The organism is Accumulibacter sp., from assembly GCF_029255145.1.
Lineage (GTDB): Bacteria > Pseudomonadota > Gammaproteobacteria > Burkholderiales > Rhodocyclaceae > Accumulibacter.
In genome coordinates this window covers 1-55666 of the sequence record NZ_JAPUVQ010000031.1, presented here as the reverse complement: position 1 = coordinate 55666, position 55666 = coordinate 1, and the positions used below count along the sequence as shown (strand labels likewise).

54 protein-coding genes and 2 pseudogenes (1 of these 56 cut by a window edge) are annotated in these 55666 nt (G+C 66.8%); 33 read left to right on the top strand and 23 right to left on the bottom strand.

All coding sequences use genetic code 11. The features are described from left to right. Positions 1–776: the 3' portion of a TIR domain-containing protein gene (locus tag Q1L50_RS03475; protein ID WP_300335925.1), read on the top strand. 268 nt of this gene lie to the left of the window's left edge; 776 of the gene's 1044 nt are visible here — the last part of the coding sequence; its start codon lies off the left edge, out of view; the stop codon is at positions 774–776. A 24-nt stretch (positions 777–800) separates the two neighbouring features. Here the strand turns inward: Q1L50_RS03475 and Q1L50_RS03470 are convergent, their stop codons facing one another. From Q1L50_RS03470 to ispD, 3 genes are all read right to left on the bottom strand, one after another. Continuing rightward, positions 801–1865: an acyltransferase gene (locus tag Q1L50_RS03470; RefSeq protein ID WP_300335924.1), complete on the bottom strand. Its 1065-nt coding sequence runs from the start codon at positions 1863–1865 to the stop codon at positions 801–803. Positions 1866–1996: 131 nt separating this feature from the next. Continuing rightward, positions 1997–2476, bottom strand: coding sequence for a 2-C-methyl-D-erythritol 2,4-cyclodiphosphate synthase (gene ispF / locus Q1L50_RS03465; protein WP_300335923.1), 480 nt, complete (start codon positions 2474–2476; stop codon positions 1997–1999). Beyond that, positions 2473–3171: a 2-C-methyl-D-erythritol 4-phosphate cytidylyltransferase gene (ispD, locus tag Q1L50_RS03460; RefSeq protein WP_300335922.1), complete on the bottom strand. Its 699-nt coding sequence runs from the start codon at positions 3169–3171 to the stop codon at positions 2473–2475. Before ispD ends, ispF begins: the two co-directional genes overlap by 4 nt. A 131-nt stretch (positions 3172–3302) precedes the next feature. On the opposite strand from ispD, the gene amrB reads away from it, so the two are divergent. The 8 genes from amrB to Q1L50_RS03420 all read left to right on the top strand — a co-directional run bounded on the left by amrB (position 3303) and on the right by Q1L50_RS03420 (position 11194). Then, a complete protein-coding gene (gene amrB, locus Q1L50_RS03455; RefSeq protein WP_300335920.1) occupies positions 3303–4130 on the top strand; it encodes an AmmeMemoRadiSam system protein B in 828 nt (275 codons plus the stop codon). Next, on the top strand, positions 4120–4668 hold the full coding sequence (amrA, locus tag Q1L50_RS03450) for an AmmeMemoRadiSam system protein A (RefSeq protein WP_300335918.1): 549 nt from the start codon (positions 4120–4122) through the stop codon (positions 4666–4668). Before amrB ends, amrA begins: the two co-directional genes overlap by 11 nt. Next, positions 4653–5762, top strand: coding sequence for an AmmeMemoRadiSam system radical SAM enzyme (gene amrS, locus Q1L50_RS03445; protein WP_300335917.1), 1110 nt, complete (start codon positions 4653–4655; stop codon positions 5760–5762). The genes amrA and amrS overlap by 16 nt, the downstream gene beginning before the upstream one ends. Then, the gene (locus Q1L50_RS03440; RefSeq protein WP_300335915.1) at positions 5759–6454 is read left to right on the top strand and encodes a hypothetical protein; all 696 of its coding nucleotides are present in this window, start codon (positions 5759–5761) and stop codon (positions 6452–6454) included. Before amrS ends, Q1L50_RS03440 begins: the two co-directional genes overlap by 4 nt. 471 nt (positions 6455–6925) lie before the next feature. Continuing rightward, positions 6926–8224 (top strand): outer membrane protein transport protein, encoded by a 1299-nt coding sequence (locus Q1L50_RS03435; RefSeq protein WP_300335914.1) that lies wholly within the window; start codon positions 6926–6928, stop codon positions 8222–8224. 241 nt (positions 8225–8465) lie between these two features. Further along, on the top strand, positions 8466–10694 hold the full coding sequence (locus tag Q1L50_RS03430) for a DUF3604 domain-containing protein (RefSeq protein WP_300335913.1): 2229 nt from the start codon (positions 8466–8468) through the stop codon (positions 10692–10694). A gap of 9 nt (positions 10695–10703) precedes the next feature. Continuing rightward, positions 10704–10889 (top strand): hypothetical protein, encoded by a 186-nt coding sequence (locus tag Q1L50_RS03425; RefSeq protein ID WP_300335911.1) that lies wholly within the window; start codon positions 10704–10706, stop codon positions 10887–10889. 116 nt (positions 10890–11005) lie between these two features. Continuing rightward, positions 11006–11194 carry a transposase gene (locus tag Q1L50_RS03420; RefSeq protein ID WP_300335910.1) on the top strand — a complete coding sequence of 63 codons (189 nt, stop codon included), beginning with the start codon at positions 11006–11008 and terminating at the stop codon, positions 11192–11194. A 284-nt stretch (positions 11195–11478) separates the two neighbouring features. On the opposite strand, the gene Q1L50_RS03415 is transcribed toward Q1L50_RS03420, so the two are convergent. After that, positions 11479–12066 carry a DUF882 domain-containing protein gene (locus Q1L50_RS03415; protein ID WP_300335908.1) on the bottom strand — a complete coding sequence of 196 codons (588 nt, stop codon included), beginning with the start codon at positions 12064–12066 and terminating at the stop codon, positions 11479–11481. On the opposite strand from Q1L50_RS03415, the gene Q1L50_RS03410 reads away from it, so the two are divergent. Then, positions 12065–13813 carry a L,D-transpeptidase family protein gene (locus Q1L50_RS03410; RefSeq protein WP_300335906.1) on the top strand — a complete coding sequence of 583 codons (1749 nt, stop codon included), beginning with the start codon at positions 12065–12067 and terminating at the stop codon, positions 13811–13813. The genes Q1L50_RS03415 and Q1L50_RS03410 overlap by 2 nt on opposite strands. Before the next feature lie 18 nt (positions 13814–13831). On the opposite strand, the gene Q1L50_RS03405 is transcribed toward Q1L50_RS03410, so the two are convergent. Continuing rightward, positions 13832–14833, bottom strand: a complete 1002-nt coding sequence (locus Q1L50_RS03405; RefSeq protein ID WP_300335904.1) for a LysR family transcriptional regulator — start codon at positions 14831–14833, stop codon at positions 13832–13834. 156 nt (positions 14834–14989) lie between these two features. On the opposite strand from Q1L50_RS03405, the gene Q1L50_RS03400 reads away from it, so the two are divergent. The 4 genes and pseudogenes from Q1L50_RS03400 (at position 14990) to Q1L50_RS03380 (ending at position 19113) form a co-directional block, all read left to right on the top strand. Continuing rightward, positions 14990–15949, top strand: coding sequence for a tripartite tricarboxylate transporter substrate binding protein (locus Q1L50_RS03400; RefSeq protein ID WP_300335902.1), 960 nt, complete (start codon positions 14990–14992; stop codon positions 15947–15949). Further along, positions 15949–17045: pseudogene (locus Q1L50_RS03395) on the top strand (methyltransferase). Before Q1L50_RS03400 ends, Q1L50_RS03395 begins: the two are co-directional and overlap by 1 nt. An 85-nt stretch (positions 17046–17130) precedes the next feature. After that, complete coding sequence (locus tag Q1L50_RS03385; RefSeq protein ID WP_300335898.1) at positions 17131–17589, top strand: tripartite tricarboxylate transporter TctB family protein; 459 nt, start codon at positions 17131–17133, stop codon at positions 17587–17589. Between the two features lie 9 nt (positions 17590–17598). Continuing rightward, positions 17599–19113, top strand: a complete 1515-nt coding sequence (locus tag Q1L50_RS03380; RefSeq protein WP_300335896.1) for a tripartite tricarboxylate transporter permease — start codon at positions 17599–17601, stop codon at positions 19111–19113. 86 nt (positions 19114–19199) lie between these two features. Here the strand turns inward: Q1L50_RS03380 and Q1L50_RS03375 are convergent, their stop codons facing one another. Further along, on the bottom strand, positions 19200–19448 hold the full coding sequence (locus tag Q1L50_RS03375; protein ID WP_300335894.1) for a hypothetical protein: 249 nt from the start codon (positions 19446–19448) through the stop codon (positions 19200–19202). Between the two features lie 82 nt (positions 19449–19530). Between Q1L50_RS03375 and Q1L50_RS03370 the strand changes: the two genes are divergently transcribed. The 8 genes from Q1L50_RS03370 to bioD all read left to right on the top strand — a co-directional run bounded on the left by Q1L50_RS03370 (position 19531) and on the right by bioD (position 26285). Continuing rightward, entirely contained in the window at positions 19531–19641 is a 111-nt protein-coding gene (locus Q1L50_RS03370) for a DUF2934 domain-containing protein (RefSeq protein ID WP_300335892.1), read from the top strand. A 61-nt stretch (positions 19642–19702) separates the two neighbouring features. Continuing rightward, positions 19703–20176: a carbohydrate-binding protein gene (locus tag Q1L50_RS03365; protein WP_300335890.1), complete on the top strand. Its 474-nt coding sequence runs from the start codon at positions 19703–19705 to the stop codon at positions 20174–20176. Between the two features lie 204 nt (positions 20177–20380). Next, positions 20381–21556 carry a DUF2863 family protein gene (locus Q1L50_RS03360; protein ID WP_300335888.1) on the top strand — a complete coding sequence of 392 codons (1176 nt, stop codon included), beginning with the start codon at positions 20381–20383 and terminating at the stop codon, positions 21554–21556. An 18-nt stretch (positions 21557–21574) separates the two neighbouring features. Next, positions 21575–22900: an adenosylmethionine--8-amino-7-oxononanoate transaminase gene (locus Q1L50_RS03355; RefSeq protein WP_300335887.1), complete on the top strand. Its 1326-nt coding sequence runs from the start codon at positions 21575–21577 to the stop codon at positions 22898–22900. Further along, on the top strand, positions 22897–24051 hold the full coding sequence (gene bioF / locus Q1L50_RS03350) for an 8-amino-7-oxononanoate synthase (protein ID WP_300335886.1): 1155 nt from the start codon (positions 22897–22899) through the stop codon (positions 24049–24051). Before Q1L50_RS03355 ends, bioF begins: the two co-directional genes overlap by 4 nt. Continuing rightward, complete coding sequence (locus Q1L50_RS03345; RefSeq protein WP_300335885.1) at positions 24048–24812, top strand: alpha/beta fold hydrolase; 765 nt, start codon at positions 24048–24050, stop codon at positions 24810–24812. Before bioF ends, Q1L50_RS03345 begins: the two co-directional genes overlap by 4 nt. Continuing rightward, complete coding sequence (gene bioC / locus Q1L50_RS03340; protein WP_300335883.1) at positions 24793–25563, top strand: malonyl-ACP O-methyltransferase BioC; 771 nt, start codon at positions 24793–24795, stop codon at positions 25561–25563. The genes Q1L50_RS03345 and bioC overlap by 20 nt, the downstream gene beginning before the upstream one ends. 17 nt (positions 25564–25580) lie before the next feature. Continuing rightward, on the top strand, positions 25581–26285 hold the full coding sequence (bioD, locus tag Q1L50_RS03335; RefSeq protein ID WP_300335882.1) for a dethiobiotin synthase: 705 nt from the start codon (positions 25581–25583) through the stop codon (positions 26283–26285). A gap of 82 nt (positions 26286–26367) precedes the next feature. Here the strand turns inward: bioD and Q1L50_RS03330 are convergent, their stop codons facing one another. Together Q1L50_RS03330 and Q1L50_RS03325 are read right to left on the bottom strand one after the other, a co-directional pair. Continuing rightward, positions 26368–27549: an acetyl-CoA C-acyltransferase family protein gene (locus Q1L50_RS03330; RefSeq protein WP_300335881.1), complete on the bottom strand. Its 1182-nt coding sequence runs from the start codon at positions 27547–27549 to the stop codon at positions 26368–26370. Between the two features lie 24 nt (positions 27550–27573). Then, complete coding sequence (locus tag Q1L50_RS03325; protein WP_300335955.1) at positions 27574–28500, bottom strand: CobD/CbiB family protein; 927 nt, start codon at positions 28498–28500, stop codon at positions 27574–27576. 230 nt (positions 28501–28730) lie between these two features. Between Q1L50_RS03325 and Q1L50_RS03320 the strand changes: the two genes are divergently transcribed. Further along, entirely contained in the window at positions 28731–29129 is a 399-nt protein-coding gene (locus tag Q1L50_RS03320) for a hypothetical protein (protein ID WP_300335879.1), read from the top strand. Here the strand turns inward: Q1L50_RS03320 and Q1L50_RS03315 are convergent. From Q1L50_RS03315 to Q1L50_RS03300, 4 genes are all read right to left on the bottom strand, one after another. Beyond that, positions 29126–29767, bottom strand: coding sequence for a CoA pyrophosphatase (locus Q1L50_RS03315; RefSeq protein ID WP_300335953.1), 642 nt, complete (start codon positions 29765–29767; stop codon positions 29126–29128). The two genes, Q1L50_RS03320 and Q1L50_RS03315, sit on opposite strands and share 4 nt — an antisense overlap. Beyond that, the gene (locus Q1L50_RS03310) at positions 29754–30023 is read right to left on the bottom strand and encodes a hypothetical protein (protein ID WP_300335877.1); all 270 of its coding nucleotides are present in this window, start codon (positions 30021–30023) and stop codon (positions 29754–29756) included. The genes Q1L50_RS03315 and Q1L50_RS03310 overlap by 14 nt, the downstream gene beginning before the upstream one ends. A gap of 12 nt (positions 30024–30035) precedes the next feature. Beyond that, positions 30036–30719: a TIGR02281 family clan AA aspartic protease gene (locus Q1L50_RS03305; protein ID WP_300335876.1), complete on the bottom strand. Its 684-nt coding sequence runs from the start codon at positions 30717–30719 to the stop codon at positions 30036–30038. A gap of 170 nt (positions 30720–30889) precedes the next feature. Beyond that, positions 30890–32314 (bottom strand): sodium:solute symporter, encoded by a 1425-nt coding sequence (locus Q1L50_RS03300; protein ID WP_300335874.1) that lies wholly within the window; start codon positions 32312–32314, stop codon positions 30890–30892. Positions 32315–32776: 462 nt separating this feature from the next. Here Q1L50_RS03300 and Q1L50_RS03295 point away from each other — a divergent pair, with 462 nt between their 5' ends. After that, on the top strand, positions 32777–33415 hold the full coding sequence (locus Q1L50_RS03295; protein WP_366145208.1) for a VTT domain-containing protein: 639 nt from the start codon (positions 32777–32779) through the stop codon (positions 33413–33415). Here the strand turns inward: Q1L50_RS03295 and Q1L50_RS03290 are convergent. From Q1L50_RS03290 to Q1L50_RS03275, 4 genes are read right to left on the bottom strand one after another with little or no spacing between them, the layout of a single operon-like run. Beyond that, entirely contained in the window at positions 33412–34458 is a 1047-nt protein-coding gene (locus Q1L50_RS03290) for an alpha/beta fold hydrolase (protein ID WP_300335872.1), read from the bottom strand. The two genes, Q1L50_RS03295 and Q1L50_RS03290, sit on opposite strands and share 4 nt — an antisense overlap. A gap of 22 nt (positions 34459–34480) precedes the next feature. Then, entirely contained in the window at positions 34481–36088 is a 1608-nt protein-coding gene (locus Q1L50_RS03285) for a GMC family oxidoreductase (protein WP_300335870.1), read from the bottom strand. Next, positions 36088–36591, bottom strand: coding sequence for a hypothetical protein (locus tag Q1L50_RS03280; RefSeq protein WP_300335869.1), 504 nt, complete (start codon positions 36589–36591; stop codon positions 36088–36090). Before Q1L50_RS03280 ends, Q1L50_RS03285 begins: the two co-directional genes overlap by 1 nt. Continuing rightward, positions 36588–38006, bottom strand: coding sequence for a coniferyl aldehyde dehydrogenase (locus Q1L50_RS03275; RefSeq protein WP_300335868.1), 1419 nt, complete (start codon positions 38004–38006; stop codon positions 36588–36590). Before Q1L50_RS03275 ends, Q1L50_RS03280 begins: the two co-directional genes overlap by 4 nt. Positions 38007–38147: 141 nt before the next feature. On the opposite strand from Q1L50_RS03275, the gene Q1L50_RS03270 reads away from it, so the two are divergent. The 7 genes from Q1L50_RS03270 (at position 38148) to Q1L50_RS03240 (ending at position 46898) form a co-directional block, all read left to right on the top strand. Continuing rightward, a complete protein-coding gene (locus Q1L50_RS03270; protein ID WP_300335867.1) occupies positions 38148–38888 on the top strand; it encodes a hypothetical protein in 741 nt (246 codons plus the stop codon). A gap of 509 nt (positions 38889–39397) precedes the next feature. Further along, positions 39398–39787, top strand: a complete 390-nt coding sequence (locus Q1L50_RS03265; protein ID WP_300335865.1) for a hypothetical protein — start codon at positions 39398–39400, stop codon at positions 39785–39787. Positions 39788–39881: 94 nt separating this feature from the next. Next, a complete protein-coding gene (locus Q1L50_RS03260) occupies positions 39882–41090 on the top strand; it encodes a lytic murein transglycosylase (RefSeq protein ID WP_300335864.1) in 1209 nt (402 codons plus the stop codon). A 108-nt stretch (positions 41091–41198) separates the two neighbouring features. Next, entirely contained in the window at positions 41199–42533 is a 1335-nt protein-coding gene (locus tag Q1L50_RS03255) for an HD domain-containing phosphohydrolase (RefSeq protein ID WP_300335863.1), read from the top strand. A 56-nt stretch (positions 42534–42589) separates the two neighbouring features. Beyond that, positions 42590–43228: an ABC transporter ATP-binding protein gene (locus Q1L50_RS03250; RefSeq protein WP_300335949.1), complete on the top strand. Its 639-nt coding sequence runs from the start codon at positions 42590–42592 to the stop codon at positions 43226–43228. Beyond that, positions 43225–45765: an FtsX-like permease family protein gene (locus Q1L50_RS03245; RefSeq protein WP_300335862.1), complete on the top strand. Its 2541-nt coding sequence runs from the start codon at positions 43225–43227 to the stop codon at positions 45763–45765. The genes Q1L50_RS03250 and Q1L50_RS03245 overlap by 4 nt, the downstream gene beginning before the upstream one ends. A 20-nt stretch (positions 45766–45785) precedes the next feature. After that, entirely contained in the window at positions 45786–46898 is a 1113-nt protein-coding gene (locus Q1L50_RS03240; RefSeq protein WP_300335860.1) for a lipocalin-like domain-containing protein, read from the top strand. A 147-nt stretch (positions 46899–47045) separates the two neighbouring features. On the opposite strand, the gene glp is transcribed toward Q1L50_RS03240, so the two are convergent. The 4 genes from glp to Q1L50_RS03220 all read right to left on the bottom strand — a co-directional run bounded on the left by glp (position 47046) and on the right by Q1L50_RS03220 (position 50846). Continuing rightward, entirely contained in the window at positions 47046–48317 is a 1272-nt protein-coding gene (gene glp, locus Q1L50_RS03235) for a gephyrin-like molybdotransferase Glp (RefSeq protein ID WP_300335858.1), read from the bottom strand. Between the two features lie 102 nt (positions 48318–48419). Further along, the gene (gene moaA / locus Q1L50_RS03230; RefSeq protein ID WP_300335856.1) at positions 48420–49499 is read right to left on the bottom strand and encodes a GTP 3',8-cyclase MoaA; all 1080 of its coding nucleotides are present in this window, start codon (positions 49497–49499) and stop codon (positions 48420–48422) included. Positions 49500–49741: 242 nt separating this feature from the next. Then, a complete protein-coding gene (locus Q1L50_RS03225; RefSeq protein WP_300335854.1) occupies positions 49742–50425 on the bottom strand; it encodes a Bax inhibitor-1/YccA family protein in 684 nt (227 codons plus the stop codon). Between the two features lie 25 nt (positions 50426–50450). Beyond that, positions 50451–50846 carry an HPF/RaiA family ribosome-associated protein gene (locus tag Q1L50_RS03220; protein WP_300335853.1) on the bottom strand — a complete coding sequence of 132 codons (396 nt, stop codon included), beginning with the start codon at positions 50844–50846 and terminating at the stop codon, positions 50451–50453. A gap of 111 nt (positions 50847–50957) precedes the next feature. Here Q1L50_RS03220 and nhaR point away from each other — a divergent pair. Then, positions 50958–51969 (top strand): annotated as a pseudogene (nhaR, locus tag Q1L50_RS03215) (transcriptional activator NhaR). 168 nt (positions 51970–52137) lie between these two features. Continuing rightward, positions 52138–53028: a Tim44-like domain-containing protein gene (locus tag Q1L50_RS03210; protein WP_300335852.1), complete on the top strand. Its 891-nt coding sequence runs from the start codon at positions 52138–52140 to the stop codon at positions 53026–53028. An 85-nt stretch (positions 53029–53113) separates the two neighbouring features. Here Q1L50_RS03210 and Q1L50_RS03205 read toward each other — a convergent pair whose 3' ends face one another. From Q1L50_RS03205 to Q1L50_RS03195, 3 genes are all read right to left on the bottom strand, one after another. After that, positions 53114–53779, bottom strand: coding sequence for a TIGR04282 family arsenosugar biosynthesis glycosyltransferase (locus tag Q1L50_RS03205; protein ID WP_300335851.1), 666 nt, complete (start codon positions 53777–53779; stop codon positions 53114–53116). Beyond that, positions 53754–54455: a TIGR04283 family arsenosugar biosynthesis glycosyltransferase gene (locus Q1L50_RS03200; RefSeq protein WP_300335850.1), complete on the bottom strand. Its 702-nt coding sequence runs from the start codon at positions 54453–54455 to the stop codon at positions 53754–53756. Before Q1L50_RS03200 ends, Q1L50_RS03205 begins: the two co-directional genes overlap by 26 nt. 131 nt (positions 54456–54586) lie before the next feature. After that, the gene (locus tag Q1L50_RS03195) at positions 54587–54784 is read right to left on the bottom strand and encodes a zf-HC2 domain-containing protein (RefSeq protein WP_300335849.1); all 198 of its coding nucleotides are present in this window, start codon (positions 54782–54784) and stop codon (positions 54587–54589) included. Positions 54785–55666 lie beyond the last annotated feature (882 nt).

Sequence of the window (55666 nt, the reverse complement as noted above, 5' to 3'; positions counted from 1 at the left end):
AACTGAGCGACGCGCTGACCGGCGGCGCGCACGTCATCCCGCTGCTCTGCGACGGCCTCGATGCGCCACCAACGGCCGCTGACCTGCCCGAGCCTTTCAACCGCATCGGCGAGTTCACCTGGCGGCCGTTGCGCGCCTACGACTGGCAGCACGACCTCGCGCGTCTGGTGGACGACCTGCGCGCGCTCGGCATCGTCGCGGCGGGACCAGCGGCAACAAATGGCGGCCAGTCCGCCACGCCGACCGCCAGCGCGCGCCGCCGCTGGCTGGTGCCGGCGCTAGCCGGCGCCGTGTTCGCCCTCGGCGTCGGCTGGTACGCCGTTCAGCGGTCGCCAACGACGGCAGCAGCACGGACATCCGCGACGGATCCTGGCGACGTCACCGGCGCCTGGCTGGCCACGCTCGCCACCGACGAGACGCTCTCGCTGTCGTTGCGGCAATCCGGCGACCAGGTCGAACTGAACAGCCGGCCGGTGGCAATCAGCCGGCGTGCGGACTGGGCAGACTACCGCCGTTTCTGGCGCGAGCGCTTTGGCAGCGAACTCGACTTCGTCACCTACCGGGGAAAAGGTAGCGCCAGCAGCCTGCCGGGCGACCGCCTGGTGATCGACATCGCCCTGCAGATCGTCAGCAGTCCGGGCGACACGCTGACCGATACCGGCAACCTGCACGCCACGCTCGGTGCCGATGGCACGACCATGACCGGCACCCTGTGGCTGAACAGCAAACAGGCCGAACGCCCGCTACGCCTGGCGCGAACACCCAAGTCGAACTGACTGAACGGGTCGGTCGTCGTCAGCTCAGGGGGTGGCAGTGACGTAATGGCTGCCACGCAACAGGAAGCGCTTCTCGACCAGGTGCCAGAGGGCGATCGCGCCGGTCGCCGTGGTCAGCACGAATACCGCGAAGAACTGCCAGGGACTTTCCTCAAACCAGCGCGCCTGCACCAGAAGCTGGATGATCGGGAAATGAATGATGTACACGCCGTACGAAAAATCGCCGTACTTGGCGAAATTGCCGACATACAGGAACAGACCAAGGAAGACGACCACGATCGCCAGCGCCAGGGGCTCGAGCAGTGGCAGCGAGTACCTCGTGTCGATCGCCAGGACGGCGAGGGCCGCGACCAGGAAGTAGCCGACTCGCCGCTCGAACAGCTCCCTGAAGTAATACAGGAAGGCGCCGCCCATGAAGTACGAGAGCTGCCCGGGGAGCTGACGGCCAAGCTCGAGGTAGAGCGCCGAGCCATCATGCTCTGCGGCCAGCGCCAGCAGACGCGAATAGGCCACCGACGCGCAATACACCAGCAAGAGCACCGATCGGTGCGAAAATCGCCTGAACAGGAAAACCAGGAACGGCACCAGCAGGTAGAACATGGCCTCGATCTTGAGCGTCCATAGCGCCCCGTTGACCGCGGTCAACCTGTTGGCCTCGAAAACACCCGGAAGCGTTGGCTGCAGGAAATTCAGGAAGACCAGATTGGCGCCGAGGTACTTGACCCATGCCCACGAGAAATAGTCGGCGGCGGTCTTCGAACTGACCGCGACCAGAAGCACCGCGCAGAGCGTCACCACCGTGCAATACGCCGGATAGATGCGCCGGACGCGCTTGCTGGCGTAAGACGCGAGCGATGTCGAGCGTTCATGGCTCATCACGATCAGAAAGCCGCTGACCACGAAAAAAGCCTTCACGGCGACCGCCGCCGACAGGAATCGCGTGACCGGCGCCAGTTCCTGGAATCCGGAGAGTTCCTGGGCATGTACCAGGCAAACGCTGGCCGCGAACAACAGGCGCAGCAGGTCGAAGTTGTTCCTGGCCAGACGCGGACTATCGATCTGTCCATCCTGGTGCACTTGCCGAGCCAACTAGTGGTCCTCCCGGGCGCCAGCCGACCGCCACCCGACGAACGCCTCGTACGCCCTCCGCCGGATCCGGCGCCGCCCTGGGTGCAGCGTGGGCGTTCGGCCGGCGAGGCGGCGCCACGCGGCCGCCAGCCTCAATCCTCGTGCCTGATCAAGACCACCGCCTCGGAGGCGAGGCCCTCGCCGCGTCCGACGAAGCCGAGTCGTTCGGCGGTCTTGGCCTTGACGTTGACTGCGCTGCTGGGCACCTGCAGGTCCCCGGCGATGTTGATGGTCATCTGTGGCAGATACGACGCCAGCTTTGGCGCCTGGGCGATGATCGTCGCGTCCACGTTGCCGACCGTCCACCCGGCCTTGAGCAGCAGCGCAACGGTGGCGCGCAGCAACTGGCGACTGTCGGCACCGCGATAGCGCGGGTCGGTATCGGGAAAGTGGCGGCCGATGTCGCCCAGCGCGGCTGCGCCGAGCAGCGCATCGGTGATCGCGTGCAGCAGCGCGTCGGCATCCGAGTGACCCAGCAGGCCGGCGCTGTGCGGGATCCTGACCCCGCCGAGGATCATCGGCCGGCCGGGAACCAGCGCGTGGACGTCGCAGCCTTGTCCGATGCGGATCACTGGTCCACCCGCGTCTTCCCTTGCAGGATCTGTTCGGCCAGCAGCAGATCGGCCGGATAGGTGACCTTGAAGTTGCTGGCGTCACCGCGCACCAGCCGTGGGCTGAGGCCGGCGGCCTCGACGGCGGACGCTTCGTCGGTGCCGTCGGGGTGTTCGGCGAGGACCCGCTTCAGCAAGCCGTAGCGAAACATCTGCGGCGTCTGCGCCTGCCACAAGCCATCGCGCGACTCGGTGCGCGCGACGCGCCGCTGCCAGTCGGCGCGCTTCAGGGTGTCGGCCACCGGCACCGCCAGAATGCCGCCGACCGGATCATCGGCCAATTCGTCGCACAGCGCCAGCAGGCTGGCCTGCGACAGGCAGGGGCGCGCGGCGTCGTGCACCAGCACCCAGTCGTCGTCATGGGCCGCCGTCGCCGCGGCGCGCAGGCCGTTGGCGACGCTCTCCGAGCGGCTGCCGCCGCCACAATAAACGCTCTCCAGCTTGTGGCCGAGGCTTGTCCAATCGTACTGCCGCCACCATCTATCGTCTGGAGAGAGCACCACCCAGACGCGATCGACGCGCTGGCAGCGACACAAGGCGGCGAGGCTGTAGTAGATCAGGGGACGGCCGGCGAGCGACTGGTACTGCTTTGGCGTCTCGCCGCCGAAGCGCGATCCGCTGCCGGCGGCGGGGACGATTGCGTAGTGGCGTAGCATGGCGTAATTTTAACGAAATACGGCAAGGGGTTGGCGAAATGAACGCGCGGCACGTCGGCCGGGCAATCACCGCCAGGCTGGCCTCGCCAAGCCGCTCGCTCGCCGCCCAACCCATCTCGAGGATCGCCCGCATGACCCACTCGACACCCGCAACACCTGCCATTCGGCCAGCCGCAGTCGCTGGCGCCTTCTACCCCGGATCGGCCAGCGCGCTGGCCCGCGATCTGCGCGTGCTGCTGGCCGGCGCCTCGGCGGCGAAGGCCTGGCGGCCGAAGGCGATCATTGCGCCGCATGCCGGCTACGTCTATTCCGGGCCGATTGCCGCCAGCGTTTATGGCCCGCTGCGGGCGTTGCGCGCGAGCATCCGCCGCGTCGTCCTGCTCGGCCCGACGCACCGCGTCGCGGTCAATGGACTGGCGCTCCCGTCGACCAGCGGCTTTGCCACGCCGCTCGGCGTGGTGCCGCTGGACGCCGCGGCGATTGCCGACATCGCAGCGCTGCCGCAGGTCGTCGTCAGCGACGCCGCGCACGCCATGGAGCACTCGCTGGAGGTGCAATTGCCCTTTCTGCAGAGCGTGCTCGACGACTTCACGCTGGTGCCGCTGGCGGTCGGCCGCGCGCTGGCGGCGCAGGTTGCCGAAGTCCTCGAACGTTTGTGGGGCGGCGACGAGACGCTGATCGTGATCAGCTCGGATCTGTCGCATTACCTGCCCTACGCGGTCGCTCGTGAAGCCGACGCCGAGACCGCGCGGCGCATCGTCGCGCTCGACCCGCCGCTCGACCACCAGCAGGCGTGTGGCGCGACGCCGGTCAATGGCCTGCTGCTGGCGGCGAGTCGGCACGGGCTGCAGGCGCAACTGATCGACCTGCGCAATTCCGGAGACACCGCCGGCGACCGCTCGCGGGTGGTCGGCTACGGTGCCTTCGCCTTCGCTACGGCGAGCGCCAATGTCCACTGAGCCGCTCGGCCGCGCGCTGCTGATCTGCGCGCGCAACGCCATCGGCGAACGCTTCGGGATCGCGGCGCTACCCGTCAGCTCGCTTCCGGAACTCGCCGAGCCGGCGGCGACTTTCGTCACGCTGACCCAGAACGGCCGCCTGCGAGGCTGCGTCGGCAGTCTGGAGGCGCACCGGCCGCTGGCCGACGACGTCGCCGAAAACGCCGTCGCTGCCGCTTTTCGCGACCGGCGCTTCGCACCACTGAGCGCCCGGGAGCTGTCGCGCACGCGTGTCGAGGTCTCGCTGCTGACCCCGCCCGAGCCCTTCCCGGTGCGCAGCGAGGCGGACGCACTGGCCCGTCTGCGACCCGGCATTGATGGCCTGATCCTGAGCTGCGGCCATCGCCGCGCGACCTTCCTGCCGCAGGTATGGGAGTCGCTCACCGACCCGCGTCAGTTCCTGGCCGAACTCAAACTGAAGGCCGGTCTGCCAGCCGACTTCTGGGACGAGCAGCTCACCCTGGCGCGTTATGGAGCAAAAAAATGGAAAGAGAACTGAGCGCCTCGCCGAAAACGCCAGAATCCGAACACCCCGGTCGCTGGTGGCACGCCATCGCCGACCAGCGGATTCAGTGCGACCTCTGCCCGCGCGACTGCAAGCTGCACGAAGGCCAGCGCGGCGCCTGCTTCGTTCGCCAGAATACCGGCGGCCAGATGGCGCTCACCACCTACGGTCGCTCGTCGGGTTTCTGCATCGATCCGATCGAGAAGAAGCCGCTGAACCACTTCTATCCCGGATCGGCAATTCTTTCCTTCGGCACCGCCGGCTGCAATCTGGCGTGCAAGTTCTGCCAGAACTGGGACATCTCGAAGTCGAAGGACATGGACCGCCTGCTCGACGCCGCCAGCCCGGAAGGGATCGCCGCCGCGGCCGCTGCCTACGGTGCCCAGTCCGTGGCCTTCACCTACAACGACCCGGTGATCTTCGCCGAATACGCGATCGACACCGCCGTTGCCTGCCGTGCGCTGGGCATCAGGAGCGTGGCGGTAACCGCCGGCTACATGCATCGCGAGCCGGCACGCGAGTTCTACGCGGTGATGGACGCCGCCAACGTCGACCTCAAGGCCTTCACCGACGACTTTTACTTCAAACTCTGCGGTGGCCACCTGCAACCGGTGCTCGACATCCTGAGCTACATCCATCATGAAACGACGTGCTGGCTCGAAATCACCACCCTGCTGATTCCGGGTCGCAACGATTCGGCGGCCGAGATCAAGGACCTCGCCGACTGGGTGGCGCGTGAACTGGGGCCCGACGTGCCGCTGCACTTCACCGCTTTTCACCCTGACTGGAAAATGAGCGAGCTACCGCCGACGCCGGCGTCGACGCTGACGCAGGCCCGGCGCATCGCCATCGACGCCGGCCTGCACTACGTCTATACCGGCAACGTGCACGACACCGAAGGCGGCACCACCTTCTGCCCGGGTTGCCAGGCGGCGCTGATCGAGCGCGACTGGTACAACATTCGTCATTACGACCTGCCGAGCAATGGCCAGTGTCCGCACTGCGCAATGCCGATCGCCGGCCACTTCGCGCGCTTCGACAAGCCTTTCGGACCGCGTCGCGTACCGGTCAGACTGGTCCGTCGTTGATCGACGAGATCGCTCTTCCCGGCGAGACGCCGATCTCGATCGACGCTGGCCACGGTCACGAACCGCTGCATGGTCTACTGTCGCTGCCCGCTAGGCCGTCGGCGCTGATCGTCCTGAGCCACGCCGGTCGAACTCCCGAGAAGCGTGACGAGATGCTCGCCATGGCACTCCGACACGCCGGTGTCGGAGCACTGACGATCGACCTGCTGACGCCTGCCGAAGAACGCTTTGCCGACAACCACCACAACGTCCCGCTGCTTGCCCGGCGGCTGCTCGACGCCCTGGCGCTGATCAAGCGGCAGATGCGCGATGAACAGCTGCCGGCCTTGCCAATCGGCCTCTGTGCCGCCGGCGACTGCTCGCCGGTGGTGCTGCGGGTCGCCGCCCTGCGTGACCATGACATCTTCGCCATTGTTTGCCGGGGCGGCCTGATCGACCTCGCCGGCATGCTCTACCTGCGCTCGCTGGCTTCGCCGCTGCTGGTGCTGGTCAACGCCGATGACGAAAACGTTGTCGCGAGCAACCGGCGAGCGCTGCGCGAGCTGTCAGGCCGCAAGGAGTTGAAGCGGCTGCCTGGCAGCGTCGGTGCGCCCGACTCCGCCGCCGCGGGCGAGTGGGTCGCGGGTGAAGCCGCGCACTGGTTCCTGCGCCACCTTCCGGCCGCGACGGCCATTGCCCCGGACCGCGCCTGAGCCAGAGCCCGAGCCCGAGCCCGAGCCCGTGGATGCGAGCTTGCCGTTGCGACGCTGGCCGGACGTTCGTCATCGAGCGCACCGTCGGTCAGCTTCCGGGCGTCTTCTCGATCTGGCCGGGCGCTACAATCACGCGCCGGCTGGCGCGTTCGGCCGAAGGCCAAGCCAGCGAGTCCAGGTGGACGACCTCCCAAGGAGCCGCCTAGTCGCCAGCAGTCGCTCGAAGTCAGAATTGGCTTTATTTCCTGATCCACTGCAAGGTAATATCTCTTTCCTTGCCAGCGGTCCCCGCGCCACGACAGTCATGGGCGGGCCACTTGCGCCGTCCTTCACCGGCGCGCACACGGCCAGACAGAGACCAGCGGGACTATCTGGACTATCTGGACTTCATTCGTCTTCCTGGAGGCAAGCATGTCATTCCAGCATCGACCCGGATCGACTCGATCCGCCAGGCGTCCCGGGTTTCCCCGGTTGTTCAGTTCGTTGGTCGTCATCTGCGCCACCACCGTGGCGACCGGTCAGGCGTTCGCTGGCGGCATGATTGCCTACGAACTCGGGACGGCCGATGTCGGCCTGGCGTCGGCTGGCTACAACGCGCGCGCGCAGGACGCATCAACCGTGTTTACCAATCCGGCCGGCATGACACGGCTGGAAGGCAAGCAGGCTCTCGCCTCGGGACAACTGCTGTGGGCCAACACCAGGTACTCGATCGGTTCGGGCACCTCGCCCCTACTCGGCAGCGACAACGGCGGCTATGCGATCGGATCGAGCGGCTGGTTCCCCGGTGGTGGCGCTTTTTTCAGCTACAGCGTCTCCCCTGACCTGAAGCTCGGCTTCGCGGTGGCCGGTAATTTCGGTGCGCCCCTGAAGTACGACAACGACTGGGCGGGCCGTTATTACATCCAGAGCACGACGCTGCTTGGCGTTTCGCTGCTTCCCACCATCGCCTACAGAGTCAACGACAAGCTCTCGCTTGGCGCAGGCCTGAACGCCATGTACGGGATCTACCAGGACCAGGTGGCGATCAACAATCCCATCCCGGCTTTTGGTGATGGCAGACTCAAGTACGACGATAACAGCTGGGGCTGGGGCGCCAACCTTGGCTTGATGTACGAGATCGACGAGGGAAACCGCATCGGGCTGACCTGGAACTCGCAGGTTGACCTCGACTTCAAGGCCTCTCCAGAGTTCTCGAACCTCTCGCCAATTGTTGCCAGCGGGCTGAACAAGGCCGGCTTGCTGAACTCGAATCTCAAGATCGGCATCAAGGTTCCACAGCAGGTAATGGCCAGCGTTTTCGCTCAGATCAACCCGCAGTGGGCGGCGCTCGGCAGCGTCGGCTGGCAACAGTGGTCGAAGTTCGGAAGGGTCAACATCGGCATCGAAGACACCTCGAATCCAGTCAGCCTGACCACCGACATCCCCTTCAAGGACACCTGGCACCTGGCCGCTGGCGCGCAATATCGGCTGAGCAATCCGTGGCTGCTCAACTTCGGTATCGCGTACGACTCGGGTTTCCAGCCGAACGGTTCGACCGTCTCGCCGCTGATGCCGCTGAACACCGCCTGGCGTTTCGGTGTGGGTGGCCAGCAACAGCTGAGCAAGACTTCGGTATGGGGCCTGGCAGCGGAATACATATACGGCGGGACGCTCAAGACCGACCTGCAGACCACCGCACCGGTCGCCGTTGGCGGGCGCGGCAACCTGATCGGTTCGTACGACAACACCGGAACGCTGGTGATGAGTGTCTACGGCAACTGGAAGTTCTAGCGCTGCTCCGGGGCGGCACTGGCGAGACGGCAGCGGACCGGGACGGCCCGCCGAGAGTCAGGTTCGCCAGGACGCTGAACAAGGTGCGGCCGACCACGCGTCGCCCGGAACTCGTGCGGGAAGATGCGGGCAAGCCGATGCCGGCCCGGCGCACCAACACCGATCGTACGCTTCCATCGGCGTTGCTGGTCTCGCGTCAGCCAACGATTTGAACCGGTTTCCCGTCAAGAGAGGAACACGCATGGATCGCAAACTCAAGTACCTGGCCGCGGCGTTGTTCGCTGCCGGACCCCTTAGCCTGACGGCGCCGCTGGCACTGGCGCAGCAGAAGAACCCGGAACGCAATGTCTATTACGGCGAGACGCACGTCCACACCAGCTGGTCGTTCGATGCCTTCGCCTTCGGCGACACCGTCACCGGGCCCGAAACGTTCTACCAGTACTCGCTCGGCAAGCCGGTGGCCCACCCGGGTGGCTATCAGGTGAAGATCACCAAGCCGCTCGACTGGGGTGCGGTAACCGAGCACGCCGAGTACATGGGGATGATCCAGGAGGCGATGGACCCCGGGTCGCCGCTGCGGAAGAACTCGCCGGTCGTCGCCGAAGCGTTCAAGGCGGGCGTGCGTGCCGATCCGCTGCTAGCTTTCAAGCTGTTGTCGCTGACCATCGCCAAGGGCGAGACGATCAAGCAACTGGCCAATCCGGTGGTCGCCGCACCGGTCTGGAAACGGATCGTCGACATCGCCGACAAGTACTATCAGCCCGGCACGTTCACGACCTTCGCCGCCTACGAGTGGACCGCCACGCCGAATTCCAAAAATCTGCACCGCAACATTTTCTTCCGGGATTCGACGAAGGTCCCGCAGGTGCCGTTCACGCCGCTCGATTCGACCGATCCGAGCGCACTCTGGAACTGGATGGACCAGCAGCGCGCGGCGGGCAACGAGTTGCTCGCCATCTCGCACAATGCCAACCTGAGCGACGGCCTGATGTTTCCGACCGAGGTCGATCACACCGGCCGGCCGATCGACCGGGCGTGGGCCGAAGCGCGGCTGCGCAACGAGCCGCTGACCGAGATGAAACAGGTCAAGGGCCAGTCGGAGACGACGCCGGGACTTTCGCCAAACGACGAGTTCGCCAACTACGAGGTCTTCGTCTGGCACCTCCTGGGCAGGAAAGGACCGCCCCCGCGCGAGTACGGCAGCTACGTACGGCAGGCGTACAAGGACGGCGTTGCCATGGAGCAGGCGCGCGGCTTCAACCCCTTCAAGTTTGGCGTGGTCGGCGGCTCGGACTCGCACGTCAGCGTCGTGCCTTACCGCCAGAAGAACTTCTTCGGCGTGCACGGGACCGTCGACGACTCGCCGCAAAAGCGCATTGACGGCGCCACGGTGCTCGGACTCAACAGCCTCTGGGTGACCCCAGCGGGTCTCAGCGCGGTATGGGCCGAGGAGAACACGCGCGAGGCGATATTCGACGCGATGAAGCGCAAGGAGACCTACTCGACGAGCGGCGTGCGCGTAGCGGTGCGCTTCTTTGGCGGCTGGTCCCTGGATGCCGGGATGTTCAAGCAGAAGGACTGGGTCAAGTCGGCCTACGCCAGGGGCGTCCCGATGGGCGCCGACCTGCCGGCAAAGAACGCCCGGGCACCGACGTTCGCCGTCTGGGCCACGAAGGACCCGGACAGCGGCAATCTCGACCGCGTGCAGATCGTCAAGGGCTGGAGCATGCACGGCCAGTCGTTCGAGAAAGTCTACGACGTCGCCTGGGCAGGCGCGCGCAAGCCCGACCCGGCGACCGGCAAAGTACCCCCGGTCGGCTCGACGGTGGACCTCGCGAGGGCGACCTACACCAATACCATCGGCGCGGTGGAGCTGAAGGCGGTGTGGACCGACCCGGAATTCGATCCGAGCCTCGATGCCTTCTACTACACGCGGGTGCTGGAGATTCCGACGCCACGCTGGAGCACCATGCAGGCCGTCAAGCTGGGCAGGGTTCCGCCGAGCGGTCCGGGATTTTCCGCAATCATCCAGGAGCGCGCGTGGAGCTCGCCGATCTGGTACACGCCCAGTGCCGAGGCGCGCAAGACCGCCCGGCCCGGCGTCACCGTGGCCGACCTGAAAAAGCAGGGTTCGCTGGCGCTGTCCGACGCGCAGCTCAAGGAGCTGCTGGTCGGCAAGACGGTCAAGGTACGGAACGCGGTCACCGGCGAGCGCTTCGAGATCCTGCACGGCACCACCGGTCGCCGCCTGATCACCACGGTGAACGGAAGACCGGCCGCGCTGACCGGGGCGGGCGAGATGATGCACGGCGGCGACCAGGACTACGAGATCCGCGACGGGCGTCTGCGCACGGACATCAACGGTACCGAGTTCGATGTAGCGGTCTACAAGCTGGGCGACAAGTACCTGGCGGCGCGCAGCAACGAATTCGGCTACGCCAACTACGAGGTCGAGCCGCTGAAAGAGTGAGCATCGACCGTGCGTTACCAGGTGCAGCCGTCGCGTGTCGGGCGATGGCTGCGCGAGCCATTGCTGTTTGGCTGGCGGCGCGTGCTGTTCGCCGTTCATGGCGCACTCAACCCGCAGGCTGGTGCATCATCCGCATCCGGTCAGGTCCGGCTGACCCGGGACGATCTGCGGCAACTGGCGATGTCCGGGCGGTGAAACGGCAGCGCCCGCCAACGCCGGATGAAATGCACCGCCTGATCGAGAACAGGGTTGGCGACGAGGGTCCCATTGCCTGAAGACCAAGGCCGGACGAGCGCGCTACGCTTTACGCGATGATCGAAGCGGCATTCGCGATCATCAAGTCGGCAATGGGCTATCGCCGCTTCTCCCGGCGCGAGTTGAAGGAGGTCAGCGGCGAGTGGACGCTGGTCTGCCTGGCGTGGCATGTGCAGCGCGGCCGTATGGCGTCTATAGGACGGAAAACGAGTCGAAAACCATCGGAAACACCGGAAAATCAATGACCTCGGAGTTTGCTGTGCCGCATTGTGAAATGCGCCGGCTTCGCCGGCATCCCGTCCGGCAGGCGCCCGGAGCACAACTGCGGCGTGGCGCTCTGCTCGGAATCACCGGCAGCGTGCCCGTGCAGCGTGACGGTGAAGACCGCTGATCATCGGCGCGGCGAAAGCGGACCTGGCGCTGCTGGCCTGCTGTGCCGGGGGCGGACGTGGCCGAAGGAGGAATCACCTTCCGCCGGGTGGCCGCGACCGGTGCGCCTTGTGCGCGTCGCAGGCCGCTCGGCTGCCGATCACGTTGGCTCCGGGCCCCAGGTACGCACGTTGCCGGTGTCGACATGCACGAAGTCCGATTCCGGGTAATAGCCGACGCCGCCAAAGCCAAGTGCCACGGCGGCCTCGCGCAGGCGAGCCGTGTCAAAGCCGACCAGGCGCAGGTCGATGGCACGCGCTTCCATGTGCAGGCTGTGTCTTGCCACACCGCCGCCACCGGTCTTGCGCAACTTCGCGTTCGTCGCGGGCGAGCGATACGCCGAGATGATTTCGAAGACATCTCCCCCACAGGTTAAGCTTAGCGCGTGCAGAATGTCGAACAGGCGAGGGTCCATAGACGCCATCTGGCCGGTGCGGAAGTCGCGCAGCAGCCAGTTCAAGCGCGCGATCGCGGAGTCCACGTAGCCGCGGCTGTCGCGAAAAACCACATTGAGGCGTTCTTCGGTGTGGGTGTGGCGAAACTTCAGTTCGCAACTGCCGGCGGAAGATGTAGCGCGAGCTGAAGCGAAGGGCACCGCGAGCGGCAGGGCAGCCAGTCCCTTCAGGAACAAACGACGGTGTGTCGCGGTTTCGCGCCGCCTGGCGCCATTAATGGAGTTATGGAGCATGGGTTTTTTTCATTCCGGAAAGGCACCTGAAGGCGGCATCGTACCCGATGTCGCTCTGGTGTTGAACCAGTTGCTGCGCTTTTTCGCCACCGCGAGCCTGCTGATCGCTGGCATTTCGCCGCTCCTGGCACAGACGACAGTCGAGCCGCCACCGCCTCTCGGCGAGCGTGCGATCCCTTCGGCTTCGCTGCCGACGCCCGCGGATCTGCCGCTGCGCATCGAGCAGGCGCTCCATCAGTCGAGCAGCGATGGGGGACCTGCCGACTCGCCCGAAGCAGCGGTGATCCGCCTCTTCTACCACGCGCGCGGCTATCGCCCGGTGTGGACCGGCAACGAGCGTACCCGCGCCGTGCTGGCAGCGGTCGAGGCGAGCCGGGCGCACGGTCTGGCGCCGGCCGATTTCGCGATCGACGCGCTGCGGCGCGAGGCCGCAGGTGGCGGCGGCGACCGGGACGCGATCGTCCGTCGCGAACTGCTGTTCACCGGTGCGCTGGCGCGCCTGGCGCGGCAGCTGCACTATGGCAAGGTCGATCCCCGTGCGCTGTATTCGATCTGGAATTTCTCCCCGCTTCCCGACGCCAGCGAGCGCGCGCAGATGCTGACCGACCTGCTTGAAGCCGACTCGCTGACCACGGCATTGGCGGCTCTTGCGCCGCAAGACAAGGCTTATCGGGCGCTCCAGAAGGGGCTGTCGCGGTTCACTGAGCTGGCGGCAAGCGGTGGCTGGCCAAGCATCCCCGCCGGAGCGACGCTTCGTCCCGGCGAGCGCGAGGCACGCGTCCGCGCACTGCGCGCCCGGCTGCAGGCCGAGGACCCGGCCGCCGACCTGGCGGCCGCGCCGGGCAGCGACCCCGCGCGCTACGACAAGGCGTTGGCGGCCGCAGTCGAGCGCTTCCAGCGCGTCCACGGCCTGGCCGTGGACGGCGCGGTCGGCCCTCTCACGCTCGCCGCGCTGAACGTCAGTGCCGCCGACCGCGCGGCGCAGATCCGCGTCAACCTCGAACGTCTGCGCTGGGTGGCGCGCGACATGCCCGCCGATCGCCTGGCGGTGGACATCACCGGCTTCAACGCGGAACTCCATCTCGACGGTGCGCTGCGGTGGTCGTCGAAAGTGGTGGTTGGGCGTCCCGCCCGCCAGACGCCGGTGCTGCTCGACGAGGTCCAGCACATTGTGCTCAATCCGAAGTGGGTGGTGCCGCCGACCATCCTGCGCGAGGACGTCATCCCCGGAATGATCGCCAACGCGGCCTACCTCAAGAAGCGCCAGCTGCGCGTCGTCGACCGCAGCGGGCAGGTCGTCGCGCCGGAGCTGATCGACTGGAGCGGCGTGCGGCGGACAGGTTTTCCGTACCGGATCGAGCAACAGTCCGGTGCCGACGGAGCGCTCGGCCGGATCAAGTTCGCGCTGGCGAACGGTTACGCGATCTATCTGCACGACACGCCGTCGCCTGCGCAGTTCCAAAAGCCGGTGCGGGCACTCAGTTCGGGCTGTGTGCGGCTCGAAAAACCGCGCGAGCTGGCCCTGTTGCTGCTCGACGATCCGCAGCGCTGGGACAAGGACGCGCTCGACGCGGCGATCGCCAGCCGACGAACACAATCCGTTCCGGTGGGGCGCTACGTTCCGGTCCTGTTGCTCTACCGGACGGCGGTTGCGGATGAGCTGGGGACAGTGTCCTTTCGCAGCGACATCTACGACCAGGACGGCGCGGTGCGCGCGCTGCTCGACACCCCCGCCCGCCCGCGCTGAACGCGCGGCGGCGCCTGCTCAAAGTCGCTTGCGCGGCACCGCGGAGGCGCGTCCGTGGTGCCGCAGATGCCAGTACGGGCGGTCCATCGAGCAGGCCGGACCGGCACCAAGGTTGCGCTCGTCTTCCAGTTCGCGGAACAGGCGCGTGACAAAGTCGATGACTACCCGCACCCGCGGGATGTCTCGGTGATTCGGGCGGTACAGGAGGTTGACCGGTGGCGCATCCTGCATCTCCCAGTCGAGGAGCACCGGCACCAGCAGCCCACCGGAAATCTGTGCGCGAACGGAGAGGTCGGTCAAGCGTGCGACGCCCTCGCCGCTGAGCACGGCGTCGAGAATCACGTCGCGGTGGTTGCTGATCAGCCAGCCTCTGACGGCGACCGATTCCGCCTGGCCATTGCGCTCGTATTGCCAGAGGTCGATGACCGTTCCTTCGGGGTTTCTAAACAGCAGGCAGGCGTGCTTCCGAAGGTCCTGCGGACGCACCGGGACGCCATGCGCCGCCCAGTAAGCCGGCGCCGCGCAGGCCAGCACACGCGTCGTGGCCAGGCGGCGGTGCACCAGATCGGCGCCATCGGGCCAGCCGAGGACGACGAACACGTCGACCGCACCGCCGTCGGCATCGCTCGGTCGACTGATGCCGCGAAGGTCGATCTGAAGGTCCGGATAGCGCGCGTGCAGGCCCGGTAAGGCCGGCAGGATGCAATGCTGGGCAATGTGTGGCGGCGCGCCGACCACCACGGTGCCACTGCTGCCGGCCTCGACACCCGCCAGGGCCTGATCGGCGGCGGCGAGTTCGTCGAGCAGGGGCTGACAGGCTTCGCGGTAGCGCTGCCCGTCGGCGGTCAGGGTCAGGCCGTGCACGCTGCGATCGAACAGACTTGCCCCCAGACTGCGCTCCAGCGAGCCGATCAGCTTGGCGACAGCGGGAACGCTGACTTCCAGGCGACGCGCCGCACCCGAAAAGCTGCCCTCCTGCGCGGCGGAGATGAAATACTGCAGAGCGCGAAACTTGTCCATGGCGCTTCTCCCAATCAGCGGCCGGCGACGATCCGTGACCCAAGAATACGTTAACCAATGGTTGAAGCCAACCTTGCCCGGCGGCATATTCCCGCGTCACGTCGCAGGGCTTATGGTGCAACTGTCGCTCCTACCAGACAACCTGCGGAGGTCCATATGAAAGCCGTCCTTACCACCTTGCTGCTGGCTCTCGGGCTGGGCGCGGTCGTCGCCCCGACGTCGGCAGCGTATCCCGATCGGGCGATCCGGCTGATCGTGCCGTTCCCGGCCGGCGGTCCGTCGGACAGCGCCGCGCGAACGTTCGGGAACGCCCTGGCCAAGTCGACCGGACAACCGACGATCATCGAGAACCGGCCTGGCGCCAACGGTGCAATCGCCGCGCAGGCGGCGTTTACGGCCAGTGCCGACGGCTACACGTTACTCTGGGGCGTCGCCTCGATGGTCGCCCTGCCGCTGCTGCAGAAGAAACCCGCGTTTCGATCGCTGGCGGACCTTACGCCGGTCGCGATGATCGGGCGCTTTCCGTTCGCGATGACGGTTAATGCCGGCGTGCCGGCGAATTCGCTGGCCGAGTTCATCGCCTACGCCCGCGCCAACCCGGACAAGCTGAGCTACGCCACGAGTACCCTGGGTGAATTCATGGCGGCGTCGGAGTCCATGAAGCGCAGTGGCGTCAGCATGGTGCGGGTAGCGTACAAGGGCACTGCGCAGGCGATGCCCGACCTGATCGAAGGCCGCGTACAGGTGAACTTCGGCCCTGTCGTGGGCGGCATTCAGTACGTCAGGAGCGGCCAGCTACGCCTGCTTGCCAGCCTTCTGCCGCAGCGAAGCGCGGTCATCGCCGACGTTCCGACGATGGCCGAGGCCGGCCTGCCCGGCGTTTCGGTACCAACCTGGCAAGCCGTCTTCGCACCACCGGCGCTGCCGGCGGCGATCGTCGACCGACTGGCGCGAGACGTCGCGCGGGCGCTGCTCGACCCCGAACTGCGCGCCCGCTTCGAGCGCCAGATCTTTCAGGTCGATGGCTCGACGCCGGCGGCGCTGGCCGCGGCGATCACGGAAGATCAGCGGCGCTGGGAGGAGTTCATCGTCGACAACCGCCTCCCCAAGGAGTGATGACGGTGAGCGCGACTGCCGGCGTCAAGCCGATCGGAGTTCGGACGCCACTCGACTGCTGCCAGACACCCGCCGGCGCCGATCTGGAAAATGCGGCGAAGTTGAACGAGATGATTGGCGCGAGCTGGATGTCGCAGGCGGTGTACGCTGCCGCCGAGCTGCGGATCGCCGACCTGCTGGCGCAGGGCGATCAGCACGCCGACACCCTGGCCGCAGCGTCCGGGTGCCAGCCGACCTCCTTGCTGCGCTTGCTGCGCGCGCTGGCCAGCCTCGGTTTGTGCCTTGAAAACGATGACGGGTCCTATGCGCTGACCGCGATGGGCGCGCTGCTGCGCACGGATGCCCGCAACTCCCTGCGCTCGTGGGCGATCTGGTGGGGACGACATCAATGGTCATGGTGGGGGAACCTGGCCTACAGCGTCAAGACCGGCGACAGCGCGCGCCGCCTGGCGACCGGCCACCAAGGCTACCAGCATCTCGAAATGGACCCAGAGGTCGCGGCACTGTTCAACCAGGCGATGGTCGAGATGAGCCGCGTGGTCGCCGGCGAGGTCGCTGGCGTGGTCGTTGCTCTGGCGCCAGAGCGGGTGGTCGATGTTGGCGGTGGCTACGGCGAGTTGTTGTTGGCGGTTCTGGCGGCGCATCCGACGCTGCAGGCGATCCTCTTCGACCTGCCGCACGCGCTTGATGGCGCCAGAGGGCGAATTGCCGCAGCCGGGATGGCGCAGCGCTGCGAGCTGTTGAGCGGCAGTTTTTTTTTGATTTCATCCCGGGCGGCGGGGACATCTATATCCTCAAGAGCGTGCTGCACAACTGGGACGATGCGCGCTGCGCGCTGCTCCTGGCCAATTGTCACCGCGCCATGGCGCACTGCTCGCGGCTGCTGATTGTCGAACGGCTGCTGCCAGCGCGCATGACCGGGTCGCTCGCCGATCAGGCCGTCGCCCGGGCAGACCTGAACATGCTGGTGGGAGTCGGCGGTCGCGAACGCCAACTGGCGGAGTACCATTCGCTGCTGACTGCGGCCGGCTTCGCGGTCGCCGCCGAGCACGCTCTGGCACTCGGTTTTTCGGTCATCGTGGCGACGCGGCGGTGAACGCAGCCGACGCCGCGGGCGCTTGCCGCCCGCCCAGCCGTCGACGCCGCTGTGCGCGCGACACCGTATCTGGGAGACGCCAGTGATGCGCCGGACAAACAAGCAGGAACTGGCCGCCGGTTTACTGTTTGGCGCCGTCGGCGCGGCGGCGATACTGCTCAGCCGCGCCGATGAAATGGGGTCGGCGTCGCAGATGGGACCGGCCTACTTTCCGACGCTGCTCGGCGCGGTGTTGTTGATCCTGGGTGTGCTGGTGATCATCCGGGCGCTGCGCTCCGGGCCGCTGCCGCTGCCCTCCTTCGCCGGACGGCCCTTGCTGCTGGTACTGGCGGCGATCGCGCTGTTCGCGCTTTGCATCGCCAAGGCCGGACTGATCGTCACCACGCTGGCGGTGGTGATCCTGAGCCGGTTTGCCCGCGCCGAGTATGCCTGGCGGGAAACCGTTCTCCTGGCGGTGGCGCTGGCGGCCTTCTGCACCGTCCTGTTCCACTGCGGGCTCGGCCTCCAGCTGCCGCTGCTGCCGGTGCTGACGCGAAGCGGCTGAGCGACCGCCATGGACCTGCTCAACAACCTCGCCCTCGGCTTCGCGGTCGCGCTGACCCTCGACAACTCGCTGTACTGCCTGCTGGGAACGCTGCTCGGTACGCTGGTCGGCGTCCTGCCCGGCCTGGGGCCACTGGCGACCATCGCCCTGCTGCTGCCGCTCACCTACGGACTCGAACCGGCCACGGCGCTGATCATGTTGGCCGGTATCTACTACGGCGCCCAGTACGGCGGCTCGACAACGGCGATCCTGATCAACCTGCCTGGCGAGGTGAGCTCGGTCGTCACCGCGCTCGACGGCCATCAGATGGCACGACAGGGACGCGCCGGGCAGGCGCTGGCAGTGGCTGCGCTCGGTTCCTTCTTCGCCGGCTGTATGGCGACCCTGCTGATTGCCGCCGTGGCGCCATCGATGAGCGCTCTGGCGCTGAAATTCGGCCCCGCCGAGTATTGTTCGCTGATGCTCCTGGGACTTGTCGCTGCAGTCGCGCTGGCGCAAGGCTCGGTGATCAAGGCGATGGCCATGGTGCTGATCGGGCTGCTGCTCGGGCTGATCGGCACCGACGTCACCAGCGGCAGCCAGCGCTTCGTCTTCGGTATCCCAGAGCTGGCGGACGGGGTCGACTTCGTTGCCGTCGCCATGCGCCTGTTCGGCGTTGCCGAGGTGATCCGTAACCTGGAGACCGGGCAGGCGGACCGCCAGGTCGCCAGCAGCGCTGAGCGCGGCCTGAACCGGTGGCGACCGCCGCGGGAAGACAGCCGGCGTGCTTGGCGGGCCAGCCTGCGCGGCACGGCGCTCGGGTCACTGCTTGGCGTCCTGCCCGGTGGCGGCGCGGTGCTGGCGTCCTACGCCTCCGACCTGCTTGAGAAGAAGCTTGCGCGCGAGCCGCAGCGCTTCGGCCACGGCGCGATCGAGGGCGTGGCCGGACCCGAGTCGGCGAACAATGCCGGCGCGCAGACCGCTTTCATCCCGATGCTCACCCTCGGCTTGCCTTCCAACCCGGTGATGGCGCTGATGATTGGCGCGATGACCATCCACAACGTCCAGCCGGGTCCGCAGGTGATAAGCAGCAATCCGGAACTCTTCTGGGGACTGGTTGCCAGCATGTGGATCGGCAACGCCTTGCTGGTGATCCTCAACCTGCCGCTGATCGGGCTCTGGGTCAAGCTGCTGAGCATCAGGTACCGCCTGCTCTATCCGAGCATCCTGATGCTCTGCGTGATTGGCGTCTACAGCGTCAACCACTCGCCGCTCCTGGTGCTGGTTATGGCCATCTTTGGCGCGCTGGGTTACGTCTTCTCCAAACTGGGCTGCGAACCCGCGCAACTGCTCCTGGGCTTCGTCCTCGGACCGATGATGGAAGAAAACCTGCGCCGCGCGATGACCATCTCCCGCGGCGATCCAGGCATCTTCGTCAGCCAACCGATCAGCCTGACCCTGCTGCTGTTGGCGCTGGCCCTGCTTCTGGCGGCCGCAGCGCCGGCGGTGGCACGGCGGCGCACGGCGGCATTCCAGGAGGGCTGAGGAACGGCCTGGCGATTGCGAAAACCATCGGAAATCGGCGTTCGCCTTGACCGACAGGCCCTATTTTCCTATCCTGCGGAGGTGCTTCAGCGTCGATCCAGCCGCTCCAGAGCCGACCTCACCAACCGCAACATAATGACCGCAAGACAAGGGATGATCATGACCGAAGAAATCGGCACCACAAAAAAGAAGGCCACCGCCAGGAAGACCGTCGCCACAACGAGCGCCGCTGCGCCAGCCAAGGCAGCTGCTGCGGCCAAGGCTGCGCCCGTCGCCACGGCGAAGAAGGCACCGGCAAGAACGGCGGAGCCAACGACGGCTGCTGCGTCGAGCACGCCGCCGCGTGCTGCAACTCAGCGTCGGACAACCGCAGCCAAGGCCGCTACAGTGCAGCCAAGCGCCGAAGAGCGCTATTGCATGGTCCAGTCGGCAGCCTACTTCATTGCCGAAAAAGACGGTTTCCAGGGCGACGCAACGGCGTACTGGACACAGGCCGAAAGCGAGATCGCTGCCCAACTCGGCGAGTAGCAAGCATGGTGTCAAGCGTTCCGCGCCGCGGAACGCCTTCCATTGATGGGAGATTGAACGAATGCGCAAGCGCGTGATCGCCGATGCCAGAGACGCCGCCGCTGCGGCGACGGGCGACTGGCTGAAGCTCGAAGACCTGGCCGAGGTGGAAATCAGCTCGGAGGACGCAGCTCATCCGATCGAGTCTGCGCTGCTGCCTGGCGAGGGCGGCGGCTGGCGTGCAGCGGCTCCGGGCAAGCAGACCATTCGCCTGCTCTTTCCGCAACCGCAGGCGCTGCGGCGGATCTGGCTCTCTTTTTTCGAGCCCTCGGTGCCGCGCACGCAGGAGTACGTGCTGCGCTGGTCTGCCGACGGCGGACAGTCGTTCCGGGAGATCGTCCGGCAACAATGGAACTTCAGCCCGGACGGCGCGAACCGCCAGGCGGAAGACCATCGGGTAGAGCTTGCCGCGGTCAATGTGCTCGAACTGATCATTACCCCTGATATCGGCAACGGCAACGCGGTCGCTTCACTGGCCGAGTTGCGCATCGCCTGAAGCGCCCCTCGGGCGACCGCCTGGCGGCGTTTGCCCGCAGCCGACGCCCGTGCGCCGCGGCCAGTCCCGACACCGTGTCCGGCTTGCCGGCCGCCTGGCTGGCGTATCCGGGTGCCCCGCATTCGCAAGAAGATGCACGCGCGCGAACGCGGTGGGCGTCCGCTTGATACAATGGCGGATTGACCCAGCCGCAGGCTCCCGACGATGAAACGCAACCGCTTCTCCTCCCGCAAGCGAATTTCCGCTGACGCCACCGAACTGGGTCGGCTGGCAATCGGCCTGGCCGAGTCCGGCAGCAGGCTCGAGGATCTCTTCTGGCAGAACCGCCTGGCGGAACTCATCGATCGCCTGTTCCACGACGGCGCCGAGGATGACCTGACGGCCTCGCTGGACCGCCTGTTCGATACGCACGCGATGGCCCATGACGATCTCGCGGACATCGTCGAGGCGCAGGCCGAATCGTGCGTGATGTCGGATCGCGGCCAGCAATTCGATGTCCTGCTGATCGCCGTACCGGTGCTCGGCTGGTCGCGCTTCTCGATCCCCGCCGCGACGATCCCGAAAAGCATCCTGCAGACGCTGAAGGTCCATCTCGGTGCGCACGTCTTCGCCGCCGGAGCCCGCTTCGCGATCGCCGATTATCTGTATAGCCCCGATCAACTGCCGCACAGCTTTGTCGAGACCTGGCAACTGCTGCAGAAACTCGGCGCCGCCGCCCTCGCCGGCGCTGACCTCAGCGTCGATGGATCGAGCATGCCCGAGACCAACCGTTTCCTCTCCGACACCCGCTACCTGGTTGGCGCACTCGCCGTCGCGCGCGGCCTGCCACTGTTCCGCTGGAACGAGGAGGACAAGAGTACCCGTGAGGGCTGCCTCAAGGAGTGGGTACGCCAGGGCGGTCCCTGCCTGGAACCGGTACTGACCGGCTGCGCCTATCAGCCGCTGCTCGCCGATGCCTATCATGCCGCGTGCCGGGCAGCCGACAGCGCCTCGCGCCCGTACTCGCTGAACGCCTCGGTGGCCTTCCTGCAAGCGACGCTCGGCCGGCCGCCCGAAGAACTGCGCGCGATCGTCGGCAGCTTCCACGACAAGCGGCTCGAGGAGTACCGGATCGGCTTTGGCCCCCGCGACAGCGACGTGATCTACCACGGCGTGGTCTGGCCGTTGCTGGGCATCGAAGACGAAACGACCGACATCGCTGGTGAAATCGAGGGCGTTCTGCGCAAGGCCGGCCTCAAGGAAGTGGTGGTGCTGGACCAGCAGTTCCCCTACGAGTTCTGTGACGACTGCGGCGCACCGCTCTATCCCAATGTCGAGGGGGAAACCGTCCATGCCGAGATGCCGGAGCAGAACGACACGCCCTCGCAGACGCTGCACTGAGCCGTGCCGGCACCAAAGATGGGCAACAGCGACCTGCTGCAGCGTAGCCTAGCCGCCGTCTGGCACCCCTGCACGCAGATGAAGCAGCACGCCAGCGCCGCCTCGCCGATGATTCCGATTGCCCGCGGCAAGGGCGTCTGGCTCTACGACTTCGATGGCCACCGCTTTCTCGACGGCATCAGCTCGTGGTGGGTCAATCTGTTCGGCCACTGCAACCCGCGGATCAATGCCGCGCTACGCGAGCAGCTGGACGAACTCGAACACGTGATCCTCGCCGGCTGCACGCATCGGCCGGTGGTCGAGCTTTCCGAGCGCCTCTCGGCACTCACCGGCGGCACTCTCGGCCATTGCTTCTATGCTTCCGACGGCGCCTCGGCGACCGAAATCGCGCTCAAGATGTCGTTCCACTCGTGGCGCAACGGCGGCCGGGAAGACAAGACGGAGTTCCTCTGCCTGAGCGGCAGCTATCACGGCGAGACGGTCGGCGCACTGGCGGTCACCGACGTCGCGCTGTTCAAGGACGCCTACGCGCCGCTGATCCGCGCGGCGGCTACCGTGCCCTCGCCCGACGCGCGCCTGGCGGCCAACGGCGAGACTCCCGCCGACGTCGCCCGGCGCGCTGCCGCGGCCCTCGAAAGCCACCTCGAACAACACCATCGCCGGATCGCCGCGCTGATCGTCGAGCCGCTGATCCAGTGCGCCAGCGGCATGGCGATGTACGATCCGGAATACCTTCGTCTGGCGCGCCGCCTGTGCGACCGCTACCAGGTGCATCTGATCTGTGACGAAATTGCCGTCGGCTGTGGTCGCACCGGCACTTTCTTTGCCCACCAGCAGGCGGGCATCAGGCCCGACTTCCTGTGCCTCTCGAAAGGCATCTCGGGCGGCTATCTGCCGCTGTCGATCGTGCTCACCACCGACGCCGTATACGCGGCGTTCTACGACGACCGGATCAGCCGCGGCTTCCTGCACTCGCACTCCTACACCGGTAACGCGCTGGCCTGCCGCGCGGCGCTGGCGACGCTCGACATCTTCGCCGAAGACCGGGTCATCGACGCCAATCGCCAGCTCGCCGAGCACCTCGCCAACTGCCTTCGCCCGCTGGCCAGCCACCCGCGCGTCCACCACCTCCGGCAGCGTGGAATGATCGCCGCTTTCGACGTGCTCAGCGACGACGGCCAGTTCCCGGAACGCTTCCACAAGCAGGCACTGGCGCGCGAGATTCTGCTGCGACCGATCGGCAACACCGTCTATTTCATGCCCCCCTACGTGCTCAGCCACGATGAATGCGACTTTCTCGTCGCCGGCGCGATCGCTGCCCTGGACGCGGCGCTGGCGGCATGATCCTGGATCAGTTGCAAGGCCGACTGGACGCCCTGCAGCGCGATGGGTTGCGGCGGGCGCGGCGCACCCTCGAGTCACCGTGTGGGCCGGCAGCACAGGTCGACGGCGCCCGCCTGCTCAGTTTCTGCAGCAACGACTACCTCGGGCTGGCCAACGAGCCGGCGCTGATCGACGCGGCGTGTGCCGGCGCCAGGGCCTGGGGCGTCGGCAGCGGTGCCTCGCATCTGGTCAGCGGCCACCTCGGCCCGCACGCCGCACTCGAGCAGCGGCTCGCCGAGTTCACCGGCTTTGCCCGTGCCCTGCTCTTCTCGACCGGCTACATGGCCAACCTGGGAATAGTCCCGGCGCTGGTCGGCCGTGGCGACGCGGTCTTCGCCGACCGGCTCAACCACGCCTCGCTGATCGACGCCGTGCAGCTCTCGCGTGCCGACAGCCAGCGTTACCCGCACGCCGACCTGGCGGCGCTCGAACGGCTGCTCGCTGCCAGTCGTGCCAGCCGCAAGCTGATCCTGACCGACGCGGTGTTCAGCATGGACGGCGACCTGGCGCCGTTGCCGGGATTGCTCGAACTTGCCGAGCGCTTCGACGCCTGGCTGGTGGTCGACGACGCGCATGGTTTCGGCGTCCTCGGTGCGCAGGGCCGCGGCAGCCTGGCGCATTTCGAAATGCCCGCTGCCAGCCGCGTGGTGTATATGGGTACCCTTGGCAAGGCGGCCGGTGCCGCCGGCGCATTCGTCGCCGGCGACCGGACGGTGATCGAATGGTTGCAGCAGCATGCCCGAACCTACATCTTCACCACTGCCGGCAGCCCGGCGATCGCCTGCGCGCTGTCCGCCAGCCTCGAACTGATCGCCAACAGCGATTGCCGGCGCAATCGTCTGCGGCAACTCGCCGCGCAGTTGCGCGATGGCCTGGCCGGCAGCCGCTGGCAGCTGCTGCCGTCGCCGACCGCCATCCAGCCGGTGATCATCGGCGACAACCATGCCGCGCTGCGAGTCGCCGCCGCGCTCTACGAGCGCGGCCTGTGGGTGCCGGCAATCCGGCCACCGACAGTGCCCAGGGGAACCGCGCGGCTGCGCGTCTCGCTGACCGCCGCGCACCAGCCGCAAGACCTTGCCCGGCTGGTCGATGCGCTGCGCGATCTGGAATGAGCACCGTCATCGGCAGTGGCCCGGATCTCGCGCTGATTCACGGCTGGGGACTCGGCAGCCGGGTCTGGCAGCCACTGGTCGAGGCCCTCTCGCCACGCCACCGGGTGCATCTGGTCGAGCTGCCCGGCTACGGCCAGGCAGCGACCGACAGCGGCGATTTCACGGCCACTGCGCAGGCGCTGCTCGACACGCTACCAACCGCGGTGACGATATGCGGCTGGTCGCTCGGCGCGATGCTGGCGATGCGCGCCGCAGTGCTGGCGCCGGAACGTCTCGCCGGGCTGGTACTGGTCGGTGCCACACCGTGTTTCGTGCAGCGCAGCGACTGGCCAACAGCGCAGCCAGCGGCCTTGCTCGACAGCTTTGCGGCCAGCGTTTCGACCAGGCCGGAACAGACGCTGCAGCGTTTCGCCGCGCTGCTTAGCCAGGGCGACGGCGCTGCGCGGGCGATCAGCCGCTGCCTGCTGGCTGGCCTGCGCGAAAGTCAAACGCCCGCGAGCGAAGTGTTGCGCCGCGGCCTGGACTGGCTTCGCGACGTCGACCTGCGCCCGCTGCTGCCGGGCCTTGGTATCCGCAGTCTGCTGATCCACGGCGAGAACGACGCGCTGAACCCGCTGGCGGCGGCGCAGTTCCTGGCGGAACGGCTGCCGGCCGCGCGTATCGAAGTCTTCGCCGGCGCCGGACACGCACCCTTCCTGGCCGACCCGGATCGTTTCGTGCGCCTGCTGGACGCCTTCTGCGATGCCCCTGCCAGCCGCTAACCAGCGGGTTCGAGAGTCCTTCGAGCGCGCCGCGGCGTCCTATGACGACGCCGCGGTGCTGCAACGGCAGGTCTGCGAAGCGCTGCTGGCCAATTTCGCCGTCGACCCGCCGCCGCTCGATCTCCTCGACGCCGGCTGCGGCACCGGTTACGGCGCCCGGCTGCTGCGCGCGCGCTGGCCGCAGTTGCAGATCACCGCCATCGATTTCGCGGCGACCATGCTGGCCGTCGCGCGCCATGACGCAGACGTCTGCCTGGCCGCCGACATCCAGGCGCTGCCCTGCCAGGACGAGAGCTTCGCCGCCTGGTGGTCCAACCTGACCGTCCAGTGGTGCGCGATCGACCAGGTGCTCGGAGAAGCGCGGCGGGTCCTGCGTCCCGGCGGACGACTGGCGCTGAGTACCCTCGGCCCCGACACCTTCCACGAGTTGCGCGAAGCCTTCAAGGACGTCGACCGGCACCGCCACACGCTGACCTTCAGCGAGCCGGCGGCGATCGGCGACGCGCTGCTGCGCGCCGGCTTTGCCGAGATCGAGCTGCAGCGCCAGACGGTCTGCCTGCATTACCCCGATCTGAAGACGCTGCTGCGGGCAATCAAGGAGATCGGCGCCAACTCGGTCGGCGAAGGCGCGCGCAACGGCCTGCTCGGCCGTAGCGCCTGGCAGCGGGTACAGGCCGCCTACGAGCAACACCGCACGCCAGCCGGCTTGCCGGCGCGTTACGATGTGATTCTTGCGTACGCCAGAAAATGAGTGAGGAGCGATCCCGGATGAGTGAGCCGACAGCGCCGCCCGCGCGACCCGAACAACGCAGGGCCGGCTGGTTCATCACCGGCACCGACACCGAAATCGGCAAAACCTTTGTCGCCTGCACGCTGCTGCACGCGCTGCGCCGCAGCGGCCTGAGCGCGCTGGCGATGAAGCCCGTCGCTGCCGGCTTCGACGAGCACGGACGCAACGACGACGTCGAACGCCTGCTCGCGGCGTCGTCCGTACAAGCGCCGCGAGCACTGGTCAATCCCTACGGTTTCGCTGCGGCGATCGCGCCGCACATTGCTGCGGCGGAAGAAGGCCGAAGCATCGAGCTGCCACGGATCGTCGCTTCGTTCGAGCAACTGCAGGCGCTGGCCGACGTGGTGCTGGTCGAAGGCGTCGGCGGTTTCTGCGTGCCGCTCGGCAGCACCTGCGACACGGCCGACCTGGCGGCGGCGCTGCAACTGCCGCTGATTCTGGTCGTCGGCATGCGCCTTGGCTGCATCAACCACGCGCTGCTGACCGCGCAGGCGATCGCTGCCCGCGGGCTGGCCCTGGCCGGTTGGGTGGCCAACCGCATCGATCCGGCGATGTCCCGCTTCGCCGAGAACCGGGCTGCCTTGCAGGCGCGGATCGCGGCACCTCTGCTTGGCGTCGTCGAGTACGGGACGACGCCGGAGCAAGCCGCTACACTGCTGCAAATGCCGGACCGGGCGCGCTGACCGCTGCGCAAAAAAGCCCGACCGCAGGCGGTCGGGCTTTTTTGCTTTCTGAAGCGCTCTGAAGCGCTACCGCAGATCGCGATCAGGCGCGTTCGAAGATCACCGCAATGCCCTGTCCACCGCCGATGCACATGGTCACCAGCGCGTACTTGCCGCCGGTACGCTGCAGTTCGTAGATCGCTTTCGTGGCGATGAACGCACCCGAGCAGCCTACCGGGTGGCCGAGAGCAATCGCGCCACCGTTCGGGTTGGTCTTGACCGGGTCGAGGCCGAGCGCCTTGTTGACCGCGATGGCTTGCGCCGCAAAGGCTTCGTTGGACTCGATGACGTCCATCTGGTCGAGCGTCAGACCAGCCTTCTTGAGCGCCAGCTTGCTCGCCGGGATCGGGCCTTCGCCCATGATCTCGTTCGGCACGCCGGCAACGGCGTAGGAAACCAGGCGAGCAATCGGCTTCTGGCCGGCCGCCGCGGCGACGTCGGCGGCAGCCAGGACCATGAAGGCGGCACCGTCGTTGATCCCCGAGGCGTTGCCGGCGGTGACCGTCCCGTCCTTGAGGAAAGCGGGTTTCATCTTGGCCAGCGTTTCCAGCGTCGTCGACGCCTTGACGTGCTCGTCGGTGTCGAAAGTCACGTCGCCCTTGCGGGTCTTCATCACGATCGGCACGATCTGCGACTTGAAGCGCCCTTCGGCAATTGCCGCAGCGGCGCGGCGCTGCGATTCTACCGCCAGCGCGTCCTGCTCTTCGCGGCTGATATCCCACTTCTTGGCGAGATTCTCGGCGGTGACTCCCATGTGGCCGACGCCAAAGGGATCGCTGAGCGTCGCAACCATCATGTCGATCGCCTTGGCATCGCCCATGCGCGCACCGGAACGCATAGCCGGCAGCATGTACGAGCCGCGCGACATCACTTCGACGCCACCGCCGACGCCGTAATCGGAGTCGCCGAGCATGATGTTCTGCGCCGTGCTTACGACACCCTGCAGACCCGACGCGCACAGGCGGTTGACCGCCATGGCCACCGAATCCATCGGCAGACCGGCCTGAATCGCGGCCACCCGCGCGACGTAGGCAAAGCGCCCATCGGTCGGAATGCAGTTACCGACAGTGACGTAGTTGATCTGTTGCGGATCGACACCCGAACGGGCGATCGACTCCTTCATCACCATGCCCGCCAGTTCATGCGGCTCCATGTTGGCCAGGGAACCACCGAAGGTGCCAATGGCCGAACGGGCTGCGCTTAGTACGACGACTTCTCTGCTCATGAAGAAACTCCTGTAAATAATCGATCAACCGCCTACCAGATTGGCAAGCCCCAACAACATCAACAACAACATCCACAGTACGAGCGCACGCCAGACCAGCCCGACGGCGCTCTCCATGAAATCGACATCGGCCTCGTCACCGGTACCGACCTCGGCCCGGTCGGCAAGCTCACCGGCGACCCGCACCGGCATGCCAAGACGAACCCCCAGCGCCCCGGCGCCACTTGCCACGATGATGCCCAGACCATCATCGGGCCACTTTTCGGCTTGCGTCCGCCAGCAGTACAAAGCATCCTCGAAATTGCCGACGATTGCGAAGCTGGCAGCGGTGAGACGGACCGGCAACCAATCAATGATAGCAAAGCTTCGCCGCGCAAAACCGCCAAAGGCCGCGGCGTCCGCGTCGTCGGCCCTACCCCAGGAAGCGGCGAAAAAGGCGCTCGCGCGGTAGAGAATGGCGCCGCAGGGGCCCGGCAGCAAGACGAAGCAAACCAGCACGCCAAAGACATGGCGATGCGATGCGCAAAGTGCCTCCTCGATCGACAATCTGGCGATTTCAGAGGCGGAAAGGCCATCAGCCGGACGTCCGCGCCACTCGGCCAGCAGCTTGCGTGCGTTCACAAGGTCGCCCATGCGAAGCGCCAGGCGAATGTCAGTATAATAGTGGCTGAAACGTCGGAACCCCATGGTCAGATACAGGACCAGACCATTCCACAGCCACGCCAGCAGCGGGCTGAGTTGGGACAAGGCAACGGCGACGCCGCCGGAGACGATCACCAAACCGCCGATGCCGACCAGCCAGGCGCCGATTCCATGCCGACTTTCACCCGCATTGAACCGGCTTTCAAGAAAAACGGCGAGCCGAGACAGGGGTTCCTGGACAAACTGACGGTAAGGCAGAGGCCATACCTGTTCGACCAGCAAGACGGCAAGCAGGGAAAGAAGGGTCATCCGGAAGTCTTGCTTGGGCGGCGCCGTCGGCGCTGGGCAGTTCGCGCCCACTCCGTAGCTAAACGGGCACCATACCATAATTCCTGGGGCTTGCAGAAACACGTCCCTTCACGCAACATCGCTCTGGCGCATCTAGAAAGCTTTTCAGGATGGAACTAGCGTCTGTATATAGCAAGACGGCGAAGGGCCTGGACGAGATATCCAGCCGCGCGCATCGCCTGCCGGCGCGCGTGCGCGCCCTGCTGATCATGGTCGACGGCCACCGCACGGGGACCCAGCTGCTGGCGCTCGGCACATCTGCGGCGGAAGGCAAGCGGCACCTCGCAGCCCTGCTCTACGGCGGCTTCATTCGGGAAACGCCGTCCGCAGCGACGGGATCTGCGCCGGAGGCCCGCCTTCACCCGGCGGTGCCCGACGAGGACATCAGCCTCGCCAAGAGCTACGTCATCCGCACGCTGCACGAACTGTTGGGTGCTGACGCCCGCGCGCTGGCGGCAGAGATCGAGAAGTCGTCCACCCTGGACGAACTGCGGCAGCATTTCGGCAAGCTGCGGGCACTCGTCGGAACGGCCGCCGACCAGAAAAAGGCCGCTCAGTTTCTGGAGAAAGTCGCGCTGGTTCTCGACTAGCGCGAGGAACTTTCGAGTGCCCGGCAGAGGGACATGATCATTCCCGCGGTGGCACCCCAGATGAAGTAGTCGCCAAAGGGCATGGCATAGTAGTGTCGGAGTTTGCCGCGGTAGTGGAGCGAGTGCTGCTGGTGGTTGGCCGGATCCAGCAGGAACGACAGCGGCACCTCGAACGCCTCGGCGACCTCGAAAGCGTCGAGCCGCAGGTCGAAAGGCGGGGTCACCATGGCCACCACCGGGGTCACCCGGAAACCGGTCGCCGTACGGTATTCGGGCAGATAGCCGATAATTTCCACGTGCGCCGACGACAGACCGATTTCCTCGTTTGTCTCTCGCAGCGCGGTGTCGGCCGGTGAAGCGTCCGTCGATTCGCAGCGCCCGCCGGGAAAGCTGATCTGGCCGGGGTGATCCTTCAGGTGCGCCGTACGCTGCGTCAGCAAGACGGTCAACTCGTCCAGCCGGCGAACGATCGGAAAGAGCACCGCTGCCGGCGTCAGTTCCTCGTCGCCGACACCGTCTTCGAGGACGAAGGGCGTCTCTGACGGTTGCGGACACAAGGCCTGTTGCAGGCGCTCGACATCGACGGCGCCGCCACTGGCAGCGCTTGCCAGGCCGGGCAACGCGTCAGTGGCTGACAACAACACGCTGGTCTTCCTCCTCGATCTCGGCTCGCACGGCAGCCAGAGCATCGCGCAAGGTCTCGTCGGGCAAGGCGTTGATCGTCGTTGCCACCAGATCAGCAGACTTCATCGCCGCCGCCGGCAAGTGGCGACTGTCCAGCGACGCAATCAGCACAGCGGTCGCACCGACCACCTGTAGCAGAACCTGCCGCTCGCCCATCAGAATGTCGAGTTCCCGCCCCAACATGGTTACTTTTTCGCTGCGCTGACGCATGCTCAACTCCTCTCAATATCGTTTTCTGAGGGTCATTGTCTGACCGTCACGCTGCATTTCCAAACGGTTCAAGAAACTCATGCCGAGCAAGACGACCGGCATGTCCTGTTGGTGCACCAGCGCATCAACGCCATGCTGCACGATCTCGCCAACGCGAACGGTTTCCAGCTTGACCCGCGACACTGGCGCCTGACCATTGGCGGTAGTGACCACTCCCGGCTGCCCCTTGCTGGCGTCGATGCCAGCCCGCCGTGCGTCGCTGGCCCCCAGCGAGACCATCGTCGCACCGGTATCGACCAGGAAACGAACGGTCGTGCCATTGATGCTTCCGGTGGTTACAAAATGGCCACTGCCGTCGGCGGTCAATACCGCTCGGTCGCCGCCCTGCCCCGAAGACTGTGAGACGACGTTCTGTCCTACCCGCAGCGTACGCTTCTTTCCATCGCTCTCGATGGTCGCCGAGTCACCATCTACGGACAGCACCCTGACCCCTTCGCCCGTCGTCACGCCTACGGGGACCGTTCGCGGCGCCGCACCGTCAATGGTCAGCAGGGCTTTTCCAGGGAACACTCCGGCCAGTCCGACATCGACGGCGTGGCCAGCGGTACAGAGCCACGCCAGGCACAGGACTCCAGCCCACCGGCCGTGGTCCGAGACCCGCCGCCAGTTCACTCCAGTGAAGTACCGAATGCCCATCCTGCCTCCTTGCTACGCCAGCGGCCGACGGCAGCGACATTTCGCCATCAAGGCGGCAAGCGATCAAGGCATTTTGCCACACTCCGCCAGCAGCGCCTCGACCAGTATTTTCCAGTTCAGTCGTGATGGCCAACGGTGTTGAGCGCTCCACCCGTACCGGCGCAGGATCTTCACGCCACGTTTTCGCAGCCACGCAGTCGATAGCGCGGCGCCAACAGCGGCAGGAGGAATGCCGTCGAGCACAGCAGCAGGCCGTAGAGGTTGGTACCGAGCAGGATCGCGTACTTCCCGTCGCCGATCGCCCAGCTCGCGGGGATCAGGTTGATCGCCTGCAGGACGCCAAGCACCATGCCGGTCCAGAACGCGAGGTGGAACGACAGCGGCGAATAGCCGACCAGGCGCGACAACAGGAAGATCGGCGCCAGGCCGATGACCATCGTGCCGCTGATCGTCGTCGCCTTCAGGATGTCGGTTCCGGCGAGCATCGGCAGGTTGCCGAGTAGCGCGAAAACCACCATCGTCAGCGCGCCGATGCGCATCGCGCGCGGCAGGGGCGCTCGTCCGGCGAGCATTGGCAGTTCCTGCGCGACCGATTTCGACAGCGACGAGAAGGTCGAGTCAAGGGTGGACGCGGCCGACGAGACCATCACCGCGATCATCGCGAAGAAGCCGGCGAAACCGAGCCCGCGCGCGACGTCGGCGGGGATGTTGCTGCCGCTGGTGATTCCGTCGAGACGGGCATGCACGCCGACCAGACTGAAAGCGACGATGCACACGAAGCCGAGCACACCGGCGACGACGAAGGCGCGCAGCATGCTTTTCTCCTCCGAGATGAAACCGCGGTCGGTCAGGACCGGATCGTGGAATGGGTACGACACCACCTGCAACAGTGCCACCAGCAGCAGGTCGACGCCGCCGCCGAGGGTGAAGGTCCCCTCGCTGAGCAACTGCGCCGGGCGGTGCGATGGCAGCACCAGACCGACGACCACGCCCAGGAAGACCAGGAAGACGACGGCCTGGATGACGTCGGTGAAGATCGAACTGCGCAAGCCACCCTTGAGGCTGTAGAACAGGACGACGGCGGTAAACAGCAGCGCCGCGCCGATGAACGCCGCCGACCCGGCCGCGCCGTAATAGCCGCCGACGACGGCGGTATTGCTCCAGACCTCGTTGAACAGGCGAACGAGAATCGCCGCCGAAAACGCCAGCGCGGCGCCGCGTCCGTACTTGCCGATCAGGAAGGGGACCAGCCCGGTCGCGCCTTCGCGAGTTCGCAAGCGATAGATGACCAGCCCGGCGACCGGGATCGACAGCCAGTAGGCGGCGTAGGCCAGACCGCCGACAATGCCGTAGGCGGCACCGAGGTTGGCCGCGTTGGTCACCGATTTGGCGAAGATCCAGCTGATGAAGACGCTCATCATCAAGGCCCATTCGGAGGGTGGGCGGCCCTGCTCGTCGTGACCGCGGAAGAAGCCGGCGTCGTCGCGGGTGCGCGGCGAGACCAGGTACATCACCGCTCCGAAGAGCAGCAGGAAGCCCCAGAAGAACAGGCCCTGGAAATCGTCGAGGGTGGTGCTGGCGTTGCTGCCGTTCATTTCGGTGTTCTCCCGCGGGCTGGGATCGATAGGGCGCCGCTGCAGGCGGCGGCGGAATTAACGAGGAGCGCGGTGGCGACACATCGCGCCAGCGAGCTGCCGCGGGCGCCCGCAAACGCCGCGCTGCCGACGCCCGGCGCAGCGGCGATTATTTCCGGGCTGCGCGGCAAGGCGGCGCTACCATGCGGACGGTCGACGCTCGGGCTGCGGCGGTGATGCCGCGGCTGGCGCGGTGATCGGCGTTCAGCGGCACGCCGGCGGGCGTACGGCAGATCACGGTGAGCGGGCGAGAGCGGGACGGCGCGCATCGAGTGACTCCTGTGCAGTGGTTGACGCGGCTGGAATGCCTTGCTGGTTCGCGGCGATGATACGGCTATGGTCGTCGCGGCCCGGCGATGGCTTACAGTTGAGCAAAAAGCGAATCCGGTTCGGCACCAACCGCGTAAAGCAAGGGCGCCATCGATGTCAGAGATTGATCACTCCGAACGCCGTCCAGACGATGAACACCCGTCGCCCGTCCACCGCATGCTGAAGCGCGGAATTTTTCCCTGCGCGCGGCTGCTGGCCGTCGGGCTGTTCCTGGGCGTGCTCTTTGCCGCGTTCGAGTTGTCCGGAATGCGCGCGCACTTCAGCCTGGTTTTCCTGCACGACCAGTTCGTCGGCAACAAGCTCAACGGCGTGCTTATTTTCGTGCTGCTGTTCTCGCTCGGCAACCTGATCCAGATCCCCGGCTGGGTTTTCCTCGCGGCGGCGGTGCTGGCGCTCGGCCAGCTGTGGGGCGGCGCGCTCACCTACGTCGCCGCCAGCGCCTCGTGCGCGCTGACCTTCGTGACCATCCGCGTGCTTGGCGGCGACGCGCTGCGTCAGTTGCAGAGCCGGATCGCGCTACGCCTGCTGGCGCAGCTCGATGCGCGCCCGATCCGCAGCATCGTCATCCTGCGCGTGCTGTTTCAGACGGTGCCGGCGCTCAACTACGCGCTGGCGATGTCGGGCGTCGGCTTCCGCGAGTACATGCTCGGCACGCTGCTCGGCTTGCCGCTGCCAATCGCCTTGTACTGCCTGTTCTTCGACTTCCTGGCGGGCTTTCTGCAGCTCGGCTAGGCGGTGCCGTCGGTGATATTGGCGTCGCCGCTGCCAGCCTTGACCTGGTCCGCGCGGCCGGGCTGCGGCTCCGTCTCGCTTTCGCCGCCCTCGCCACGTTCGGCGCGCGGCTCGTCAAGCGCCGCCAGCAGCGCCAGGACCACCCGCGGCGAGTACAGCATCGCCAGGTGACCGAGACCAACGATCTCCTGCTTCCGGGCCCCCGGCAATTCGAGCAGCGACGCCGGCATCACGAAGTTGTCCTGCGGGCTGTAGATGGCCAGCGCGTCGAGCGCTGGCGACGGCTTGCCCAGCGCCTGCAGCCAGGCGTTCTGCGGTCGCATCTGCCGGCCGTTCTCGCCGATGCCGAGGCGCGCCAGTTCGCTGCCCTGATGCGGCGTTCCCAGCGTCAGCAGCCGCGCCACCCGCGCCGCGCCGTAGCGCTGCAGGTAGGCACGGGCCACCAGACCGCCCATGCTGTGGCCGACCAGCACCACGCGTTCGGCGCCGGTTGCCGCGAGAACGTCGTCTATCCGGCGGTGGAGCGGTTCGAGATAGTTGTCGATGCTGGTGTAGATCGGTTCGAGGCTGATCGTCGCCACACTCCAGCCGGCGACCTCCAGGCGTGAACGCAGCCACCACCAGGCGGCGCGCGAACAACCGTAGCCGTGAATCAGCAAGATCGGCGGTCGCCGGCCCAGCGCTTCGCCGGCCGCGCCAGCCCCCCGCTCGTTCAGGCGCGCCGTGCCGGCGCGAGGCGGCAAACGATCGGCACCCATCCACAAACGTTCGAAGGGCGACAACACCATGAACGTGAACAGCATCGCCGCGTACTCGCCAAGCACCATCAGCAGCGTCTGCCGCAGCGGTAGGCTCGGCGAGGGACCGCGATAGGCCCAGGCATAGGCGTAGGTCACGGCGATCGCCGCCGCGCGCAGCGCGAGCATCGCCAGCAAGGCCAGCGCGATAGCGGTGGCGAGCGAGGTATCGCCGTAGTGCATCGCCAGGGTGGCGTAGAACGCCATCTCAAGCAGCAGGGAAAGGCGGAGCGCAAGTTCGAGCATCGGCGGTCGATTCCGGTTTCGTTCAGGGGATGGCGGGCACTGGCTTGCCGGATAATTCGGCGGCCAGCAGGCTGGCATTGCGGGCAACCAGGCCGTAGATCGACAGCTGCGGATTGACGCCCAGGCTGGTCGGAAAGACCGAGCCGTCATGCACCGACAGATTATCCAGCCAGAAGTGCCGTCCGCGGTGATCGACGACGCCGCGCTGCGGCGCATCGGCCATTCCGCAACCGCCCATCACGTGCGCGCTGACTACCCGGCACAGGAGCGGCTTGAGCGGCAAGGCGGCAATCCCCTTCCTGGCCTCGGCCCAGGTCGAATAACCGGGGGCGTTCTCGTGCACCGGGTTGACCCAGCGCGCACCGGCGGCGAACTGGATTTCCGCCATCGCCAGCAGAGCGCGCCGCGCGGCCTCCCAGATCACCTCGCCGAGCGGGTAGTCGAGCACCGGCAGGCCGTCAGCGCCCAGCCGGACCTGGCCACCGCGGCTGTCCGGATTGAAGCCGTCGCGCAACAGCGCCAGGATCACGTTGGCCCGGGTGAATTCGCGCATCAGGCGGGCGTGCGCTTCGCCGTAGCCCTGCAGCGTCGTCGCGTAGAGCACCGGATGCAGCGGCGGCGTTTCGAGCTTGAAGCCGAGCGGTCCATCGATCGGCGCCTGGCGCAGGAAGTGATCCGAGTAGATCGATTGCGGCGCGCCGGCGTAGGCATCGACCCGCTCGGGCATCAGCGCCGACGAGATCACCACCGGGTGCAGGAAGGTGCGCTTGCCGAGCAGGCGGTAGGGATCGGGAACGCTGCTGCGCAGCAGCAACGCCGGACTGCCGATGGCGCCGCCGGCAACGACGAAGTGGCGGGCGCGAAAATGCAGCCGCGGGCCGGCGAGGTGGATTCCGTCGGGCTGCAGCGCGTGGCAGTCGAGCGCCGCGACCCGGCTGCCATCGAAACGCAGGCGTTCGGCACGCAGCCGGGTATAGAGCGTAGCACCACGATTCAGCGCGGCCGGGATGGTCGTCAACAGCATCGACTGCTTGGCGTTGGTCGGACAGCCCATACCGCAGTAGCCAAGGTTCCAGCAGCCCTTGACGTTGCGCTTGATGCCGCCGACCTCGAAGCCGAGTTTTTCGGCTCCGGACCCGAGGACCTTGTTGTTCGCGTTCGGCGGCGTATCCCAGGGACGCACCCACAGCTTGTGCTCCATTACGGCGAACCACGAACTCATCGAACTGGCGCTCAATTCCTGCAACCCGAACTGGCTTTGCCAGAAGTCGAAGACTTCCGGCGGCGTGCGAAAGCTGCTGGTCCAGTTGACCGTCGTCGAACCGCCGACGCAGCGCCCCTGCAGGATGTTGATCGCCTTGTCGGCGGTCTTGCGCGCCGCCGATTCCTGATACAGCTCGGGGTAGGCATCGCTCTCGCGCATGTTGAAGTCGGTCGACGAGCGCAGCGGCCCCTCCTCGACCAGCACCACGCGCAGACCGGCGGCACTCAACAGGTCGGCGGTCACCCCGCCACCGGCGCCGGTGCCGACGATCAGCACGTCGGTGTCGATAGTCTGGCTCCTGGCCAGCGTCGACGCGTCGATGTGCTTCCAGCCGCCGGCCAGCCCGATACGGATCGGATCGTCCATCAGAAATACCCCCTGGGTGGTCCGGGATAGGCGATCGCCTGCCAGCTGTCGGGACGCCCGTACCAGGCGCCGAAGCTCAGGTCGTGCAGCGCCCCGTAGGCGGTCTGCAGCAACTTCAGCCGACTCGACCGCCACGCCTGCAGGAACTCGCCGACCTCGTCGACGCTGGCTTCGCGCCACGGCTTGCCGACACCGGCGAGTACCAGCCGTGCCGGCGCAATGACCAGCAGCCCGAACAACTCACCGAGCTCGATCTGCGTCGCCACGGACAGGCCCGAAACCGCGGTCGCGACGCCGTCGACGGTCAGCGCCACCAGCCGCAGCCGCTCCGGGCCCTGACTCGGCAGTACCCCGGCGAGCATCGCACCGACCACCGCGCCGAGCATCTCGCGCTCGGCCTCGCTGAGACGACGTGCGCCGGCGGCGTTGAGCCAGCCGGCAAGAGACAGCAAGACGCCACCCGCCAGACCCGTTCTGATGAATTGCCGACGGCCGGGCGTCATCGCATCATGATCCGCGTCAGCTTGTCGAACAGCACGCCGTAAGGCGGTTTGAACAGGCCGATGCCAGACCAGCTCGATTGCCGGAAGACGCCCTTCCTGGCCGAGAAGGTCTGGAAGCCCTCGAAACCGTGATAGCAACCCATGCCGCTCGGACCAACGCCGCCGAACGGCAGGTCGTCCTGGGCGATGTGCAGAATGGTGTCGTTGATCGTCACGCCGCCCGAAACCGTCTCATCGAGGACGCGGGCGATGTTCGTCCGATCGTCATCGAAGTAGTACAGCGCCAGCGGTCGCGGCCGGCTGTTGACGAAAGCGATCGCCTCGTCGAGATGGCGATAGGTCCGGATCGGCAGCAGTGGCCCGAAGATCTCCTCCTGCATGACGCGCAGCCCGTCGCCGACGTCGAACAGCGCCAATGGCGGCAGCCGACGCATGGCCGGGTCGGCGACCGCCCCCGATGCGAGATCGACGATCCTGGCGCCGCCGGCCCTGGCCTCGTCGACGTAGGCGCAGAGGCGATGGTAATGACGCTGATCGATGATCGTCGAGTAGTCGGCGTTGTTCGCGATGTCCGGGTAGCAGTCGGCGACGACGCAGCGCGCGCGGGCTGTGAAAGCCTGTTCCTGACCGGCCGGCAGAAGCAGGTAATCGGGCGCGATGCAGGTCTGCCCGGCGTTCATGCACTTGCCGATGATGATCCGCTCGACCGCCCGTTCAAAGTGCGGAGTAGAAGCCAGCCCGGGGCCTATGATCGCCGGCGACTTGCCACCGAGTTCGAGGGTCACGGGCGTCAGATTGTCGGCCGCGGCGCGCATCACCTGCCGGCCAACGGCAGTCGAGCCGGTAAACAGCAAGTGATCGAAGGGCAGCCTGGAGAATTCCTGCGCGACGCTGGCGTCACCCTCGACCACCGACAATTCGTCTTCGGCGAAGCTTCTGCCGATCAGCTCGGCGAAAAGCGTGGCGGTGTGCGGCGACATCTCGGACATCTTGACCAGCACCCGGTTGCCGGCCGCCAGCGCCGCCGCGAGCGGCGCGATGGCCAGAAAGACCGGATAATTCCAGGGGACGATGATCCCTACCGCACCGAGCGGCTGATAGCGCAATTCGGCGCGACCCGGCTGAAACCACAGCGACACCGAGCGCGGCTGCGGACGCATCCAGCGACGCAGATGCCGGCGTGCGTGACGGATCGCTGTCTGGCTGGGGAAAAGCTCGAGCAGCCGCGTTTCGGCCGGCGAGCGGTGACCGAAGTCACGGCTGACCGCGTCGGCGATCGCTGGCGCGTTGTCGCGCAACAGGCGCTCAAGCGCCAACAGACGGCGCTCACGCACCGTCCGTCCCGGATTCTGGTCGCTGCGTGCAGCACGCTGCTGGCGGGCAAAGCGGTCCGCCAGCGAGTCGAGATGAGGCATCGCTTGCTCCTTCCTGAGTGGCAGAGTCTATTTCCAGGGCAAGTTTATGCTGCGCACCCACTTGCCGTTAGGCGAAGCCCTCTAAACAGCCGCCGGCGGGCCATGCATAATCCCGGACATCTTCCTGGACTACTCATCGCCATGAACGATACGACCAGCTCGAACGAGAGACAACAGAGCACCGAGGCGCTGCGACGGCACCTGAAATCCGCCAAGAGCCTGCGCGAGCAAATCAACTTCGACCCGACCGGGGCACGCCAGCGGCTCGCGCTGCGCCAATGGCAGGCCGCCCGGCTCGCGCGCAGCCATGCCGATCTGCTCGCCAGCCCGCGCTTCGGCCAGGCCGCGCAGTTCTTCATTTCGGACCTCTACGGCCCCAAGGACTTCAGCAGCCGCGACGAGGAAGTCGAGCGCATCCTGCCATTGCTGGTCAAGATGCTGCCGGCGTCGGCGCTGCGCACCGTCGCGCTGGCCGTCGAGCTCGACGCGCTGACCGAGCAGCTCGACGCGGCGATGGTCGCCGAGCTTTGCCGGGCCGGGGTCCTGGAGCGCGGCCAGCAGATCGACGAGGACTCGTACGCCGCGGCCTACCGCGCGGTCGGCTGCCAGGCTGAACGCCAGCGCCAGATCGTTTTGATTGGCGAGACCGGCCGGGCGCTCGACAAGCTGGCCCGGAAGCCGGTGCTTACCGGCCTGCTCAAGCTGATGCGCCGCCCCGCCCAGCTGGCCGGACTTGGCGACCTGCACGAATTCCTCGAACGCGGCTTCAATGCCTTTCGGGCGATGGGTTCGGCGACCGACTTCCTGGAGTCGATCGACGGCAAGGAAAAGCGGCTGCTGGGGAACCTCTTCGCGGGTGTGGTCAGGCCCTTCGCGTTGTGAGGCACTACTCGCATGCGACCTGCGGCAGGCTGCACCCTAGCCGGTGACAAGGTCGCCCAGAGCAATGGCAACGCACTGGGCACCCCTGCTTCGGCTGGTCGTCGCCTGCCCTGCTCGCTGGCGCTTGGCAGGCAGTGCGCAGCAGGCAAGGCAAGGCAACGGTCAACGTACGACCAAGCGCTTCTTACACGACGTCACACAGTGAAACAGAGTTGACACAGACCCCAAGCGCTTTAGTCCGTAGCATTCGGGCTGTCGCTGCGATGCTCCTCCTCCCCCTCCCCTCGTTGGGAGCGTCACGGCGACAGCAGCACCGGCCCGCCCAGCCCCCCCTCGGCGGGCCTTTTTTTGACTGTCGAATCCACCAGTTTGCCTGGCGCAGCGCCATCGGGCGTCGCTTTAGGCGTGGTTCCGGCGCCAGCAACTCCGGCAACACTTACAATGTCCATCAGTTGCAGGCGCGCAGCGCAGATGTCACACCTCTCACGGCTTAGATCACAAGGAATTCGATGACTACCGACCACGAGCAGTCCGGCTCCCCACGAGGGCAACTGGCAGCACCTCCCGTCGGGGTCTTCGGCAAGCTGCTGACGATCGCCGCCGGCATCGTCGTTCTGGTCGTCGCCTTCATGTTCTCGCTGGTGGCGCTCGGCGTGGTGCTGATCGTCGGCTTGCTGTTCTTCGCCTACCTGAAGTGGAAGACGCGTCACCTGCCGCGGGACCTGCGCGACCTGGCCGAGCAAATGCAGCAGCAGGCAGCCAGGCCGGGGTCTCGACCGCAGCCGGGTGGGCGCGTGATCGAGGGCGAAGTGGTCCGCGGCAATGCCGACGAAGTCGCCCCGGAGTCCTCGACCGGCAGCCAGCAGCCGAACAGGAGCCCGACGCGCGACGATGGCTGACGCCGGCCTGAGCCGCCAGAGCCGCAGCGCCGCGCGCTGCGGCTCACCCTCTTCTCAATCATCCACCGATGACTCGCCAGCCATGAAATCAGCCATGAAATGTACCTGCCTCACCGTGTCCCTGGCGCTGATGACCAGCGCCATCGCTGCCCAGGAAGCTGTGCCGAACGAACGTTTCGCCTCGTGCATGAAGACCCTGCGCTCGGCGGCCACGTCCAAGGGAGTTCCCGCGGCATCGTTCGATCGACTGACCAACGGCTTGACGCCCGACCTTAGCGTGCTCGAGTTCCTTGACTATCAGCCCGAATTCCAGACGCCGATCTGGGACTATCTGGCCAGCCTGGTCGACGACGAACGCGTTGCCGATGGACTCGAAATGCGCGCCAAATGGGCCGACGCGCTGGCCGTGGCCAGCGCGCGCTACCAGGTTGACCCGGCCACGATCATCGCCGTGTGGGGTGTGGAGAGCAACTACGGACGCAACTTCGGCAAGCGCCCGCTGCTCACCTCGCTGGGCACGCTGTCGTGCTTTGGACGCCGACAGGCGTACTTCAGCGGCGAATTCCTGAGTACGCTGAAGATTCTCGACGCCGGTGACATCGCGCCCGAGAACCTGGTCGGTTCGTGGGCGGGGGCCTTCGGCCATACCCAGTTCATGCCATCGACCTTTCTGCGGCTAGCGGTCGATGGCGATGGTGACGGCAAGCGCGACCTGATGGGCAGCGTCCCCGATGCGCTGGCATCGACCGCCAACTTTCTGCACCAGGGTGGCTGGCGCGAAGGCCAGCCCTGGGGCTACGAGGTCGTCCTGCCGGCCGGCTTCGACGCCAGCGTCTCCGGACGCCGCGACAAGCGGCCGCTTTCGTACTGGACCGGGCGCGGGCTGCGACGCGCCGACGGCCAGCCGATCGCCGCCTCGGATGCCGCCGCCGGTCTGCTCTTGCCGGCTGGCCCGAAAGGCCCGGCATTCCTGGTTTTCCGCAATTTCGACGTGATCTACGGCTACAACGCCGCCGAAAGCTACGCTCTGGCGATCGCCCACCTCGCCGACCGGATCAAGGGCGGCAAGCCCTTCGCCACGCCATGGCCAACCGATGACGCCGGTCTGTCCCGCCTCGAGCGCCGCGAACTGCAGACCCTGCTCGCCGCCCGCGGGTACCCGATCGGCGAAATCGACGGGATGATCGGCGCGAAATCACGCGAGGCGATCAAGGCCGAGCAGCAGCGACTTCGGATGGCCGCCGACGGTCGCCCCGGACAGAAACTGCTGACCAGCTTGCGTTCCGACCCGCCTGGCAAGTAAGCGCCGGAGCCGGTCGCAACGCGGCTGGCGATTTCCCGGCAGACTGTCCTATAGTAACGGCTGCCCGGCGTCGTCCGCATGACGCCGCTTTGCCCGAAAGAACAGGACATGCCGCCAGCTCCGGATGCCGTCACTCCGCTAGAAGGGGAAATCTGCATCGACGCATCGCAACTGCGTCCCGGGGTGCACGTCAGGTTGCCGGTGCCGTGGATCGAGCACCAGTTCATGTTCAACTCTTTTGTCATTATCGATGACGAACAGGTACAGCTGATCGCGGCGATGAAGCTGCCGCAGCTGTTCTGTGACCCGCGTCGATGCACCGTACCGCTGCCGCAGCCCGGCGAGGCACCGGCCGCCGACGACGGTGGCGGCGACCACCAGGCCCAAGGCGCCGTCGAGCGCGCGGCCGAGCAGCAGCGACTGGCTGCGCTGGCCGCCGCAGGTATCGCCGAAAAGCACGAACGTTCGCGCGTCATGGGCGAACTGAGGGGACGGCTGGACAAGGCGCAGCAGCACTACCTGAGTGCCGCCAGGGCCGTCGGCGGGGCGATCAAGGGCTTCGCCAGGAACCCGCGCGAGTCGATCAAACAGGTCGCCGAGGTCAGCGCCGAGTCGACCGCGGCACTGCTCGCCGACCCCGACAGCGCCATCGTGCTGATCGCCGAGAAGGCGCACGACGACGGGCACGCCGCGCATTCGCTGTCGGTGATGACCCTGGCGCTGCTCCTCGGCAAACAGGCCGGACTGCCGGAAGCGGCGCTGCGGGCGCTCGGCATCGGCGCGCTGCTGCACGACATCGGCAAGCTGGCGATTAATCCGGCGATCCTGCGCAGCGACGAACGAAACCGGCACGAGGAAGCCCTTTATCAGACGCACTGCCGCTGCGGCTTCGAACAGGCCGCGCGCGCGGGCAGCCTGTCGCAACCGATGCTCGACGCGATCCTGCACCATCACGAACGCTTCGACGGCAGCGGCTTCCCGGACCGCCAGAGCGGCAGCGCGATTCCCCTGGCGGCGCGGATGGTGGCCATTGCCAACCGCTTCGACAACGTCGTCAATCCGGTCGATCATCGCCGCGCGATGTCGCCATCGGAAGCTCTGTCGACGATGTGGACGCGCGAGCAGAAGTCCTTCGATGGAACCCTGCTGCAACTCTTCGTGCGCGCGATGGGCGTCTATCCGCCGGGGTCGATCGTGCAACTCAGCGACGGCCGGGTCGGCGCGGTCGTTGGATCGGCGCCCGCCGCCAGGCCACTGAGCCCGAAAGTGCTGATCTACGCGCCGGAAGTACCCCGCCGGCAGTCGATCATCGTCGACCTGGCGCGCGACTGCGCGCTGACCGTCGAGCGACCCTTGCGACTCCAGGAGCGCCCGGCCGAGGAACTCGATTACCTGTTGCCGCGCCGCAAGATCAATTGGTCCTACCTGCCGGCGCAGCCATGAGCGCGGCGCGCACGGCGAACAGCGGCAGCGCGATGCTCGCCGTGGCCGACCTCGAGATGCGCTACGCAATGGCCAGCCGGCCGCTGTTCAGCGGCCTCGGCTTCACCGTCGCGGCCGGCGAGATCGTCGCCCTGGTCGGCGAATCGGGGGTCGGCAAGAGCACCCTGCTGAACTGCATCGCCGGGCTGGAGACCGCCGACGGCGGATCGATCCGCATCGGCCCGCAGGCGACCGACATCGTCCGCCTCGATGACACCGCGCGGGCCGCGCTGCGCGCGCAGCGCATCGGCTTCGTTTTCCAGGCCTTTCATGTGCTGCCGACGCTGACCGTGGCGCAGAATATCGCTGTCCCGCTGCTGCTCTGCGGCGCTCCCGCGAGCGAGCACGGCCAGCGGACGCAAGCGCTGCTCGAACGCGTCGGGCTGGCGGGCTTCGGACCGCGCTGGCCGGCGTCGCTCTCCGGCGGCGAACTGCAGCGGGTGGCGATCGCCCGCGCGCTGGTGCACCAGCCGGCGCTGATTCTGGCCGACGAACCGACCGGCAACCTCGATCCACGCACCGCCAGCGAGGTCCTTTCGCTGCTCGTCGAACGGGTCCGCGAGCAGCGCGCCAGCGCGCTGGTGGTCACCCATTCGCAACAGGTCGCGCACTGCTGCGACCGCATCCTGACGCTGACCCCGGACGGCCTGGCATGAGCACGCCGAGCAGCGGCCGCGCGCTGGCGACGCTCGCCTGGTGGCTGATTCGCGCGCAGTTCAGGACGCGGCGAGCGGCGACGCTGCTGTCGCTGCTGGCGATCGCCCTCGGCGTCGCGCTCGGCTACGCCATCCACCTGATCAACGACGCGGCGCTGGCCGACTTTGCCCGCGCGATGAAGAGTGTCCAGGGCGACCCGGACGCGGTGATTGCCGCCCGCGACAGCGCCGGCAGCGTGCCACTGGCGACCATCAACGCCGTCGCCAGCGACCCGGCGGTGCTGGTCGTCGCGCCGGTGATCGAAACCCGGGTGCGCGTCGACCATTCGCCGACGCCGGTGGCGCTGATCGGCCTCGACGTCTTCAGCGCCGCGGCGGTGATGCCCGGGCTGATGCCGCGGCACGACCAGCGCGCGTCGCCGGACAACATTTTCGCGGGTGGCGTCTACGCGTCGCCGGCGCTGCTCGACAAGCTCGGGCTGCAGCCGGGCGCGGCACTCACGCTGCTGCGCGGCGAGCAGCGCTGGCGCACGACGATCGCCGGCGACCTGCCGGCGGCGGGCCCGGACGACCTGCTGCTGGTCGCCGACATTGCCTGGGTGCAGGCGCACTTCGGCCCGGCCGGCGCGGTCAGCGAGGGCCGCGTCCGCCTGGCACCCGACACCGACCTGGCTAGCTGGCGATCCGACCTGACGCAGCGGCTGCCGGCAAGCCTGCTGATTCGCGCCGCCGACGACGACCGCGCGCGCGTCTCGAATCTGTCGCGCGCCTACCGTGTGAACCTCAACGTGCTGGCGCTGGTGGCCCTGCTGACCGGCGCCTTCCTGGTCTTCGCCACGCAACTGACCGCGGTGGCGCAGCGCTCGACGCAGTTCGCCCTGCTCGGCGTGCTTGGCCTGTCGCCGCGGATGCGCCTGTTGCAGGTCTTGCTCGAAGGTCTGGCGATCGGCGTTCCGGGCACTTTTCTCGGGCTGGCGCTCGGCTACGCGCTGGCGGTCGCGTTCACGCAACTGCTCGGCGGCGATTTGGGCGGCGGCTACTTCGCCAGCAGCGCGCCGCTGATCGTTCCCGCGCCAGCACCGGCGCTGGTCTTTCTGGCGCTGGGCTGCCTGGCCAGCCTCGCCGGCGCCGGCTACCCGGCGTACCTGAACCGAATGCAGCCGCTGGCGCAGGCGCTGAAGACCGGCTTTGCGCAGCGTCCCGGTGCCGGCGACGCCGCGCGCAGCAAATTGCTGCTGTTGCCGGTGCTGCTGGCGGTGGCGGCAGTCGGGCTGGCGCAACTGCCAGCGCTGTTCGACTTGCCGCTGGCCGGCTATGTGGCGATTGCCCTGGTGCTGGGGGTCGGCATCGCCAGCGCACCACTGCTGACGCAGGTGATTTTCGGCTGGCTCAGCGGCTTTCCCCTGCCGGCGACGCAGCGGATCGCACTACAGAATGTCGCGCAAGCGCCACTGATGGCGCAGGTAGCGGCCAGCGGGCTGATCGTCAGCTTCGCGCTGACCGCCAGCATGGTGATCATGGTCTCCAGCTTCCGCGTCGCCGTCGACCACTGGCTCGATTACGTCCTGCCGGCGCCGCTCTACCTGCGCAGCAAGGCGACGCCGCTGCCACAAGCGCTGCTCGACGCGCTAGGCCGGCCCGACACGCCGTTCGCCAGGGTCGAGGGGCTGGCCAATGCCTCGCTGACCATCGACCCGCAACGGCCCAAGGTCACCCTGCTGGTGCGCGAGATCGAGCGCCACGACCCGGCGGCGCGGCTGCCCTTTACCGGCCCGGTGATCGCGCCGCCGGCGGCGATGCCGGTGGTCTGGATCAGCGAGCCGCTGCACGAGATTTACCGCTTGGCAGCCGGTCAGACGCTGAGCCTGCCCTTGCTCGGACGCCAGGTCGAGGTGTTCATCGGCGGCGTCTGGCGCGACTATGCCAGGCAGTTCGGCGCGGTGGCGATCAGCCGCGAGGACTACCAGCGTCTCGGCGGCCACTTCCAGCCGACCGACCTGGCTTTGTGGCCGCTCGCCGGACAGGATGCCGTCGCCAGCGCCTGGCTGGCGCCCTACGCCGACCAGTACGGGCTCGAACTCGCCGACAGCGCCGAGATCCGGCAGTTGAGCCTGTCGATCTTCGACAAGAGCTTTGCCGTGACGTACGCGCTGGAAGCGGCGGCGATGCTGATCGGGTTGTTCGGGCTGGCGGTAACGCTGGCGGCCAGCGTCTGGCTGCGCGCACGCGAACTGGCGACGCTCGGCGCGCTCGGCTTCGACCGCCGGATGCTGCGCCGCGCGGTGATCCTCGAAGGGGCGCTGATCGCCAGCATCGGCCTGCTGCTCGGCCTCGCCTGCGGCGTCGCGATCGGCGCGATCCTGACGCAGGTCGTCAATCCGCAAGCCTTCCACTGGCGAATGCCGCTGGACATCCCCTGGCCGACGGTGGTCAGCGGCGCGGCGCTTACCCTGGCGGCTGCGGTTCTCGCCAGCCGCTACGCGGCCCGCCAAGCGACCCGGCTGCCGGTGGCGCAGGTCCTGGCCAGCGCCCAGTAAGCGCCGCGCGACCGATCCCGATGCGCCGCCGCCGCTTCCTCTCGCTTCCCCTGCTGCTGCCGGCGCTGGCGCGCGCCGCGCCGACCGCGGTGCCAGCATCCCCGCCGGCGGACGCAGCGGGCAGCGCAGCGATCAGCTTCCCGGCGGTCCGCCGCGGCGTGGCACTGAGCTTCCCCCGCGACCACGGTGCGCACCCCGATTTTCGCACCGAATGGTGGTACGTCACCGGCGCGCTGGACTCACCCAGGGCCGACATCGGTTTTCAGCTGACCTTCTTCCGCAGCCGGCCCGGCACCGCCGAAGGCCTGCAGTCGCCGCTCGCCGCGCGCCAGATCCTGTTTGCGCACGCGGCGCTGACGGTACCCGGCGACCGCTTGCGGCATGGCGAACGCGCCGCCCGCGCCGGCCTCGGCGCCGGTTTCTCCGAATTCGATTGCGACGTCCACATCGGCGCCTGGCGGATCGCCCGCGAAAACCGCGGCGCGGGCGAAGGCTTCAGGCTGCGGATGCAGAGTCCGCAATTCTCCTACGACTTCACCCTGACGCCGTCGCAGCCGCTGCTGCTGCAGGGCGATGGCGGCTATTCACGCAAGGGACACGGGCCGGAACTGGCCAGCTACTACTTCAGCTGGCCGCAGCTGCAGGTCGATGGCGTGCTGGTGCTCGACGGCAAGCGGCAGAGGGCCAGCGGACGCGCGTGGTTCGATCACGAGTGGTCGACGGCGATTCTCGGCGCCGCCGCCGTTGGCTGGGACTGGATCGGCATCAACCTCGACGACGGTGGCGCACTGATGGCTTTCCGCATGCGCGACGTGCAGGGAGCGACGCTTTTCGCACACGCCGCCTGGCGCGATGCCGCTGGCCGCGTGCGCCAGTTCGACGCCGCCAATGTCAGCTTCACGCCGCTGCGCAACTGGCCGTCGCCGCGCAGCGGCGCACGTTACCCGGTGCAGCTCGAAATCCGTCTCGGCGGACTGGCGCTGCGCACGCGACCGGTGCTCGACGACCAGGAGCTATCGACCAGCCGGCCGCTGCCGGTGGTCTATTGGGAGGGTCTGGTGCATCTCGAAGGCAGCCTGAAAGGCCGTGGCTACCTGGAAATGACCGGGTACGCCGGTAGACTGCAGATGTAGGCACTGCGTCTCCCGCGAACGCCCGGCCTGGCATTTCTCGGGGAAGTGCCGAGCAAGGGGCTGGCGGGGATCGAGACGCCATCGGACGAAAGCAATGCGTTTTCGCATGCCGAGGCTACTGCCGTATGGGCCCTGCCGGGTCGCGCATCAGACCAGTCCGTCAAACAGCTGCACCTGGACCTGGTCACCAACGGCAACCTGACCGCGATCGTGCTCAAGAACGACGAAACAGTTGGCGTCCGACATCGAGCGCAGGACACCCGATCCTTGCGCGCCCGTCGGGCGAACGCACCACCGGCCGTCCACCTGGCTCAGAATGCCGCGCTGGAACTCGGTGCGGCCGGGCGCCTTCCTGATCGCCGCAGTACACACCGCCGGCAGCAGGGGCACCACGGGGAGCGGATCGGCGCCCATCAGCGCGTACAGGGCGTCACGGACAAACTGGTAGAAAGTGACCATCACCGCCACCGGGTTGCCAGGCAGGCCGAACAGCCACGCCGAGTGCGCACCATCACCGAGGCGGCCGAAGGCCATCGGGCGGCCGGGCTTCATGGCGATCTTCCAGAACAGCACCTCGCCGAGTTGCGCCATCAGTCCCTTGACGAAATCGGCCTCGCCGACCGAGACGCCACCGCTGGTGATCACCACGTCGGCTGCCGCGGCAGCTTCGCGGAAAGCCGCCTCGAGGGTCGCCGGATGATCGCGCACGACTCCCAGGTCGAGCACCTCGCAGCCGAGGCGGCCGAGCATCCCGAAGATCGTGTAGCGGTTGCTGTCGTAAACCTCGCCGTCGGCCAGCGAGGTGCCGATCGAGCACAGCTCGTCGCCGGTCGAGAAGAAGGCGACCCGCAGCCGGCGATGGACGCTGACTTCGGCGCAACCCAGCGACGCCAGTAGCCCCAAATCAGCCGGACGGATCAGTCGCCCGGCAACCAGCGCCGGCTTGCCGGCGGCCAGATCCTCGCCGGCCAGCCGGATGTGCTGGCCGCGCCGCTGCCCCGCCGGCACGACGACGCTGGCGCCATCGGCCTGGACCATTTCCTGGATGACTACCGTATCGACCGCCGCCGGCAGCGGCGCGCCGGTCATGATCCGCACGCACTCACCAGCGCCGACGCTGCCCGCAAACCCCTTGCCGGCCAGCGCCGTACCGACCACCAGCAAGCGACTGGCGCCATTGCACGACAGCTCGGCATGGCGCAGTGCGTAACCGTCCATCGCCGAGTTGTCGTGCGCCGGAACGTTGAATGGAGCGATCACGTCGCTCGCCAGCACGCGCCCAAGCGCGCTGCGCAACGCCAGGCGTTCGTGCGTGCCAACCGGCGTCAACTGGCTGCGGATGAAAGTGCGCGCCTGATCGACCGAAAGTGCGTCGGGATCGTATTCGTTCAGGCAACTGAATCGGGCAGTGAGGCTCATGTCGGATCACCTTGGCGGCGGACTGCGACTAAACGGGTGACTGGTGCCGACGCGCCAGAGGCCGTGCGCCCGCCGGATCGGAACGGCAACAGCGGCGACCGATCAGCCGCCGGTCATCGACATGAAGCGCACCACCTGCGGCGCGTCCATCTGGCTGCCGAAGTCGTGACCCTTGGCCTTGATGCCCATGCTACGAACGATCGCCGCGCGCAGCGGACCATCGTCGGCAGGATGCTCCCGCAGCAACGGCAAGAGCGCCATGGCATCGTTGTTACCCAGGCATGGGTACAGTTCACCACGGGCGGTAATCCGTACGCGGTTGCAGGACTCGCAGAAGTTGTGGCTGTGCGGCGAGATGAAACCGACGCGCGTCGCCGTACCGGGAATCCGCCAGTAGCGAGCCGGCCCGCCGGTACTTTCGGTGGACGGCAGCAGGACGAAGCGCTGTTCGAGCCGAGCCATCGCTTCCTCGCTGCTGAAGTAGGTCGATTGACGCCCGTGGCCGATTTCGCCCAGTGGCATTTCCTCGATCAAGGCGATGTCGATGCCGCGATCGACGGCGAACTGGACGAGGTCGACCAGTTCGTCGTCGTTGCTGCCGCGCATCATTACGGCATTCAGCTTGAGGCGCTGGAAGCCGGCTGCCTGAGCCGCATCCAGTCCGCGCAGCACCTTGGCCAGGTCGCCGACGCGGGTGATCGCCCGGAAACGGTCGGCGCGCAGCGTGTCCAGGCTGACGTTGATCCGCTTGACGCCGGCCGCACGCAAGGCCGGCGCAAAGCGATCGAGCTGTGAGCCATTGGTGGTGATCACCAGTTCCTTGAGGCCGGGCAACGCAGCGATCTGTTCGAGCAGCCAGACGACGTTCTGTCGAACCAGCGGCTCGCCGCCGGTCACTCGTACCTTGGTAACGCCGAGATCGACGAAAGTCCTTGCGATACGCAGGCATTCCTCTAGCGTCAGCACCTGCGCGCGTGGCAGGAAAGTCATCTCCTCGGCCATGCAGTAGCTGCAGCGGAAGTCGCAGCGGTCGGTGATCGACAGGCGGATGTAAGTAACGTGCCGCCCATACTTGTCGACCAGCGTCCCGTCCGCGTGTTTCGAGGTCGCCGCCGAAGTCGGCGGGGTGAAGCCGACCAGAGCGTCGGGAACGGCTGCTGGCGTCAGTGATTTATTGCGCATCGGAGAGACTCCCCGGGGCCTGGCGGTGACGAGCGAAAATGAGAACGGTTCGCGGTGGATTATAGCGAACTTCGCGCTGGCCCGAAGCATTGCGCATCGTACGGGAGCAGGGCAGCGCGCGTACTCATCAGCGGCGGCACGCCGCCAGCATGCCAACTGAGGGACCAGCAGAGCAGCGCCGCCCTGAGCGGTCACACCGCGCCCATCGGCGGCGCCAGCAAGCTGCCGGCCCTTGGTGCCGGTCAATCACTGCTGTTGGTAAAGCCCAGCAGGTGCAGCAGACTGGTAAAAAGGTTGAAGATGGCAACGAACAGGGTCACCGTCGCCATCACGTAGTTGGTTTCCCCGCCGTGAATGATGTTCGAGGTCTCGTACAGGATCAAGCCCGACATCAGCAGCACGAAGGCTGCGGAGACGGTCAGCGACAGCGCCGGAATATCGAAGAAGATCGCCGCCAGCCCGGTGAGGAAAGCGAGCACGATGCCGACCATCAGGAAGCCGCCGATGAAGCTGAAGTCCTTGCGGGTCGTCAGCGCATAGCCCGATAGCGATAGGAAGATCGCGGCCGTGCCGGCCATGGCCATCATCACCGTCTGGCCGCCGTTCGGCAAACCGAGATAGTGACCGACGATCGGCCCCAGCGTATAGCCCATGAATCCCGTCAGCGCGAACACCGACGCCACTCCCCAGCCGCTGTTCCTGAGCCGGTTGGTGACGAACAGCAGTCCGAAGTAGCCGAGCAGCGTCACGATCAGGCCCGGATGCGGCAATTTCAGTGCCACCGCAGCGCCGGCGGTAAACGCCGCGAACAGCAGGGTCATCGACAGCAGCAGGTAGGTGTTGCGGATCACCGTGTTGGCGGCGGTTGCCGGCGCGGCCCTGGCGTGGTCGATGGTCGTCGGGGCTTGATTGTCGAAGGTATTCATTGTGAACTCCTGTAATGGTCAGCCATCAAAGCTGTGGGACGGCCTGGCAGGCGACTTCGCCTGCGACGGCGTTCGCTGAAATTGCCGTGCGGCGATCATCGGGGTAGCCATGCTGGTATTCGCGCTGCCGCGCCAACCGGCGAGCCAGCGTCCGCCCGGCGCGGTCGACCGCCCGGTCGATGGCGACGGAGATATCGCTCTGGCAATCGTCAATCAGCACGTCAGCGGCGCCCACGACGCTCACCCGGATGCGGCAACTCTTGTCCTCGCCGCCGCGCGGTCCGTTGACGTCGGAAAGGACGATGGAAATCCTGTTGACATACGGATGCGCACGATCGAAGGCGAAACGCAGGCGCCGCTCGATGTGTTCGCGGACCTCTGTCGTAAGATCGAACCCTCTGGCCTGCGTAAGGATCTGCATCAACGTTCTCCTCCTGAGTGAATCGGAACGGACAGTCTAGGACAGGGAAAGACATCCGACAAATCGTATATACTGTCAAATTACTTCCACTTTTGTTGTTTTGAGACGGGCATGCCCACACTCAACTTCAAACACCTCAGGTACTTTTGGATGGTCGCCAAGTCCGGCTCCATTGCGCGCGCCTGCGAACAACTGCACCTGACACCGCAGGCGATCAGCGGCCAGTTGCGTGAGTTGGAAGAGTCACTGGAGGTCGAGTTGTTTCGCCGCGCGGGTCGCGGCCTGGAAGTCACCGAAGCTGGCCGACGCATCCTGAGCTACGCCGAGGAGATCTTCGCGCTCGGCGATGAACTGCTCGAGGTTGCCCGTGACCAGACAGCGACGAAGTCGCTGCGCTTCGCCGTCGGCATTGCCGACTCGGTGCCCAAGTCGGTCGCGCACCGCCTTGTCGAACCCGTACTGCACCTCCCGGAAACGGTGCGCCTCGTTTGCCGTGAAGGGCGTCTGACCGGCCTGTTAGCGGATCTTGCTGTGCATCGCCTCGACATGGTCATCGCCGACCGCTCGATGCCGGCAAATCTGAATGTGCGCTTGCCACAGCCACCCGCTTGGCGAAAGCGATCTGACGGTTTTCGGGGCCGCTACGCTGCTGCCGTCGCTGAAGGGGACTTTTCCGGCACTGCTCAACGGCGCACCGTTCCTGATGCCCGGCGACGACGTCGCCATCCGGTCACGTCTCGAACAATGGTTCGAGGCCCGTCGCCTGCATCCCCGAATCATTGGCGAGTTCGACGACAGCGCGCTGATCAAGTCCTTCGGACAGGCTGGAGCCGGACTGTTCGTCGCGCCGACAGCGATCGCCGCCTACGTCAGCGAACAGTATCGCGTGCGTGCCGTCGGTCGGATCGAGAGCATCGCCGAACAGCTTTTCGCAATTACCACCGAGCGCCGTCTGAGCCACCCGGCGATCGTCGCCATCATCCAGGTGGCACGCGATGAGGTTTTTGGCGCTGCGACGCGGGGGCCCATGCCCGGCAGCGCGAGTGATCACGAGCAATCACCAAGCGCCGCGACTCCGCTGCGCTCGCTTGGGCGCTCCCGGACGGCGAAGCAGAAGGGCTGATCGCCAGCAGCAAGGAGCGTGCTGCCACGCCAGCCAACGCCAAGGGCCGGCCGAAGCTTTGGCATAGTTCTGTTTTTTGGAAGTCTTGACATAAATAATTCTGCTTTTTAAGGCATCTCTGCACCTCTATTGTCGACCACTCCCAACTCGTGTGTGCAGGAGACAAGCATGAAAACCCTATCGCTGCTGACCGCCATCCTGGCTCTCGGCTTCACCCTGGTAACCGGCGACGCGGAGGCCGCCAGCAAGCGCTTCGGCGCCGGCAAATCCTCCGGCATGCAGCGCGAATCGGTCTCCGCCGACAAGGCGGCGCCGCCCGCCGCCGCCAAGGCGCAACCGGCCGCCGCACCAGCCGCCCAGGCCAAGCGTTCGTGGATGGGCCCGCTCGCTGGCCTCGCCGCCGGTCTGGGCCTGGCGGCGCTGGCTTCCCACTTCGGTTTCGGCGAGGAACTGGCTTCCCTGCTGATGATCGGCCTGCTGGTGCTGGCCGTCATGGTGGTGGTCGGCTTGGTGATGCGCCGCCGCGCCGCCGCCCGAGCACCCGCCATGGCCGGTGCGGGAGGCTTGCAGTACGCCGCAGCAACGACCGAACAGGCGCCGATGGCACGGCGCGGCGAGGAACCGGCGATGGCGGCCTCCGGCCTCGCGGCACCCGGCACTGCCGCTGGCACCACCGCTGGCACGATCCCGGCCGACTTCGATGTAGACAGCTTCGTGCGCAATGCCAAGGTCAGCTTCATCCGTCTGCAAGCCGCCAACGACGCCGGCAATCTCGACGACATTCGCGAATTCACGACCCCGGAGATGTTTGCCGAGATCCGGATGAACATCGCCGAGCGCGGCGACGCCGTGCAGGAAACGGATGTCGTGACCATTGAAGCAGCGGTACTCGAGGTCGTCGAAGAGGCAAGCCGCTACGTGGTCAGCGTGCGCTTCACCGGTCTGGTTCGCGAAGACAAGGAGGCCGCAGCGGAGGCGGTAGACGAGTTCTGGCACCTGGTCAAGCCGCGTGACGGCAAGGGCGGCTGGGTGCTGGCCGGCATCCAGCAACTGACTTGACTTGCTGGCAGGCATCAGAGGCCGAACGCCGCTGGTGCCTGCGCTCGCTGACCCGCGTCGGCGCAGACTTGATTTCCTCCACTGCTCACCCGACATGCACCCCCGCCCATCCGGCGAACCCGGCGAGCGTCACCAGGCGCGCCAGATCGGCGGGCCGATCGAGGTCCCACAGGGTTGGCAGTTCGACCCAGCGCAGTCCATGCTCCGACAAGCGCTGTCGCGTCTGCGTCATGACCCGCTCGCTTCCCCAGGCAATTCGTTCAAAGAGCTGCGGTTGTGGGTGGCGCAGGCCGACCAGCACGTAGCCGCCGTCTTCGGCCGGTATGAATACCGCGTCGTTGCCGGCATGGCGCTCGTCGACCAGTGCGCTGGCGGCAGCCGCCAGATGCGCCTCGGTCAACGCGGGACAGTCGCTACCAATCAGCAGCAGGGGGCCAGCATGCGCGGCGAAGGCTGCCGCCATGCGTTGGCCAAGGTCGTCTCCGGACTGCCCCCGCAGATCGACGCCGCAGCGCCGCCGCAGTGCGCGGAAGAAGCGTTGCTGGCCATCTGGCGCTGCCCACAGGGTGACGCTACCGACCGCAGACCGTTTGGCCACGGCCAGCGCGTGCAGGGTCAGCCGCCGCTGCAATCGGGCAGCCGCGGCCGCGCCCAGCACCGGAATCAGGCGCGTCTTGGCCGCACCGGCCAGCGGCGGCCGTGCAAAGACGGCGATCGCGGGCGGCTCAGGGCTGGCGGGGACGATAACCATAGCGAATTGCCAGCCGCTGCGGGTCGGCACCCAGGAAATAGCTCGCCCGCAGGCACCACATCAGGACGATGGTGCGCAAGACGCCGTGCTTCTCCCAGCGTCGCCCTGAAGTTCGCACGCATTCGCGCAGGCACGCCGGCGGCCCGACCCGCTTGAGCCGCTTCGACAAGGCGATATCCTCCATCAAGGGCAGTTCCGGATAGCCGCCAACCGCTGCGAAAACATCGCGGCGAACGAAAATCGCCTGGTCGCCGGTGGCAATCCCGGTCAGCCGCGAGCGCCAGTTCATCATTCTTTCGACGACACGCAGCAGCGGGTGGTGACCATCGATACGCACATCGAAGCGTCCCCAGGACGCCCCGGCTGCGGTCGCCTGCCGGATCAGTTGATCAGCCGTCGCCGGCAGCGCGGTATCGGCGTGCAGGAAGAGCAGCACCTGACCCCGGCTGGCGTTGGCGCCGGCGTTCATCTGAAGTGCGCGGCCGCGCGGCGAGTCGATCAACCGGTCCAGGCCGGGCCGGGCCAGATCCGGCGTCCCGTCGGCGCTGCCGCCATCGACCACCAGCACCTCGGCGCCACGCGCGCGCAGACCCTGCAGCGCAGCCAACTGCGCCGACACCGTCGCAGCCTCATTCAGCACCGGCAGGATCAGCGAAAGAAAGGGAGGGTCGATCAAGCTGTCCACTGCCATCAAGTGGGATTAAGCGCGCCGCATCGGTGCGCAACAGCATCGGCGGGTTCGGCCCGCCGATTTTGGCGAACCGAACCCGGTCGGCACGCCTGGCCGGCGGCCGCATGCGATAGCGACTAAGCGGCAGGGTCATTCCCCGGGGACTCGGCGACGAACAGCCGGCATGCCTGACGCAGATAGTCCATTTGTTTCCCGAAGTTTGCGCAACCCTTGCAGATCGCCAGATGCAGATGCAATCGCACGCCTTGCACGGTGCTCAACCTTCGATCCTGAGCTTGTGACAGGAGTAACGTAACCTCTCGGCAGGTCAACATGTGCGGCCTCCGTACCACCGTAGAACATTACGCGCCTCGCGGTCGCCAGCTACACGGACCGGGAGCAGTGAATTCAGAGCCAACGATAATCCTCCTGCATCCCTGCCGCTCAGCCAGCATCAAGGAGCGTCAAATTCGGCCGACACGCGACCAACGCGGCCGCGTGCGCCGAGCGGTTAATGAAATGGTCCCGGCGGCGGCACATATCCGTGACCTGTTCGATCAGTCGCGTACGCTCGGCAATCCTTACAAGCGGGTGTGCATTACGGCCTGGATGTTCGCCACGTTCATCAAAGTGCACTCGGTGCCGGAGGCTTCAGCCGCTTGGTTGCCGCTACGGGTGCTCCCGTTGCCAGCGGCCGGAGCGAAAGATCAACAAGCCGCTCTACGAGGAACTCTCTCGGCAGGCGATCTTCTCGGTCAAGGCCGAGCAGGTAGCGACTTTCCTGGGCAACCAGATCACGCCGCAACTGGCGCCGGAAATCGGCAGCCGCTTTACCACCCGCATCGAAGGCACCTGTATCAAGCACCTTCTTGGCCTCAACGCTGACGAAAACTGCCCCCCTTTTTTGCTCAGGTCGGGAAACGGTGAGTAGAGGTCGCGCAAAGTCTTGGCGGCTTGACCCCGCAAGCTAACGTGACCCGCTGAACCGACTCGTACCCCGGATTGCTGCCATCGAGCGCACACATTAAGAGGGCCGTTGGCGACTTGTCGCCTTCAGGCAACTTCGATTCTGGCACCCACCGTCTCCCGCCTTCAACTTCAGATTTCCTGATCTCGGAGGAAACCCGGTTGGCACTTTAGACGAGGGCGAAGGTCATTCTTGCCCCGGTTTCCGGATGCGGGAAATCTTGCAGGGTGAGTTCCTCGAGGAGCGCGGC

Excerpts from the sequence above, each read along its gene's own strand:
- ispD (WP_300335922.1), bottom strand. The coding sequence starts at position 3,171 with ATGCTACGCCACTACGCAATCGTCCCCGCCGCCGGCAGCGGATCGCGC.
- amrB (WP_300335920.1), top strand. The coding sequence starts at position 3,303 with ATGACCCACTCGACACCCGCAACACCTGCCATTCGGCCAGCCGCAGTC.
- amrA (WP_300335918.1), top strand. The coding sequence starts at position 4,120 with ATGTCCACTGAGCCGCTCGGCCGCGCGCTGCTGATCTGCGCGCGCAAC.
- amrS (WP_300335917.1), top strand. The coding sequence starts at position 4,653 with ATGGAAAGAGAACTGAGCGCCTCGCCGAAAACGCCAGAATCCGAACAC.
- Q1L50_RS03430 (WP_300335913.1), top strand. The coding sequence starts at position 8,466 with ATGGATCGCAAACTCAAGTACCTGGCCGCGGCGTTGTTCGCTGCCGGA.
- Q1L50_RS03420 (WP_300335910.1), top strand. The coding sequence starts at position 11,006 with ATGATCGAAGCGGCATTCGCGATCATCAAGTCGGCAATGGGCTATCGC.
- Q1L50_RS03410 (WP_300335906.1), top strand. The coding sequence starts at position 12,065 with ATGGGTTTTTTTCATTCCGGAAAGGCACCTGAAGGCGGCATCGTACCC.
- Q1L50_RS03415 (WP_300335908.1), bottom strand. The coding sequence starts at position 12,066 with ATGCTCCATAACTCCATTAATGGCGCCAGGCGGCGCGAAACCGCGACA.
- Q1L50_RS03405 (WP_300335904.1), bottom strand. The coding sequence starts at position 14,833 with ATGGACAAGTTTCGCGCTCTGCAGTATTTCATCTCCGCCGCGCAGGAG.
- Q1L50_RS03400 (WP_300335902.1), top strand. The coding sequence starts at position 14,990 with ATGAAAGCCGTCCTTACCACCTTGCTGCTGGCTCTCGGGCTGGGCGCG.
- Q1L50_RS03385 (WP_300335898.1), top strand. The coding sequence starts at position 17,131 with ATGCGCCGGACAAACAAGCAGGAACTGGCCGCCGGTTTACTGTTTGGC.
- Q1L50_RS03380 (WP_300335896.1), top strand. The coding sequence starts at position 17,599 with ATGGACCTGCTCAACAACCTCGCCCTCGGCTTCGCGGTCGCGCTGACC.
- Q1L50_RS03370 (WP_300335892.1), top strand. The coding sequence starts at position 19,531 with ATGGTCCAGTCGGCAGCCTACTTCATTGCCGAAAAAGACGGTTTCCAG.
- Q1L50_RS03365 (WP_300335890.1), top strand. The coding sequence starts at position 19,703 with ATGCGCAAGCGCGTGATCGCCGATGCCAGAGACGCCGCCGCTGCGGCG.
- Q1L50_RS03360 (WP_300335888.1), top strand. The coding sequence starts at position 20,381 with ATGAAACGCAACCGCTTCTCCTCCCGCAAGCGAATTTCCGCTGACGCC.
- Q1L50_RS03355 (WP_300335887.1), top strand. The coding sequence starts at position 21,575 with ATGGGCAACAGCGACCTGCTGCAGCGTAGCCTAGCCGCCGTCTGGCAC.
- bioF (WP_300335886.1), top strand. The coding sequence starts at position 22,897 with ATGATCCTGGATCAGTTGCAAGGCCGACTGGACGCCCTGCAGCGCGAT.
- Q1L50_RS03345 (WP_300335885.1), top strand. The coding sequence starts at position 24,048 with ATGAGCACCGTCATCGGCAGTGGCCCGGATCTCGCGCTGATTCACGGC.
- bioC (WP_300335883.1), top strand. The coding sequence starts at position 24,793 with ATGCCCCTGCCAGCCGCTAACCAGCGGGTTCGAGAGTCCTTCGAGCGC.
- bioD (WP_300335882.1), top strand. The coding sequence starts at position 25,581 with ATGAGTGAGCCGACAGCGCCGCCCGCGCGACCCGAACAACGCAGGGCC.
- Q1L50_RS03330 (WP_300335881.1), bottom strand. The coding sequence starts at position 27,549 with ATGAGCAGAGAAGTCGTCGTACTAAGCGCAGCCCGTTCGGCCATTGGC.
- Q1L50_RS03325 (WP_300335955.1), bottom strand. The coding sequence starts at position 28,500 with ATGACCCTTCTTTCCCTGCTTGCCGTCTTGCTGGTCGAACAGGTATGG.
- Q1L50_RS03310 (WP_300335877.1), bottom strand. The coding sequence starts at position 30,023 with ATGCGTCAGCGCAGCGAAAAAGTAACCATGTTGGGGCGGGAACTCGAC.
- Q1L50_RS03305 (WP_300335876.1), bottom strand. The coding sequence starts at position 30,719 with ATGGGCATTCGGTACTTCACTGGAGTGAACTGGCGGCGGGTCTCGGAC.
- Q1L50_RS03300 (WP_300335874.1), bottom strand. The coding sequence starts at position 32,314 with ATGAACGGCAGCAACGCCAGCACCACCCTCGACGATTTCCAGGGCCTG.
- Q1L50_RS03295 (WP_366145208.1), top strand. The coding sequence starts at position 32,777 with ATGTCAGAGATTGATCACTCCGAACGCCGTCCAGACGATGAACACCCG.
- Q1L50_RS03290 (WP_300335872.1), bottom strand. The coding sequence starts at position 34,458 with ATGCTCGAACTTGCGCTCCGCCTTTCCCTGCTGCTTGAGATGGCGTTC.
- Q1L50_RS03285 (WP_300335870.1), bottom strand. The coding sequence starts at position 36,088 with ATGGACGATCCGATCCGTATCGGGCTGGCCGGCGGCTGGAAGCACATC.
- Q1L50_RS03280 (WP_300335869.1), bottom strand. The coding sequence starts at position 36,591 with ATGACGCCCGGCCGTCGGCAATTCATCAGAACGGGTCTGGCGGGTGGC.
- Q1L50_RS03275 (WP_300335868.1), bottom strand. The coding sequence starts at position 38,006 with ATGCCTCATCTCGACTCGCTGGCGGACCGCTTTGCCCGCCAGCAGCGT.
- Q1L50_RS03270 (WP_300335867.1), top strand. The coding sequence starts at position 38,148 with ATGAACGATACGACCAGCTCGAACGAGAGACAACAGAGCACCGAGGCG.
- Q1L50_RS03265 (WP_300335865.1), top strand. The coding sequence starts at position 39,398 with ATGACTACCGACCACGAGCAGTCCGGCTCCCCACGAGGGCAACTGGCA.
- Q1L50_RS03260 (WP_300335864.1), top strand. The coding sequence starts at position 39,882 with ATGAAATGTACCTGCCTCACCGTGTCCCTGGCGCTGATGACCAGCGCC.
- Q1L50_RS03255 (WP_300335863.1), top strand. The coding sequence starts at position 41,199 with ATGCCGCCAGCTCCGGATGCCGTCACTCCGCTAGAAGGGGAAATCTGC.
- Q1L50_RS03250 (WP_300335949.1), top strand. The coding sequence starts at position 42,590 with ATGCGCTACGCAATGGCCAGCCGGCCGCTGTTCAGCGGCCTCGGCTTC.
- Q1L50_RS03245 (WP_300335862.1), top strand. The coding sequence starts at position 43,225 with ATGAGCACGCCGAGCAGCGGCCGCGCGCTGGCGACGCTCGCCTGGTGG.
- Q1L50_RS03240 (WP_300335860.1), top strand. The coding sequence starts at position 45,786 with ATGCGCCGCCGCCGCTTCCTCTCGCTTCCCCTGCTGCTGCCGGCGCTG.
- glp (WP_300335858.1), bottom strand. The coding sequence starts at position 48,317 with ATGAGCCTCACTGCCCGATTCAGTTGCCTGAACGAATACGATCCCGAC.
- moaA (WP_300335856.1), bottom strand. The coding sequence starts at position 49,499 with ATGCGCAATAAATCACTGACGCCAGCAGCCGTTCCCGACGCTCTGGTC.
- Q1L50_RS03225 (WP_300335854.1), bottom strand. The coding sequence starts at position 50,425 with ATGAATACCTTCGACAATCAAGCCCCGACGACCATCGACCACGCCAGG.
- Q1L50_RS03220 (WP_300335853.1), bottom strand. The coding sequence starts at position 50,846 with ATGCAGATCCTTACGCAGGCCAGAGGGTTCGATCTTACGACAGAGGTC.
- Q1L50_RS03210 (WP_300335852.1), top strand. The coding sequence starts at position 52,138 with ATGAAAACCCTATCGCTGCTGACCGCCATCCTGGCTCTCGGCTTCACC.
- Q1L50_RS03205 (WP_300335851.1), bottom strand. The coding sequence starts at position 53,779 with ATGGTTATCGTCCCCGCCAGCCCTGAGCCGCCCGCGATCGCCGTCTTT.
- Q1L50_RS03195 (WP_300335849.1), bottom strand. The coding sequence starts at position 54,784 with ATGTTGACCTGCCGAGAGGTTACGTTACTCCTGTCACAAGCTCAGGAT.